Annotated in this window: 54 protein-coding genes, 1 pseudogene and 1 other annotated feature (2 of these 56 only partly in view); of the genes and pseudogenes, 7 read left to right on the forward strand and 48 right to left on the reverse strand. The window is 47.5% G+C overall.

Annotated features, from left to right (window positions below; all coding sequences use genetic code 11):
- Both glcD and AC1RRX_RS08635 read left to right on the forward strand, forming a co-directional pair.
- A protein-coding gene (gene glcD, locus AC1RRX_RS08630; protein ID WP_007408109.1) for a glycolate oxidase subunit GlcD crosses the window boundary here: on the forward strand, positions 1-402 show its 3' portion. Its footprint begins 1,011 nt before the window's first position; 402 of the gene's 1,413 nt are visible here — the last part of the coding sequence; the start codon falls outside the window, past its left edge; its stop codon occupies positions 400-402.
- Positions 399-1,727 (forward strand): (Fe-S)-binding protein, encoded by a 1,329-nt coding sequence (locus tag AC1RRX_RS08635; protein ID WP_039063380.1) that lies wholly within the window; start codon positions 399-401, stop codon positions 1,725-1,727. Before glcD ends, AC1RRX_RS08635 begins: the two co-directional genes overlap by 4 nt.
- A gap of 69 nt (positions 1,728-1,796) precedes the next feature.
- On the opposite strand, the gene cstA is transcribed toward AC1RRX_RS08635, so the two are convergent.
- The 12 genes from cstA to AC1RRX_RS08695 all read right to left on the reverse strand — a co-directional run bounded on the left by cstA (position 1,797) and on the right by AC1RRX_RS08695 (position 16,583).
- On the reverse strand, positions 1,797-3,593 hold the full coding sequence (gene cstA, locus AC1RRX_RS08640; protein WP_106080218.1) for a carbon starvation protein CstA: 1,797 nt from the start codon (positions 3,591-3,593) through the stop codon (positions 1,797-1,799).
- A 110-nt stretch (positions 3,594-3,703) separates the two neighbouring features.
- Positions 3,704-5,203, reverse strand: a complete 1,500-nt coding sequence (arfA, locus tag AC1RRX_RS08645; RefSeq protein ID WP_106080219.1) for an arabinosylfuranosidase ArfA — start codon at positions 5,201-5,203, stop codon at positions 3,704-3,706.
- Positions 5,204-5,221: 18 nt separating this feature from the next.
- On the reverse strand, positions 5,222-6,049 hold the full coding sequence (gene araQ / locus AC1RRX_RS08650; RefSeq protein WP_007612991.1) for an arabinooligosaccharides ABC transporter permease AraQ: 828 nt from the start codon (positions 6,047-6,049) through the stop codon (positions 5,222-5,224).
- Between the two features lie 18 nt (positions 6,050-6,067).
- Positions 6,068-7,009, reverse strand: a complete 942-nt coding sequence (gene araP, locus AC1RRX_RS08655; RefSeq protein ID WP_007408105.1) for an arabinooligosaccharides ABC transporter permease AraP — start codon at positions 7,007-7,009, stop codon at positions 6,068-6,070.
- A gap of 41 nt (positions 7,010-7,050) precedes the next feature.
- Positions 7,051-8,346: an arabinooligosaccharides ABC transporter substrate-binding protein AraN gene (gene araN / locus AC1RRX_RS08660; protein ID WP_007408104.1), complete on the reverse strand. Its 1,296-nt coding sequence runs from the start codon at positions 8,344-8,346 to the stop codon at positions 7,051-7,053.
- Between the two features lie 31 nt (positions 8,347-8,377).
- The gene (locus AC1RRX_RS08665; protein ID WP_032866552.1) at positions 8,378-9,562 is read right to left on the reverse strand and encodes a sn-glycerol-1-phosphate dehydrogenase; all 1,185 of its coding nucleotides are present in this window, start codon (positions 9,560-9,562) and stop codon (positions 8,378-8,380) included.
- A complete protein-coding gene (gene araL, locus AC1RRX_RS08670) occupies positions 9,559-10,365 on the reverse strand; it encodes a sugar-phosphatase AraL (protein ID WP_371833771.1) in 807 nt (268 codons plus the stop codon). The genes AC1RRX_RS08665 and araL overlap by 4 nt, the downstream gene beginning before the upstream one ends.
- Entirely contained in the window at positions 10,343-11,032 is a 690-nt protein-coding gene (gene araD / locus AC1RRX_RS08675; RefSeq protein ID WP_020956179.1) for an L-ribulose-5-phosphate 4-epimerase, read from the reverse strand. Before araD ends, araL begins: the two co-directional genes overlap by 23 nt.
- Positions 11,025-12,710, reverse strand: a complete 1,686-nt coding sequence (araB, locus tag AC1RRX_RS08680) for a ribulokinase (protein WP_007408100.1) — start codon at positions 12,708-12,710, stop codon at positions 11,025-11,027. The genes araD and araB overlap by 8 nt, the downstream gene beginning before the upstream one ends.
- Before the next feature lies 1 nt (position 12,711).
- Positions 12,712-14,205, reverse strand: coding sequence for an L-arabinose isomerase (gene araA / locus AC1RRX_RS08685; RefSeq protein WP_015240350.1), 1,494 nt, complete (start codon positions 14,203-14,205; stop codon positions 12,712-12,714).
- 183 nt (positions 14,206-14,388) lie between these two features.
- Positions 14,389-15,354, reverse strand: coding sequence for an arabinan endo-1,5-alpha-L-arabinosidase AbnA (gene abnA, locus AC1RRX_RS08690; protein ID WP_012118149.1), 966 nt, complete (start codon positions 15,352-15,354; stop codon positions 14,389-14,391).
- 143 nt (positions 15,355-15,497) lie between these two features.
- Positions 15,498-16,583, reverse strand: coding sequence for a M42 family metallopeptidase (locus AC1RRX_RS08695; protein ID WP_007408096.1), 1,086 nt, complete (start codon positions 16,581-16,583; stop codon positions 15,498-15,500).
- Between the two features lie 183 nt (positions 16,584-16,766).
- Here AC1RRX_RS08695 and AC1RRX_RS08700 point away from each other — a divergent pair, with 183 nt between their 5' ends.
- Positions 16,767-17,159 carry a hypothetical protein gene (locus AC1RRX_RS08700; protein WP_007408095.1) on the forward strand — a complete coding sequence of 131 codons (393 nt, stop codon included), beginning with the start codon at positions 16,767-16,769 and terminating at the stop codon, positions 17,157-17,159.
- 13 nt (positions 17,160-17,172) lie between these two features.
- On the opposite strand, the gene AC1RRX_RS08705 is transcribed toward AC1RRX_RS08700, so the two are convergent.
- The 8 genes from AC1RRX_RS08705 to AC1RRX_RS08740 form a co-directional block, all read right to left on the reverse strand.
- Entirely contained in the window at positions 17,173-17,439 is a 267-nt protein-coding gene (locus AC1RRX_RS08705; protein WP_015240352.1) for a DUF1294 domain-containing protein, read from the reverse strand.
- 57 nt (positions 17,440-17,496) lie between these two features.
- Positions 17,497-17,856 carry a 50S ribosomal protein L20 gene (rplT, locus tag AC1RRX_RS08710; protein WP_003152495.1) on the reverse strand — a complete coding sequence of 120 codons (360 nt, stop codon included), beginning with the start codon at positions 17,854-17,856 and terminating at the stop codon, positions 17,497-17,499.
- 31 nt (positions 17,857-17,887) lie between these two features.
- Positions 17,888-18,088, reverse strand: coding sequence for a 50S ribosomal protein L35 (gene rpmI / locus AC1RRX_RS08715; protein ID WP_003152493.1), 201 nt, complete (start codon positions 18,086-18,088; stop codon positions 17,888-17,890).
- Positions 18,089-18,100: 12 nt separating this feature from the next.
- Positions 18,101-18,622: a translation initiation factor IF-3 gene (infC, locus tag AC1RRX_RS08720; RefSeq protein WP_071543361.1), complete on the reverse strand. Its 522-nt coding sequence runs from the start codon at positions 18,620-18,622 to the stop codon at positions 18,101-18,103.
- Positions 18,623-18,680: 58 nt separating this feature from the next.
- Positions 18,681-18,811: a sequence feature (ribosomal protein L20 leader region), on the reverse strand.
- A 182-nt stretch (positions 18,812-18,993) separates the two neighbouring features.
- The gene (gene lrgB / locus AC1RRX_RS08725) at positions 18,994-19,677 is read right to left on the reverse strand and encodes an antiholin-like protein LrgB (protein ID WP_007408093.1); all 684 of its coding nucleotides are present in this window, start codon (positions 19,675-19,677) and stop codon (positions 18,994-18,996) included.
- A 12-nt stretch (positions 19,678-19,689) separates the two neighbouring features.
- Positions 19,690-20,127 carry an antiholin-like murein hydrolase modulator LrgA gene (gene lrgA / locus AC1RRX_RS08730; protein WP_007408092.1) on the reverse strand — a complete coding sequence of 146 codons (438 nt, stop codon included), beginning with the start codon at positions 20,125-20,127 and terminating at the stop codon, positions 19,690-19,692.
- Positions 20,128-20,257: 130 nt separating this feature from the next.
- On the reverse strand, positions 20,258-20,992 hold the full coding sequence (locus AC1RRX_RS08735) for a LytR/AlgR family response regulator transcription factor (RefSeq protein WP_007408091.1): 735 nt from the start codon (positions 20,990-20,992) through the stop codon (positions 20,258-20,260).
- Entirely contained in the window at positions 20,970-22,751 is a 1,782-nt protein-coding gene (locus AC1RRX_RS08740; RefSeq protein WP_007408090.1) for a sensor histidine kinase, read from the reverse strand. The genes AC1RRX_RS08735 and AC1RRX_RS08740 overlap by 23 nt, the downstream gene beginning before the upstream one ends.
- A 186-nt stretch (positions 22,752-22,937) precedes the next feature.
- On the opposite strand from AC1RRX_RS08740, the gene AC1RRX_RS08745 reads away from it, so the two are divergent.
- A complete protein-coding gene (locus AC1RRX_RS08745; protein WP_144464195.1) occupies positions 22,938-23,732 on the forward strand; it encodes an HAD family hydrolase in 795 nt (264 codons plus the stop codon).
- Positions 23,733-23,786: 54 nt separating this feature from the next.
- On the opposite strand, the gene thrS is transcribed toward AC1RRX_RS08745, so the two are convergent.
- The 9 genes from thrS to AC1RRX_RS08790 form a co-directional block, all read right to left on the reverse strand.
- The gene (gene thrS, locus AC1RRX_RS08750; protein WP_144464197.1) at positions 23,787-25,718 is read right to left on the reverse strand and encodes a threonine--tRNA ligase; all 1,932 of its coding nucleotides are present in this window, start codon (positions 25,716-25,718) and stop codon (positions 23,787-23,789) included.
- Between the two features lie 409 nt (positions 25,719-26,127).
- On the reverse strand, positions 26,128-26,958 hold the full coding sequence (gene ytxC, locus AC1RRX_RS08755; protein ID WP_003152478.1) for a putative sporulation protein YtxC: 831 nt from the start codon (positions 26,956-26,958) through the stop codon (positions 26,128-26,130).
- A 65-nt stretch (positions 26,959-27,023) separates the two neighbouring features.
- Positions 27,024-27,665 carry a TVP38/TMEM64 family protein gene (locus AC1RRX_RS08760; protein ID WP_007408086.1) on the reverse strand — a complete coding sequence of 214 codons (642 nt, stop codon included), beginning with the start codon at positions 27,663-27,665 and terminating at the stop codon, positions 27,024-27,026.
- A 31-nt stretch (positions 27,666-27,696) separates the two neighbouring features.
- Positions 27,697-28,632: a primosomal protein DnaI gene (dnaI, locus tag AC1RRX_RS08765; RefSeq protein WP_020956184.1), complete on the reverse strand. Its 936-nt coding sequence runs from the start codon at positions 28,630-28,632 to the stop codon at positions 27,697-27,699.
- A 24-nt stretch (positions 28,633-28,656) separates the two neighbouring features.
- Positions 28,657-30,066, reverse strand: coding sequence for a replicative helicase loading/DNA remodeling protein DnaB (gene dnaB, locus AC1RRX_RS08770; RefSeq protein WP_012118158.1), 1,410 nt, complete (start codon positions 30,064-30,066; stop codon positions 28,657-28,659).
- 111 nt (positions 30,067-30,177) lie between these two features.
- A complete protein-coding gene (gene nrdR / locus AC1RRX_RS08775) occupies positions 30,178-30,636 on the reverse strand; it encodes a transcriptional regulator NrdR (RefSeq protein WP_003152473.1) in 459 nt (152 codons plus the stop codon).
- Between the two features lie 248 nt (positions 30,637-30,884).
- Positions 30,885-31,265 (reverse strand): adenosylmethionine decarboxylase, encoded by a 381-nt coding sequence (gene speD / locus AC1RRX_RS08780; protein WP_003152471.1) that lies wholly within the window; start codon positions 31,263-31,265, stop codon positions 30,885-30,887.
- Positions 31,266-31,503: 238 nt separating this feature from the next.
- Positions 31,504-32,526 carry a glyceraldehyde-3-phosphate dehydrogenase gene (locus AC1RRX_RS08785; RefSeq protein ID WP_007408083.1) on the reverse strand — a complete coding sequence of 341 codons (1,023 nt, stop codon included), beginning with the start codon at positions 32,524-32,526 and terminating at the stop codon, positions 31,504-31,506.
- A gap of 207 nt (positions 32,527-32,733) precedes the next feature.
- The gene (locus tag AC1RRX_RS08790) at positions 32,734-33,120 is read right to left on the reverse strand and encodes a winged helix-turn-helix transcriptional regulator (RefSeq protein ID WP_003152469.1); all 387 of its coding nucleotides are present in this window, start codon (positions 33,118-33,120) and stop codon (positions 32,734-32,736) included.
- A gap of 183 nt (positions 33,121-33,303) precedes the next feature.
- Between AC1RRX_RS08790 and AC1RRX_RS08795 the strand changes: the two genes are divergently transcribed.
- Both AC1RRX_RS08795 and AC1RRX_RS08800 read left to right on the forward strand, forming a co-directional pair.
- Positions 33,304-34,503, forward strand: a complete 1,200-nt coding sequence (locus tag AC1RRX_RS08795; protein ID WP_144464199.1) for an MFS transporter — start codon at positions 33,304-33,306, stop codon at positions 34,501-34,503.
- Positions 34,504-34,561: 58 nt separating this feature from the next.
- Positions 34,562-35,404, forward strand: coding sequence for an aldo/keto reductase (locus AC1RRX_RS08800; RefSeq protein ID WP_007408081.1), 843 nt, complete (start codon positions 34,562-34,564; stop codon positions 35,402-35,404).
- Positions 35,405-35,442: 38 nt separating this feature from the next.
- Here the strand turns inward: AC1RRX_RS08800 and coaE are convergent, their stop codons facing one another.
- The 12 genes and pseudogenes from coaE to AC1RRX_RS08860 all read right to left on the reverse strand — a co-directional run bounded on the left by coaE (position 35,443) and on the right by AC1RRX_RS08860 (position 48,782).
- Positions 35,443-36,036: a dephospho-CoA kinase gene (gene coaE, locus AC1RRX_RS08805; RefSeq protein WP_032873708.1), complete on the reverse strand. Its 594-nt coding sequence runs from the start codon at positions 36,034-36,036 to the stop codon at positions 35,443-35,445.
- A 15-nt stretch (positions 36,037-36,051) separates the two neighbouring features.
- Complete coding sequence (ytaF, locus tag AC1RRX_RS08810) at positions 36,052-36,684, reverse strand: sporulation membrane protein YtaF (protein ID WP_007408079.1); 633 nt, start codon at positions 36,682-36,684, stop codon at positions 36,052-36,054.
- 102 nt (positions 36,685-36,786) lie between these two features.
- Complete coding sequence (gene mutM, locus AC1RRX_RS08815; protein ID WP_144464201.1) at positions 36,787-37,650, reverse strand: DNA-formamidopyrimidine glycosylase; 864 nt, start codon at positions 37,648-37,650, stop codon at positions 36,787-36,789.
- 24 nt (positions 37,651-37,674) lie between these two features.
- On the reverse strand, positions 37,675-40,314 hold the full coding sequence (gene polA / locus AC1RRX_RS08820) for a DNA polymerase I (protein WP_039063397.1): 2,640 nt from the start codon (positions 40,312-40,314) through the stop codon (positions 37,675-37,677).
- A gap of 246 nt (positions 40,315-40,560) precedes the next feature.
- The gene (gene pnpS, locus AC1RRX_RS08825; RefSeq protein ID WP_144464203.1) at positions 40,561-42,300 is read right to left on the reverse strand and encodes a two-component system histidine kinase PnpS; all 1,740 of its coding nucleotides are present in this window, start codon (positions 42,298-42,300) and stop codon (positions 40,561-40,563) included.
- Complete coding sequence (locus AC1RRX_RS08830) at positions 42,293-43,012, reverse strand: response regulator transcription factor (RefSeq protein WP_014418615.1); 720 nt, start codon at positions 43,010-43,012, stop codon at positions 42,293-42,295. Before AC1RRX_RS08830 ends, pnpS begins: the two co-directional genes overlap by 8 nt.
- 215 nt (positions 43,013-43,227) lie before the next feature.
- The gene (mdh, locus tag AC1RRX_RS08835; protein WP_003152455.1) at positions 43,228-44,166 is read right to left on the reverse strand and encodes a malate dehydrogenase; all 939 of its coding nucleotides are present in this window, start codon (positions 44,164-44,166) and stop codon (positions 43,228-43,230) included.
- A 45-nt stretch (positions 44,167-44,211) separates the two neighbouring features.
- Positions 44,212-45,483, reverse strand: a complete 1,272-nt coding sequence (gene icd, locus AC1RRX_RS08840; RefSeq protein WP_007408075.1) for an NADP-dependent isocitrate dehydrogenase — start codon at positions 45,481-45,483, stop codon at positions 44,212-44,214.
- Between the two features lie 160 nt (positions 45,484-45,643).
- The gene (gene citZ / locus AC1RRX_RS08845) at positions 45,644-46,762 is read right to left on the reverse strand and encodes a citrate synthase (RefSeq protein ID WP_003152453.1); all 1,119 of its coding nucleotides are present in this window, start codon (positions 46,760-46,762) and stop codon (positions 45,644-45,646) included.
- A gap of 741 nt (positions 46,763-47,503) precedes the next feature.
- Positions 47,504-47,914: a YjdF family protein gene (locus AC1RRX_RS08850; RefSeq protein ID WP_015240369.1), complete on the reverse strand. Its 411-nt coding sequence runs from the start codon at positions 47,912-47,914 to the stop codon at positions 47,504-47,506.
- A gap of 162 nt (positions 47,915-48,076) precedes the next feature.
- Positions 48,077-48,237 (reverse strand): annotated as a pseudogene (locus AC1RRX_RS08855) (peptidoglycan-binding domain-containing protein); the annotation flags it as partial.
- A gap of 80 nt (positions 48,238-48,317) precedes the next feature.
- Positions 48,318-48,782, reverse strand: a complete 465-nt coding sequence (locus tag AC1RRX_RS08860) for a DUF441 domain-containing protein (RefSeq protein WP_007408072.1) — start codon at positions 48,780-48,782, stop codon at positions 48,318-48,320.
- A 96-nt stretch (positions 48,783-48,878) separates the two neighbouring features.
- Here AC1RRX_RS08860 and ytvI point away from each other — a divergent pair, with 96 nt between their 5' ends.
- Positions 48,879-49,994: a sporulation integral membrane protein YtvI gene (ytvI, locus tag AC1RRX_RS08865; protein WP_007408071.1), complete on the forward strand. Its 1,116-nt coding sequence runs from the start codon at positions 48,879-48,881 to the stop codon at positions 49,992-49,994.
- 31 nt (positions 49,995-50,025) lie between these two features.
- On the opposite strand, the gene AC1RRX_RS08870 is transcribed toward ytvI, so the two are convergent.
- From AC1RRX_RS08870 to dnaE, 7 genes are all read right to left on the reverse strand, one after another.
- On the reverse strand, positions 50,026-50,409 hold the full coding sequence (locus tag AC1RRX_RS08870; protein ID WP_012118168.1) for an FxsA family protein: 384 nt from the start codon (positions 50,407-50,409) through the stop codon (positions 50,026-50,028).
- A 110-nt stretch (positions 50,410-50,519) separates the two neighbouring features.
- Entirely contained in the window at positions 50,520-52,277 is a 1,758-nt protein-coding gene (gene pyk / locus AC1RRX_RS08875) for a pyruvate kinase (protein WP_031379141.1), read from the reverse strand.
- Between the two features lie 39 nt (positions 52,278-52,316).
- Positions 52,317-53,276 carry a 6-phosphofructokinase gene (gene pfkA / locus AC1RRX_RS08880; protein ID WP_007408068.1) on the reverse strand — a complete coding sequence of 320 codons (960 nt, stop codon included), beginning with the start codon at positions 53,274-53,276 and terminating at the stop codon, positions 52,317-52,319.
- A 191-nt stretch (positions 53,277-53,467) separates the two neighbouring features.
- Positions 53,468-54,445, reverse strand: a complete 978-nt coding sequence (accA, locus tag AC1RRX_RS08885) for an acetyl-CoA carboxylase carboxyl transferase subunit alpha (RefSeq protein WP_020956193.1) — start codon at positions 54,443-54,445, stop codon at positions 53,468-53,470.
- A complete protein-coding gene (gene accD / locus AC1RRX_RS08890; RefSeq protein WP_007613077.1) occupies positions 54,430-55,302 on the reverse strand; it encodes an acetyl-CoA carboxylase, carboxyltransferase subunit beta in 873 nt (290 codons plus the stop codon). Before accD ends, accA begins: the two co-directional genes overlap by 16 nt.
- Before the next feature lie 328 nt (positions 55,303-55,630).
- On the reverse strand, positions 55,631-56,863 hold the full coding sequence (gene ystJ / locus AC1RRX_RS08895) for an NADP-dependent malic enzyme (RefSeq protein WP_007408064.1): 1,233 nt from the start codon (positions 56,861-56,863) through the stop codon (positions 55,631-55,633).
- 139 nt (positions 56,864-57,002) lie between these two features.
- Positions 57,003-57,671: the 3' end of a DNA polymerase III subunit alpha gene (gene dnaE, locus AC1RRX_RS08900; RefSeq protein ID WP_119026854.1), read on the reverse strand. The gene runs 2,670 nt beyond the window's last position; 669 of the gene's 3,339 nt are visible here — the last part of the coding sequence; the start codon falls outside the window, past its right edge; the stop codon is at positions 57,003-57,005.

A 57,671-nucleotide genomic window follows, 5' to 3' on the forward strand; every position in this document is an offset into this window, starting at 1 on the left:
ATTCTGGAAGATGCGACCGTGCCGAGATCACAAATTGCCAGCATGGTCAAAGCCATTAACGAGATTGCAGAAACATACGGCCTGTCCATCTGCACATTCGGCCATGCCGGAGACGGCAACCTCCATCCGACGTGCACCACCGATATCCGAAATACAGAGGAGATGGAACGTGTCGAAAAAGCTTTTGCCGCCATTTTTGAAAAAGCGATTGAGCTGGGCGGGACGATAACGGGTGAACACGGGGTCGGCATCGTAAAAGCGCCGTATTTAGAAATGAAGCTGAAAACAGAAGGCATCACCGCCATGAAAGCGATCAAACAAGCGCTTGATCCCCAAAATCTGCTGAATCCGGGAAAAATATTCGCCAATTCATCAAGGAAACGCGTGGTGGTGATGAAATGACAACGGCTAAAGAGCAGCAACAAATTCAAACAGAATTCAAAAACCGCATGGATGAAGGTGAATTGCTGAACTGTATGCGCTGCGGCTTCTGCCTTCCTTCCTGTCCGACCTATATCGAATCGGGATTTCAAGAATCCCATTCGCCGCGCGGCCGGATCGCCCTGATGAAAGCCGTCACTGACGGACTGATCGAGCCGGATGAAGATGTCGAGCGCTCACTTTCGCTGTGTCTCGGATGCCGTGCATGCGAGCCCGTTTGTCCGGCAGGGGTCAATTACGGACAGCTGCTTGAAGAAGCGAGGGATATCATTCATCAAAATAAAAAACATAAGCCGGGCGTGCGCCTCTTGCGGAAAGCCGCCTTCACCGGGCTTTTCCCTCACCAAAACCGCATGCAGACAGCCGTGAATCTTCTCGGAATATACCAAAGATCGGGACTGCAGACCGCCGTCAGAAAAACCGGTATGCTGCGCGTTTTGCCTGAACATCTGCGCACAATGGAACAAGTGCTCCCGCCCGCCCCGAAACGGAAAGACATGAAGGAAAGGCCGCGTTTTCTTCCTGCCGCGGGTCCCGTCCAAAAACGGGCCGCTTTTTTCTCGGGCTGCTTAATGGATACGATGTTTTTAGCGACAAATCATGCGACAACGGCGCTTTTACAGGCGGCCGGGTGTGAAATCGCGGTTCCGGACGGCCAGGCGTGCTGCGGCGCGCTTCACGGGCACAGCGGAGAAAAAGAGATGGGAAAAGAACTGGCCAAGCGGAATATCGCGGCTTTTGAGGCGCTTGACGCTGATTATATCATTACAAACGCCGGCGGATGCGGCGCCTTTCTTCAGGAATATCCGCATTTACTGAAAGATGAACCTGGATGGGCGGAACGTGCCGAACAATTCGCCCGGAAGCTCAAAGACTTTTCATCCGTACTGGTTGATCTGAAGTTCCATCAAAAAAACCTGCGGGCGCAGTCTCCTCATATCGTCACATATCAGGACTCCTGCCATCTCCGCAATGTGATGCATACGTCAGAGGAACCGCGCACGCTTTTGAAAAGCATTAAAGGGGCTGAGTACAGAGAAATGGAAAAGGCCGACAGCTGCTGCGGGTCGGCGGGAATTTATAATATAACAGAGTCAGAGATGTCTATGAAAATATTAGACAGTAAGATGAAAGCCGCCGGAAAAACGGAGGCGGCCGTCATCGTGACAGCCAATCCCGGATGCCTTCTGCAAATGCAGCTCGGCATTTTACGCGAAGGATTAACAGGCCGTGTCCGCGCGGTTCATTTGGCGGATTACCTTTTGGAAGCGGCGGATTTGTCATAAGATGAAAGCAGAGAGACCGATCGGCTCTCTGCTTTTTTATGATGCTGCAATGTTCGGACGGCCGCGGATTTATCCGGGTATTGAAGCTTCCAGTCTGGCACTCGGATCACGCCATACATTCGCCCATTTTTTCACAGCCGCAATGATAATCACAAGCCCGAGAATGAGCATGATAATGGATAAAACGCCATTCAGCACGTTGTATCCCGCCGCTTCGGGGTTCAAATACACATACCGCACCATCCAATAACCCGCATAGTTGACGGTCACGTACAAATAAGCGAGAGGAATCAGGCATGTCAGCATATAGCGCCGCTTATCGGCTATTTTTAATACGACGGTCGCACCGATAATTAAGCCGACAGACGCCATAAGCTGATTGGATACGCCGAACAGCGCCCAAATGGAGCTGATGTCGCCCGAATACAGAAGATAGCCCCACAGCAGGCAGGCGAGCGCGCTTGAGAAAATCGAGCCCGGCAGCCAGTCTGTTTTTTTCAGCGGCTTATAGACCTCTCCGAAAAACTCTTGAATCAAGTACCGGGCGACACGGGTTCCCGCATCAATCGCCGTTAAAATAAACACCGCTTCAAACATAATGACGAATTGAAAAAAGTATGAAGCCAAATGACTGAAAAACGGAATCTCCGTAAAGATATACGTCATTCCGACGGCAAGCGTAACAGCGCCGCCCGTTCTTCCTTCCAGACTGAGCCCGATTTCTTTACTCAATTCAGGCAGATGGACGACATTCATCCCGAGGGTGCGGAATATTTCAGGCGTGCTGTTTATAGCAAAATAGTCGGCGGGCTCAAGAGCGGCAGCTGCAATGAGCGCCATAATTCCAACGAGACATTCCACAAGCATTGCTCCGAAAGCAACCGGCTTTATATCACTCCATTTATCCAGCATTTTCGGCGTTGTGCCGGAACCGACAAATGCATGAAAGCCCGAAATGGCGCCGCAGGCAATCGTTATTGAAATAAACGGCCAGACAGGACCCGCGATCACCGGCCCTCCGCCGTGAATAAACTCCGTTACGGCCGGAAATTTAATGGCGGGATTGACGAAAAAGACGCCTGCGATCAAAGCGGCAAAAACCCCGATTTTCATAAAACTGCTTAAATAGTCACGCGGAGCCAGCAAAAGCCAAACCGGAAGCGCCGCGGCGAAAAACGCATAAACAGGAAGCGCCACTGCAAGCGTTTTCGCATCCAGTGTCAGCATGTCCCCGAGAGCCGTTGTCTGCAGCCGCGGCCCGATGACAACACCGGCCATTAACAAAAGAAACCCGACAGTTGATGCGAGTTTGAGATTGCCCGTTTTTTTATAGTAGACGCCGACCCCCATCGCGATCGGAATCGTAATCCCCACCGCAAACGTTCCCCACGGGTTTTTCTCAAGCGCGTGCAGCACAACCATGGACAGCCCCGCCATCGTGATCGTAATGATAAACAGCATGGAAAGACCCGTGCAAAAGCCCGCCACCGGGCCAAGCTCTTCTTTGGCGACTTCAGAAAGCGTTTTCCCGTTTTTCCGCATTGATGCAAACAATACGACAATATCGTGCACGGCTCCTCCGATCACCGCCCCGATTAACAGCCATAAAAGCCCGGGCAGATAGCCGAACTGAGCTGCCAGAATCGGTCCGACAAGCGGGCCGGCAGCGGCGATTGCCGCGAAGTGGTGGCCGAATGACACCCACTTATTCGTCGGCACATAATCTTTCCCATCCTCAAGCACATGGGCCGGAGTCGGTGTCTGATCATTGATTTTTAATACTTTGACCATCATAAAGGTACCGTAAAGCCGATAGGCGATCGCCAGAATACATATAGACGCTATGACGATTGTAATCGCATTCATTTAATCCCAGCCCCTTTTCTCTTTTTCTAAATATTATCACAATTATCAGATAACAGTAGATGATTTTTGCGTAAAAAAAAGCCGGCGGCGCAGCCCGGCTTTTCGGAACGCTATTTTCCTGATAAACGGATGACATTCCAGGACAGCGGCTTAAAATGAGCCGTTATTCCTTCGGCGTTTGCGGAAGACGTCCCGTTGGAGTGAGGCGTGACTTCATTTCTGTTTTTTTGATTGGTCGCTTTCATATCCTGATGCTCCAGCACGATATGCTCAATGATGCGGTAATCTTCAAACCCTCTCAGTTTGATCTCCGTTTCCATCAGTTCCTTGCTTTTGTTGACGGCAAAAATGGTCAGTGCTTCATCCTCTTCATGGTAAACGGCCGCGGCATCAACATACGGCACATCCGTAAAATCCGCTGAGTCGTATTTCGGGGAGGTGATCAGCAGCTTCATTGAAGTCCCTCTCCCGTAGACAGAGGCGTGCATGTAAGGGTAAAAGATCGGCTGTCTCCATGCTTCTCCGCCCTTTTCAGTCATAATAGGCGCAATTACGTTGACAAGCTGGGCGAGACAGGCGATCTTTAGTCTGTCCGCATGCTGCAGCATCGTAATCAGCAGTGAACCGATCAACAGCGCATCTTCAAAATTGTAGATGTCTTCGAGAATCGGCCGGGCCGTAATCCATGGCTCCACTTTTTTATCCGCTTCATTTGAGTGATACCACACATTCCATTCATCTAAAGAAAGGTGAATCGTTTTTTTGCTGCGTTTTTTCGCTTTCATATAATCACATACGGCTGTGACGGATTTAATAAAATGGTCTAAATCCATCGACTTCGCCAAATAGTTCTCAAGATCATTTTCATGGTTGCCGTAATACGTATGCAGTGAGATGTAATCCACATGCTCATACGTATGCTCAAGCACCTCGGCCTCCCACTCAATGAAGGACGGCATGCCGCTGTTTGAGCTTCCGCAAGCCACCAATTCGATCGTCGGGTCCGTCCATTTCATCACCTTTGCCGTTTCAGCGGCGAGCCGTCCGTATTCATGCGCCGTTTTATGACCGATCTGCCAAGGGCCGTCCATCTCATTTCCTAAGCACCATGTTTTGATGCCGTAAGGTTTTTCATATCCGTGCGATTTTCGTAAGTCGCTCCAGTATGACCCTTCAGGATGGTTGCAGTATTCGACGAGGTTCCGGGCGGCATCGATCCCTCTCGTCCCGAGATTGACCGCCATATTCACTTCGGCGTTCACTTTTTTCGCCCACGTTAAAAATTCATTCGTCCCTACTTCGTTCGTTTCTGTCGCCTGCCATGCCAAATCTAGCCTCCGCGGGCGGTCCTTCACCGGCCCGACGCCGTCTTCCCAATTGTAGCCCGAGAGAAAATTCCCTCCCGGATAGCGGATGAACGGCACTTGCAATTCCTTGATTAACTCCTGCACGTCTGTTCTGAAGCCGTCCTTGTCGGCTTTCGGGTGTCCGGGCTCATAAATGCCTTCATACACCGCCCGGCCCATATGTTCTATAAATGATCCGTACATCCGTTTGTCCACTTCACCGATGATATATTCTTTATCTGCTGTAATCCCCGCTTTTTTCATTATATTTCCTCCCTCTCTCTATCCCTTCACTCCGCCTACTGTGAGTCCGGAAATGAAGTATTTTTGGAAAAACAAGAATATGATGATCACCGGCAGTATCGCAAAAACGGACCCGGAAATCAGCATGTCATAGTTGTTGCCGTACGGACTCAGCAGCCCTGAAAGTCCGATTGGAAGCGTAAACATTTCTTTCGACCGAAGCACGATCAGCGGCCATAAAAAGTTATTCCAGCTGTTTAAAGATTGAAGAATGATCATTGCCCCGAATGCCGGTTTCATGAGCGGCGCCATAATTCTGAAAAAAATGCCGAATTCGGTGCAGCCGTCCATTCTCGCTGAATCAAGCAGATCCTTCGGAAGTCCGAGCGCATATTGCCGGAAAAAGAACACGGCGACAGGTGACACAATAAACGGCAGAATCACTCCCGTATAAGAATCGATCAAATGAAGACCCACCGTCAATTTGAACAACGGGAGCATCATCACTTCAAGAGGCACCATCATAATGATCAGCACAAGAACGAAAATAATATTTCTGCCTTTAAATTCGTAGACACCGAGTCCGTAGCCGATCAAAGAGGAAAAAAACAGCGTGAGAACCGTGGTGAGAACGCCGAGAAGCAGGCTGTTAAAAAACCATTTGAAATAAATGCTCCCCCCGTTGAACAAATAGGTGTAGTTATCAAGGCTCATCACATCCGGATCAAGGCGCAGATTCAGCCCGATGCGCATCAGCTCAGATGACGGCTTTAAAGAACCGAGCAATAGGCAGATCATCGGAAAGATATACAACAGGCTCAGCATGATAAAAAACAAGGTAAACGCGACTCTGTACACGGAAAACATGTGATTGTTACGCACCGCTTATCCCTCCCCTTTAAACGAACCGGACAGTTTCAGTGAAACAAGACTGACTAGTAAGATGACAAGCAAAAGGACAATTCCGATTGCGGCCCCGTACCCCATTTCGTTGTATGCAAGCCCCTGCTGATATAAATAACCGACAAGCGTGAGGCCGATATTGCCCGGGGAATTATTCTGCCAAAGCACATAGCTTTCCTCAAACATTCTGAAACCGCCGATAATACTGATCGTTAACACATAAACGGACACCGGCTTTAAAAATGGAAGGGTAATATGCCGGAACTTTTTCCACGTACTCGCCCCGTCAATTTCAGCCGCTTCATACAATTCTTTCGGCACGTTTTGCAATCCCGCCAGAAAGTAAAGAATGTTAATCCCCATCCACCTCCATGACGCAAGCAGTACCATTAAAAACATGCCGGTACCTTTGTTGTTGAGCCAGTTTTGGGGTGATGCGCCAAGCTTCATCATCAGCTCGTTTGCAAGCGACGTATTCATTTCTCCGAACATCAGACGGAAAATAATCCCCGCTACGATCGTCGATGTTAAAGCCGGTACAAACAGAGCCGATTTAAACACATTTCTGAACCTGACGAGCTTCGAATTCAGAATCACCGCCAAAAGAAGCGGCACCGGAATCAGCACGATCAGCGTCCAGAAGGTATATTCCAATGTGTTAAATAATGCCGTATAAAAGGTTGGATTAAGAAGAGCGGTATAATTGGAAAACCCGACAAATGTAATTTCTCCCGGCAGTATCCGTTGAAAGCTCATGATAAACACGCTGATAATCGGATACAAAAAGAAAACGAGAAACGAAATGATAAATGGCGCCGTAAAAAGATAAGGCGCCGCTTTTTTTGAATACAGCACATTGCGCCGGCGCGGCTTCTTCCGGACTGCAGAAACGGTTTGCGCTGTCTCTGTCTTTACAGGTCTCATAAAAGCTCCCCCGCTTTCACTGTTAAATAGGACGGCTTCTCCTATTTCTCTAATTGCTCTGCCGCCTCGTCCAAGGCTTCCTTAGGTGTTTTTTCCTGCGTCTTCAGCGCATCGAACAGCACTTGTCTGACAACGAGATCAGCCGCTTTAGAGAAGTCTTCATACAGATAAATCGGATTGATCTCATCTTTTATTTCAAGGAGCGAGGAAAAAATTGACGTACCGTTCCGGAAGAAATCCGTGTACTTGTTTTTCTCCTTCAATTCTTTTGAATCCCACACGTCCCAGCGGAGCGGGTCAAAGCCGAGCACCGTCCAAAGCTTTATATTCCCTTCCTTCGAACCTTTCGCAAAACCGAGAAATTCTTTCGCGAGCTTCAGATGTTCAGCCTGCTTCGGCACGACGGTGGCTGTTCCGCCTAAACCCGCTGATCTGTCACCGCCTTCTTTCCAGGCCGGCATAGGGTAAATCGCCATTTTTCCTTTTAAATCAGGCATATAATCGATAAACCGTCCCATGTACCAAATGGGCATCAGCACTGAGGCTGCCCCGCCCTGATTCATAAAACCGTAGTATTCTTCGCTGTGATGGCCGCCGCCGGGAGCCGGCAGAAGGGTTTTATCATTTACCATGTCCTTTACATAATTCAGTGTGTCTGTATTCGTCTTGCTGTTCAGAATCAATTTTCCGTTTTTGCTGTAGTAGCCTGACCCTTGCTGCGAAATCATGGATAGAAATGTGGCGGAGTCGTTTGTTTCAACCGTTCCCATCGGTTTCCCAGCGGCTTCACGCACTTTTTTCCCTGCCCGCCGGTAATCTTCCCATGTTTTAATGGAGGCGGGATCAACGCCCGCTTTTTTCATGATATCCATGTTGTAAAACATGACGGTCGTCCCCACATGTGTATCAAGGCCGTACAATTTTCCGTTTTTGCTGTATAAGGCCAGACGCGCTTCCACAAACTTATCGCGGTCTTGTTCAATCAGCGGCGTCAGATCGGCAAGCGGGATATCCTTCCCCTTCAGAAAGTTCGAGAACCGGCTTAATTCCACGTCGGCTATATCGGGAAGCCCCTCACCCGCGATCAGCGAAACCGATAAATTATCATGCATTTGTCCATAAGGATAAACAACGGTATTCAGCTTGATTTTGCGATCCGGATATTTCTGATTCCATTCTTTGACCATTTCCTGATAAAACTGTTCGTGCAGACCGTTAAACGTCCAAAACGTCAGCTCTGTTTCTCCCGGCCGGCCGGCAGTCCGTTTTTGTGAACAGCCGGCGGTAAACAAGAAGAGCATCATCAGCACCAAACATACAGCGGTCGTTTTTTTCATGTCATTACCCCTTCCACTTTAGGCTGTGCGGCTATTGATGCAAATGATGTGCAAAGAGCGCTGCATTTTCATTTATGATGGTTAAACCGGTATAACGGTCTCTCAGTGTGTGCGCATGCTTAAGCGCATCGCTGACAAGGTCCTGTTTTACACCGATCTCATCGAAACAGGCGGGACCTCCCGCAGATGCGAGCCACCCGGCAATTGTCTTGCCGTCGGGAAGCCCTTCATATGCAGATTGAATCGCCTCGCGAAAGTGCGGCGGCAGTTCAGCAAGCTTTTCGTGACAAGCCAGTTCTTTGTAAATATCACTCAGCACCGCGCACGCACAGCCGACCTTCGCACCATGGAGAATCGGAGGCTGTTTTGCCTTCAGCATTTCCATCTCAATCCAATGCGAGATGTGATGTTCTCCTCCTGAGGCGGGGCGGGAGTGGTCAAGCGCAAGCATGACAAGACCCGAAACGATCAGCGCTTCCATCAGCATCTGAATGCCGGCCTCCGTTCCCATGGCAATGGCAGCGCGGTGATCAATGCACTGCCAAAGCGCGTCTTTCACAAGCTTCGCCCCGGCTTCTGAGTACGGCTCACCCGCAAGCCTGCGGGAAATCTCCCAATCTGCCAGCGATGTTATTTTTCCGAGCATGTCTCCGAAGCCCGCGGCTGTCATTGAACGGGGCGCTTCTTTTAATACATTCGTATCCGCAAATAAGGCGATCGGCGCTTTCGTTTGAATCGTCGTTTTGATTCCGTTTAATATGAGCGGCGCTCCCGCCGACGTAAAACCGTCGACTGACGGAGCGGTGGGGAATGAGATAAACGGCAATCCGCGCTGGCAGGCGGCAAACCGCGTAATGTCGTGAATCGTTCCTGCACCGGCCGCAATGATGACATCCGTCTCTTCCGCGAGATTGATCAGCGTATAGACCAATGTCCTCTCATCAGCCGCGGCGGCCCCGGCTTCATGCTCCGGAATAATGACTTTTGACGCTTTGATCCCGCCTGCCCTCAATTCGTCCGCAAGCAGACGCCCCGCCGCCTCGTACGTGTTCCGGTCACAGACGATGACCGGATGATTCCAGCATTTTTTTTGCAGAAATCTGAGAAGCTCTTCTTTTGCATTCGCCCCGATCACGATATCTTCTATTTGAATCGGTGAGCGGCTGGCCCCTTCCTTGTCAAACTCGGATTGAATGTCCTCAGGAGAACGTTTCATAAAAGGGTTCCCTCCTTCGCTAATTCTGTCAGGTCTTTAATAGAATCAAGGACGATGTCAGGTTCATATAGACGGGGCTCCCCAAGTTTGGCCGACCCCGTCAGAACCAATACGCTTTTCATCCCGTACAGGCTGCCCATTGCGATATCTGATTCGAGGCTGTCTCCGATAATGGCGCATTCCTCAGAGGGAAGTCCGAGCGCTTCACATGCCGCCTCAGCCATCAGCCAAGACGGTTTGCCGATGACAAGCTCCGTTTTTGCTCCGGCGGATGCTTCAATGGCCCCGATCATTCCCGCGACATCCATGGCATGGCCGCCTTCATTCGGAAAGGAGCGGTCCCGGTTCGTGGCGATGATGCGCGCGCCGGAGGAAGCCGCCTTAAAAGCGAGATTCAGATCCTCATAGGTGACGGTTTCATGCAGGGAGATGACAAGCCAGTCTGCCGCCTGCGGGTTTTGCGCCAGGGCGACACCCGCTAAAGCGAGTTCATCAGTCAGCCCTTTTTCTCCTAACACCCACGCCTTTGACAAAGGATAATGCTTCTTTAAAAATGATGCCGTCACACTGGAGGACAGCACGATGCTCCGTTCATCCGTGCGGATACCGGCACCCAGCAGTTTCTTTCGGCACATTGCTCTTGATAGATTGCCGCGGTTGCTTAAAAAGACAACGGCTTTGCCCAGTGACTGAAGGGTATGAACGGCTTCTTTTGCGCCGTCAATCAGCTCCCGCCCCCTGAATACGGTTCCGTCTAAATCAATCAGAAACCCGGCTGCGTCAAGTTTGGCCATAATAAGCATTCGCCCCGTGTTTTCTGTAAAAATGCTTATCATGCAGCACTCTGTCGATCGGACTGAGCTGTTTGTTCAGCATAAGAGAATGGTAGGCCATTTCCGCTACCGTTTCGAGCACAACGGCGTTATGCAGGGCATTCAGCGCGTCCGTTCCCCAGCAGAACGGGCCGTGGCTGTGGACGAGGACACCCGGGTTTTGTTCATACGGTTCGTTTTGAAAAGTTTCGGCTATGACTTTGCCTGTATGATATTCGTAATCTTTCACAATTTCTTCTTCATACATTTCCCTCGTGCAGGGTATAGCGCTTTCAAAGTAATCCGCGTGAGTCGTTCCGAGAGCGGGTATGTCTCTTCCGGACTGTGCCCAGCTCGTCGCCCAGCGGGAGTGCGTATGAACGATTCCACCGATAGACGGAAACGCTTTATACAGATAAAGATGGGTCGGCGTGTCAGAAGACGGTTTCAGCGAGCCTTCGAGAATGTCTCCGTCCTCATTCAGGACGACCAGTTTGTCAGCGGTCAGCTCACTGTAATCGACACCGCTCGGTTTAATGACGATTCTCCCGCTCTCTCTGTCAATGCCGCTGACATTCCCCCATGTAAACGTGACAAGGTTATGTTCCTCAAGCTTCAGATTGGCAGCGAGCACTTCTTCTTTTAACGCTTCAAGCATGGCGGCTTCCCCCTTTCGCAAAATCACGGTTTTTAATGGCTTTCAGGCGTTTCATGACATTGTTTTCTTTGCCGAAGTAGTGAACGAGCTCTTTATATTCCGCATATAAGCTGTCATAAATCTCAGCTCTTTTTCGATCCGGGACATAAGAGCCGTCTTTTAATTTCCCCATATGCGCACATGCTTCAGCAATATTGGAGTATCCCCCGTTTTCCCGTCCCGCGGCGAGCGCTCCGAAAATCGCGGAGCCCAGTGCCGGCGCCTGCGGAGACCCGGATAATTGAATGTCCATATTTGTGACGTCTGCATAAATCTGCATGACAAACGGATTTTTTTCGGCGATTCCTCCGGCTGCGTAAAGCTCCTCGACCGGAACGCCGTTTTCCCGAAACGTTTCGATAATCATCCTCGTTCCGAACGCCGTCGCTTCAATCAATGCCCTGTAGATTTCTTCCGGCTTCGTGTGCAGCGTCATGCCGAGCATCATGCCCGTCAAATCGGCGTCCACCAAGGTTGACCGGTTTCCGTTCCACCAGTCAAGCGCGAGAAGGCCGCTTTCCCCCGGAACAAGTTCAGCTGCTTTTTTGCTGAGCAGCTCGTGAATGTCTATGTGTTTATCCTCAGCTTCCTTCTCATAGTCTCTCGGAACGCACGTTTTGACGAACCATTCAAAGTGGTCGCCGACACAGGACTGTCCCGCTTCATATCCCGCATATCCGGGCAAGATGCCGTTATTGACGACCCCGCACATACCGGGGACGATATGTTCTTCCTCGCCGAGCAGCACATGGCAGGTAGACGTTCCCATAATCATCAGCATTTTCCCCGGCTCTGTAATACCGACCGCGGGCACTGACACGTGGGCGTCGACATTGGCGACGGCAACGGCCGTCCCCGGCAGAAGCCCGGTCAGCTCCGCCATTTTTTCGGTCAAACCTCCTGCCTTTTCCCCGACTGAATAAATGGTGCCGCTTAATTTATCTTTTGTAATCGTTTTCATTAACGGGTTGAGCTTTTCAAAAAAATGATCCGGCGGATACCCCGTCTCCTCATTCCAGATTGCTTTGTAGCCGGCCGTGCAGTTGCTTCGCTTCAATGAACCGCACAATTGATAGACGATCCAGTCTGCCGCTTCCACAATCCGATCTGCCGCCTTGTATATATGCGGCGCTTCTTCCGCGATTTGCATGATTTTCGGGATCATCCATTCAGAAGAAATTTTACCGCCGTATCTTTTAAGGAATGTTTCTTTTGTGTCTTCGGCAATCGTGTTCAAACGGTCTGCATGTTTTTGAGCCGCATGATGCTTCCACAGCTTCACATAACTGTGGGGCTCCCGTTCAAATTCCGGCAGCATACAAAGCGGCTGCCCCGCACCGTCTATCGGCAAAATCGTGCAGGCGGTAAAGTCAATTCCTATGCCGATCACGTCTTTTGGATCAGCGCCCGCCTCTTGAAGCAGGTTCGGAATCGCCGTTTCCAGAACTTCGATATAATCGGCAGGATGCTGAAGCGCCCAGTCCCGAGGGAGTTTTTCACCCGTCTTCGGCAGCGTGCGGTCGATGACGGCATGAGTGTATTCTTTTACCGCAGACGCGATTTCTTCGCCCGTGCGGACATTGACAAGCACCGCCCGGCCGGACAATGTGCCGAAATCAACACCAATCGTATACGCCATATCAATTCCCTCCCAGCCGGTATAATACGTCATTCCATTTCAGCTCTTTTTTCAGCTCATGTATTTCGGTATTGCGGGAAATAAAGATGCTTTCAATGCCTGCCATCTCAGCCCAGTCAAGCATCTGTTCAGCCGTAAGCCGGAAGGACATACAAGTATGGTGGGCGCCTCCCGCCAAAATCCATGCTTCTGCAGCTGTTTTCAGCGATGGCTCCGGCTTCCACAGCACCCGCGCCACAGGGAGATTCGGCATATCATGATCAATTTCCCTGCCTTCCGCTTCATTCAGAATGAGACGGAATCGCCCGCCGATATCAATGATGCTGGCGATGATGGCTGAACCGCCGATTCCGTTAAAGACCAACCGGGCCGGATCTTCCTTCCCTCCGATTGAGAGAGGATGGACTTCGATTTTCGGCTGATCAAGGGCGATCGTCGGACATACTTCAAGCATATGTGATCCGAGAATCATCGCACGCCCCGGTTCAAAATGGTACGTATAATCTTCCATGAAGGAGGTTTGTTCTCCGTCCGCCATTATTTTCATCATTCGCACAAGGGCAGCCGTTTTCCAATCGCCTTCGCCGGCAAATCCGTAACCTTTCTCCATGAGACGCTGAACGGCAAGACCCGGAAGCTGCTTCATTCCGTGCAAAACTTCAAAGGAGGTCGAAAACGCTGTATATCCGCCCCGTTCGAGAAAGGCCGTTAATCCGAGTTCAATTTTCGCCTGTTCTTTAATGGAAGCAACTTTTGCTTCATCCCGTTTTGTTTCGCCGCTGATGACATACAATTTGTCGTATTCCTCATAAAGCGCCTCAATTTCTGCGTCGGTGACGTTGTTCATCACCTCGGTAAGATCGCCGATTCCGTACCCGTCAACCTGCCAGCCGAATTGAATGTGGGCGCCGACTTTGTCTCCGTCAGTAACCGCCACATTCCGCATATTGTCGCCGAACCGGGCTACTTTAATATTCCTGCTTTCATTCCAAGCGGCAGCAGTGTTCATCCATTGCGAAATGTCATGTTTGACTTCCTCATCATCCCAATAGCCTGCGATGACTTTTCTCGTCTGCCCCATTCTTGACTGGATATACCCGTATTCCCGGTCTCCGTGAGCGGATTGGTTGCTGTTCATAAAGTCCATATCAATCGTTTCCCACGGGATGTCGCGGTGATATTGGGTATGCAGATGAAGCATCGGCTTTTGAAAAGCGGAAAGACCTTCAATCCACATTTTCGCAGGGGAAAATGTATGCATCCACGTCACGACCCCGGCACAGTTTTCTTGATACTGCGCTTCCCGCAAAACCTCTCTGATCGTTTCAGATGACGTGACAACCGGTTTATGCCTGATCTTGTATCTTGATGACACCCCGCTGAGGCCGTCACATATTCCCTTTGCGTGTTTATCGACAAGCTGCAGCGTTTCCTCTCCGTATAAGTGCTGGCTTCCCGTTACAAACCAAAATTCATATTCTTTGTTCTGAAGCACATTCATTTCCCCTTCCTATCAAAATAAAGCGCTTGCATTTTTAAAAAATATACGTACGAATATAAACAACAAAACTTTTATCCTTTTATTTGTACGAACAATTTTATTATAGTTAAGGAGGAATCAAACTGTCAATCTTTTATTGCAAGTAAAAAAGCCGGACACACATGCCCGGCTGATCAATTAATAGGAAGGCCAGCCTGAACTCCAATCGATATCATTGATGAGCATCTTCGGAATTCCGCTGTTTTCGGCATCATACGCATGACGCACTAAAATATTCCCGTTCACAATGTCTTGACCGCCCGGGCCTTTCCAGCGGTCATTGCCGGAGTCAAGAATCGTCCCTCCGCCTTCTGACATGCTTTTCCCGCTTTTATCGAGATATGGTCCGGTGATGCTTTTGGATCTTCCATAAGCAATTTTGTACGTACTATTCACGCCTGAACAGCATTTATCAAACGACACCATTAAGTAATAGTAGCCGTTCTGGTAGGTGATGGCCGGCGCTTCCAAAGCTCCGCCGTTATTCGGTCTGGCAGCGATGGAATAAAGTGATCCCGTCGGTTTCATTGTATTTTTATCAAGCTTTGTCAGCTTAATGCCGCTCCAAAAAGAACCGAAGGCAAGCCAAGGGTTTCCGTCTTTATCAATTGTCAGCTCCGGATCAATTGCATTGTAGTTATCGGCGCTTGTTGAACGGATGACGAGCCCTTCGTCCTTCCAGTTTCCCGAACTGAGGCTTGTAGATGATGCAAGACCGATCGCGGAGGTATTTTTGCCGAATGAAGAAACGGCATAATACAGCCAATACTTTCCGTTAAAATATTGAACATCGGGGGCCCATTGATTCAGCCCGTAATTCGGCACATAATTGCCCCACCATGACAGCGGGGAAGTAAAGATTGATTTCTGAACGGTCCATACGCCGCCGCTGCCCGCCTTTAAGACGCGAAGCCCCCTCTCCCCTTCCAAACCGGTTCCGAAAGCGTACCACGTGTTTCCTTCCTTCGCCATTGTCGGATCGTGCAGCAATTCATTTGATGCCCCCCAAAACGCGGCAGATGCCGGAGATGAAGACATCAGCAGCAGACCGGCTGTAACGGCTGCGCATGAAAAGCGGATCATGCGTCTGAATCTGTTTTTCATTTGTAAACCCTCCCCCTTTTTTAAAACGCTTTCAAAAACATGTTGTCAGATTTTTCTATGTCTTCTCTTATTGTAGACGCATGGCTTATATTTGTACAGACAAAAAAAAGAATCTGCTTAAAAAAGCAGATTCTTCCGTATCTTTATTGATAAGTAATACGGTCAACCGTTTCCCGGTCTAATTTTTTAATCACTTCTGTGATCAATTTTACCGTATTCTCATAATCATCCCGATGCAAAATAGCGGCATGAGTGTGAATGTAGCGCGTCGCGATCGTAATGGACAGCGCCGGCACTCCGTTTGCGGTTAAATGAATGGAACCTGAATCCGTGCCCCCTCCGGCAATGGAATCGAATTGATACGGAATTCCCGCTTCTTCCGCCGTGTTCACGACAAGGTCGCGCAGCCCTTTGTGAGATACCATTGACGCGTCATACAGAATAATTTGCGGCCCTTCGCCGATTTTGCTTTGCGCCTCTTTTTCAGAAATTCCCGGTGTATCTCCGGCAATTCCGACATCCACACCGAACGCGATATCAGGCTGAATCGTATGTGCCGCTGTTTTCGCCCCGCGAAGCCCGACTTCTTCCTGAACCGTTCCGACCCCGTATACTTCATTCGGGTGATCGCTGTTTTTCAGATTTTTTAATACATCGATGGCAATGGCGCAGCCGATACGGTTGTCCCATGCTTTCGCCAATAAATGTTTTTCATTGTTCATCACTGTAAATTCAAAATACGGCACAATCTGGTCACCCGGAAGAACGCCCCATTCCATTGCTTCTTCACGGCTGGACGCCCCGATATCGATGAACATCTCTTTAATATCGGCGGCTTTTTTTCTGGCGTCAGGAGGCAGAATGTGAGGCGGTTTCGAACCGATGATCCCCGTGATGTCCCCTTTTTTTGTCACGACGGTGACGCGCTGGGCCAGCATGACCTGAGACCACCAGCCGCCGACGGTTTGAAAGCGGAGAAAGCCTTTATCAGTGATTTGCGTCACCATAAAACCGACTTCGTCTAAATGCCCTGAGATCATGATTTTCGGACCGTTTTCTTTGCCGGTTTTTTTGGCGATTAAGCTTCCCAGCCGGTCTGTTGTGACATCATCAGCAAATGGTTCTATGTATGATTTCATCACTTGTCTTACTTCTCTCTCATTTCCCGGTATCCCTTTTGCATCCGTTAACGCTTTCAGCATGGTGAGCGTTTCATCTAATTTTGTCATCAATAAACCTCCTTTTTTTCACTACCCTTCTTATTATACAAAACCAATGCTGAAGCATACGATTAATTCGCCTGAAAAACGGGTAAATGTTTTTATCTATTTCTTTTAAAAAAATGAAACCTTTTGTTTTGTTTTTCGTATTACATCAGATCATGACAAAGGTGAGGAGGTGCCTTCACACATATGGCCATTACAGTATTGAGGATTGTCTTGCTTGCACTTCTTATTTATTTTATTTACATGGGCGTCAAATTCTACGCAAACCCGAAAAGAAGGCTCAGACTGGCGCAATCAAAAGAGAATTTTTATTTTATTGACGAACAGAAAAACACGCGAAAAAATCTCCAGCTTACTTATAAAGGAGTGCTCTTTGAAGGAGAAAAGCATATCCCTTCCAAAGATCATCCGCTGTTTATTCATACGATATTTGTATGGACCGAAAATCCGGAAAAGCTGAACCGCTTTTCTGCAGGTGATTTTGAAGAAGTCGAAAAAAAGGTATTGGAGCGGTACCCGAATTGCAAGATTGATTGGGACCAGCCCATCAAAAAAGCGAAAAAAGCAGGCGAGCGATAAGCTCTCCTGCTTTTTATTCTTTATACACCAAATACATCAGCACAAGGGCGGCTTCAGTGAGAAAAAGCAGCGGCACCCCGTATAAAAAGGATTTGTGTTTCGTTTTATGCCTGAAGGTGCGCATGCCGATCCATACGCCGAGTGAGCCGAACATGGCGGCTGTGAGCCATATTCGTTTCTCTGATATTCTCCACCTGTGCGCCTTTGCTCTTCTTTTATCAGCGCCCATGATCCAAAAGCCGTATCCGTTTATCAATACGGCGTAAATGAAGAGAGCCATTGATTGTCACCCTTTACGTAAAAAAACCGCTCCCGGAAAGAGAGCGGCTTTTTCAACTTACTTGTCTAACTGAGCTTTAGCAGCATCAGCAAGCTGATTGAAAGCAGTAAGATCGTTTACAGCAAGATCAGCAAGCATTTTGCGGTTTACTTCGATGCCTGAAAGCTTAAGACCGTGCATTAAACGGCTGTAAGAAAGACCGTTCATACGTGCAGCAGCGTTGATACGAGTGATCCAAAGCTTACGGAAATCACGTTTTTTCTGACGGCGGTCACGGAATGCATAGTTTCCTGATTTCATGACCTGCTGGTTTGCTACTTTGTATAATGTATGTTTTGAACCGAAATAACCTTTTGCTAATTTAAGAACCTTTTTACGACGCTTACGTGTAACAGTTCCGCCTTTTACTCTTGGCATTAGATTTCCCTCCTAATTGTTCCTTGTCCGATTACTTGATGTTGGCAAGCTGTTGTTTAATGCGTTTGAAGTCTCCTGCGCTCACAATAGCACCCTTGCGAAGCTTACGCTTTTGCTTTTGGGATTTGTTGGCGAATAAGTGACTTGTGTATGCATGAGAACGTTTTAACTTCCCAGAACCTGTCTTTTTAAAACGTTTAGCAGATCCGCGGTGAGTTTTCATTTTTGGCATGGGATTTCCTCCTTATTGCTTTTCGTTTTTCGGCGCGAGCATTAAGAACATGCTGCGGCCGTCCATTTTTGGTTTTGTTTCGACTGTCGCAACTTCCGCACATGCTTCAGAGAAACGGTCCAATACGCGCTGGCCGATTTCTTTATGAGTGATTGCGCGCCCTTTAAAGCGGATAGAAGCTTTCACTTTATCGCCTTTTTCAAGGAATTTAATCGCATTGCGCAATTTCGTGTTAAAGTCATGCTCATCGATCGTCGGACTTAATCTAACTTCTTTTAAGTTAATGATTTTTTGATTTTTGCGTGCTTCTTTGTCCTTTTTCTGCTGCTCGAATCTGAACTTACCGTAGTCCATGATGCGGCAGACAGGCGGTTTTGCATTTGCTGCAACTAACACAAGGTCAAGATTTGCGCGGCCGGCGATTTCAAGTGCTTCCTGACGGGACTTGATGCCGAGCTGATCGCCATTTTGTCCGATCAGACGAACTTCACGTGCACGGATACCCTCATTAACCAATTGATCTTTGCTAATAATGAGCCACCTCCATAGTTTCTTCGAATTGATTCACAACGCTTGTTGACTGCATTCTGCAGGCAAACAAAAAGTGCGGGCATGACAACACACCCACACTACGAACATCTGCATAAATAAAAATGTACGGTCAACCTGCCAACTACATGAATGTGTCAATCAGGTGAGAAGCGGGTGCCTCTGCTTGTGATTTATATTCAATTCAATAACTATTCTACACAATACCGGATCATTAGTCAAGAATGACTTCTCCGGATCAACTTTTTCATTTTAACACGATGCCGGGGCGAGCGCAAGGAAAAATGTGAAATTTCGTTCTTTGCCGCCCGCGGACGTGCCAACACAATAAAAAAACCCGGGTCTATGACCCGGGTTTATCCTCCGATGAGCTGAACGAATACCGGAATGACCAGCACTGTCACCACTCCTACGACGACAACCGCGATACTTGCCATTGCCGCTTCTACTTCCCCCATCTCAATACCGACCGCAACACCGAGTGCGTGTCCGGATGTGCCGAGAGCCAGTCCCTTAGAGATTGGGTGTTTCACTTTAAACAATTTTAAGAATAGAGCGCCCAGAGCATAGACGATAACGGCGTTGAAAATAACGGCGAAAGCGGTGATGTCTGTGATGCCTCCGATTCCTTTTGACAGCGGAAGGGCAATTGCCGTTGTCGCCGCCTGCGGAAGCATGCTTTTCATAACGGCCGCGTCAAGATGAATGCCTTTTGCGATCAAATAGACAATCGTGACTGAGCAGATAGAGCCGACAATGATAGAAGACATGATCTGCCACCAGTATTTTTTCAGTTTGTCACGCTGTTTGTATAAAGGGATCGCAAAAGCGATCGTCGCGGGCTCCAGGAAGAATTTAATAATGTCTCCCCCGCTTTTATAATCTTCATATGAAAAACCGCCGAGCTTCAGAAAAAGGATTCCAAGCACCATCGCGACAAACAGCGGGGTGAAGAGGAAAAAGCCTCTCGTTTTTTTAAATAAATACGTGCCGATGCCAAAGGCCGCAAGTGAAACGACAATACCGAAATATGGACTCATCCGATTTCCCTCCTAATGCTGCACAAGTTCTTTTTCCTGATTGGAACGGCGCACCGTTTGTTTTTCAGGAGCTGCCTTCTGACGTTTTTGGCTGACAGACAAGATCAGCTGAGAAAAAAGGCCCGTCGCCCCTAACAGAATGATGGTAGCGAGTAAGATGACGAGTGCGATCTGCACGCCGTACTGCTGCATGACGCCAAGTGAATTCATCACGGAGATGCCCGACGGGACAAATAAAAATCCGATGAGTGACGTTAATGATGTTCCCAGCGTTTCTACTTGTTCAAGCTTAATCACTTTCAGGCATAAGAGGACAAATAATAACACCAAACCTACTACGGAAGCGGGTATAGGAATGGGGACAATCGCTGCAATCCCATTAGATATGAGCATAATTACGGCAAAAATAAATGCTTGTGTCAGAAATCCGTACACTTTTTTCGCACTCATTTTCTTCACCTCTTTCTCTTTGTTAGGTTCATTATAAAAGAGAAAATGGCCTTTTAAAGCGCTTTCATAACAAACGGCTGAATATTCATTCTGAAATGCAAGAAACGGCTGCTGAAATGCAAAAGCCGCCTCATATAATATGAAGCAGCTTTTTTAAGTCCTTGGCGTATGTACGGCTGACGGGAATTTTAGAGCCGTCTTTTAAGATAAGATTGTACGTCGAATTAAACCACGGATGAATTTCCGTAATATGCTCCGTATTCACGATGAACGCGCGGTGCACTCTCAAGAAACCCGTATCAGGCAGTTTTTTCTCAATGACCGCCAAAGTTTCATGAACGGAATAAGACGCGGCAAACGTTTTAACGGAAACGTGTCCGTCCTCCATGCCGGCGAAAATAATGTCCTTCGTATCTAAAATGACAATAGATTCACCGGCTGATACAGCCAGTTTATGCGCTCCGGCTGCGGACGGCTGCTCTGAGACGGCTCCTGCCCTGTCCCGCTTCACTCTTTTAAACTTTCTGATCGTCTGGCGCACTCTTTCTTCATCAAAAGGCTTCGTTAAATAATCGAGCGCGTCGACTTCAAAGGCTTTTAAAGCAAATTGGTCATACGCCGTCGCAAAAACGACGGCCGGCGGATTTTTCATGTTTTTCAGCCGTTTGGCAATGTCAAATCCGTTTTCTCCTGACAAATCAACGTCCAAAAACAGCAGATCCGGTTTTTGATCCATCATACTGTCAAAAGCGGATTCAATATTTTCAGCTTCGTTTATGTCACTTACTTCATTCGTCCGTTTCAGCAAATAAGCTAATTCATCTCTTGCCAGCATTTCATCATCAACGATTAACACCTTCAGCATGTTCTTCTCCTTTAGTCATCAGTTTCAAAGGCAGCTCAAATGATACGTCCGTACCTTTGCCGGCCTCACTTTCCAATCGCAGGGCTGCTTTGGGGCCGAACAGCCCGATCAGCCGTTGATTTAAATTGTAAAGCGCGGTTCCCGTCCCTTCTTTAGACGGCAGCGGACGGTTTCCGAGCACGGACAGCAATTCCGGATCAATTCCCCGCCCGTTATCTCCAACCCGCATTAAAACCGACTGACCGGCGGATACCACGCTGACATTGACGGCACAGCTGTCCTGCTTTCTTGAAAATGCATGGCGGAGCGCATTTTCGACGAGAATCTGCAGCACAAAAGGAGGAATTTCGATGTCCTCCAAACCGCGTTCGATTTCAAGACTGATTTTATATTTCCCGGGAAAACGGGCCTGCTCCAATGATAAATACGCCTGCAGATGGTTCAGTTCTTTAGAAAGCGGGATGAGCAGCTGCCTTGCCCCCTGCAGATTGGAACGGAAATAGACGCTCAGCTGCAGCAGAAGCTTTCGGGTTTTTTCCACATCCGTACGGCAAAGAGCAGAAATCGTATTGATCGCATTAAACAGAAAATGCGGATTGACCTGTGCCTGAAGCGCCTTTATTTCTGCGTCTTTCAGCAATTTGCTCTGCAGTTCCGCCTCGCCGAGTTCAAGCTGGGTGGAAAACAGCATGGCGAGTCCTTCTGCAAGCTCTTCTTCAACCCGGCTTAAACCTGACGGGCTTTTAAAGTACATTTTCAACGTCCCGATCGTTTTGCCGTTTGACGTCAGCGGCAATACGATCGCCGCATGCAGCGGACAGGGATCGTGCGTGCATTCAATTTCTTCCTTCGATGTCGCTTTCATAATATGACCCGTTTTAATGACACGTTTTGACAATCCGGTGATCAGGCTTTCAGACGGAATATGATGGTCGGCACCCGCGCCGACGTGCGCCAAAATCTTTTCGTTATCCGTAAGCGATACCGCGTCCGTTCCTGTTTGCCTGTGAATGATGGCGGCGACGCTTTTGCATGAGCTTTCATTCAGCCCCTGGCGGAAAAACGGAAGCGTCTGGTCTGCAATCATCAGCACCCTGTGGGTTTCAAGGGCTCTCGCCCGTTCTTCCTTCCGGATAATCGACTGAATGATCGAAAGAAAAATAAAAGTCCCTGACCCGTTTACCAATATCATCGGGATGCCGATGATGCTCACAAGCGTCCAAGCATCAGAAAACGGCTTGGCCATCAAGAGGATTAGCAGCATTTGCAGCGATTCCATTCCGAGTCCGACAAGCGCGGCCACACGCGGTGTCGGCATCGCATAGCGTTTTCTGAAATACCGTCCGATCCAGCCGGACAAAATGCCCGCTAAAACGGATGAGACGGCACAGCTGACTGCGGTCGCGCCGCCGAGTGATAAACGATGCAGGCCGGCCAGTATGCCGACGCCGATCCCCACATACGGGCCGCCTAAGAGTCCGCCGATTTCAACGCCCATAATTCTTGTATTGGCAATTGAACCGGACGGATTAATTTGAAACACCCAGTCATTATTCATGATTGTATTCCGCTGAATTTCTATTCCCGTATAGTTGCTGATGATACTGAACAGCGAGAAAATTGAAATCAGCACCGCTTTGCCTTTATAGCTCTCAGGCTGCTGGAGCGCCTGTCTGAACAATCTGGTATGAGCCAGAACAAACCCCAATATGACGATAATTCCGACTCTTTCCAGCATCATGATGATCAAATGCAGCATACTTTTCACCTGTTCTTTCAAATTTTATTTTATCACGTTTTAGAGCCTGAGACAGAATCTGACACAAACCTGCCTGTTTTTTTCAAATCATCTGAAAACAAATCTTTCACAGTCTATATATCTATTGTAGAATAAACGGGAGCCTTGCGGCAGAGAGTTTCAGAATATAACAAAGAGGAGAAGATCATGAAAGCCGTATTTTTTGATTTGGACGATACACTGTTATGGGATGAAAAAAGCGTCAGAACAACATTCAGGGAAACATGTTTACAAGCGGAAAAAAAATATGGCCTTGACCCGCATACATTTGAAGAGGCGGTTCGGAAAGCGGCACGGGAATTGTATATGTCATACGAAACCTATCCTTATACGGTCATGATCGGCATTAATCCGTTTGAAGGATTATGGGCGAATTTTTCCGAGCCGGTCAGCGAAGGATTTAAACAGCTGAATCGGATAGCGCCGGAATACAGACGAAACGCCTGGACGAACGGCTTAAAAAGCGTCGGTATAGAAGATGCGGCTTACGGCGAATATTTGGCGGAGTTTTTCGCGGCGGAACGCAGACAGCGTCCGTACGTGTATGATGAAACGTTTGCGGTGCTTGATAAGCTGAAAGGTGTTTATGAATTGCTTCTGCTGACAAACGGCGATCCCAGCCTGCAGAAAGAAAAACTCGCCGGCGTTCCTGAGCTCGCGCCTTATTTTAATGAAATCGTCATCTCAGGCGCTTTCGGAAAAGGGAAACCCGACGCCTCCATATTCGAACATTGCCTCGGCCTCCTGAACCTGAAAAAAGAAGACGCCATTATGGTCGGAGATAACCTCAATACTGATATATTGGGAGCGAAACGGGCAGGTATTACGACAGTCTGGGTAAACCGGACGCAAAAGAAAAATGATACGGACATTGCGCCTGATTACGTGATCAGCGATCTTCACGAGCTGTTTGCGATTATAGAGAAACAAAAAGAAAGATAATTTTATACGCAAAAAAACCCCATTCTGAATGAACGGGGTTTTTTGTATTTCCGGTTATTTTTTCGCTTCGGCTACAGCCTTTTTCACAAAATCGTCCAATGAGACGGTTTCTGATTTCTGCTCGCCGTATTTCCGGACGTTTACCGCGCCGTTTTCCGCTTCTTGGTCACCGACCACAAGCATGTACGGGATTTTTTGCATTTGCGCTTCACGGATTTTATAGCCGATTTTCTCATCCCGGCTGTCAAGCTCGACACGCAGGCCTTCACGCTGCAGGCGCTCCTGCACTTTTTTCGCATAATCAAGATGCACGGACGGTGATACAGGAATGACTTGGAACTGCACCGGCGCAAGCCATGTCGGAAGGGCGCCTTTGTGCTCTTCGATTAAGAAAGCAACGAAACGCTCCATCGTTGACACGACACCGCGGTGAATAACGACAGGGCGGTGCTGTTTGCCGTCTTCTCCGACGTAAGTGAGATCAAAGCGTTCCGGAAGAAGGAAGTCAAGCTGTACAGTTGACAATGTCTCTTCTTTGCCGATCGCCGTTTTCACCTGTACGTCAAGCTTAGGGCCGTAAAACGCCGCTTCGCCTTCCGCTTCATAGTAGTCATGGCCGATTTCGTCCATTGCCGCCTTCAGCATGGACTGCGCTTTGTTCCACATCTCATCATCATCAAAATATTTTTCCGTATCTTCAGGATCGCGGTAAGACAGGCGGAATGTGTAATCACTCAGGCCGAAGTCTTCGTATACGTCTTGAATCAAACGGACCGTGCGGATGAATTCTTCTTTAATCTGGTCAGGGCGGACGAAAATGTGCGCGTCATTTAACGTCATGCCGCGTACGCGCTGAAGACCTGAAAGCGCCCCGGACATTTCATAACGATGCATCGTTCCCAGCTCTGCGATGCGGATCGGAAGCTCGCGGTAGCTGTGAATGTCCTGTTTGTAAATCATCATATGGTGAGGACAGTTCATCGGACGGAGCACGAGTGTTTCATTGTCCATTTCCATCGGCGGGAACATCGTATCCTGATAATGATCCCAGTGGCCCGATGTTTCGTACAGCTCTTTGCTTCCGAGAACAGGCGTATAGACGTGCTCATAACCGAGGCTCAGCTCTTTATCCACAATGTAGCGCTCGATCACGCGGCGGATGGTTGCGCCTTTCGGCAGCCAGAGCGGCAGGCCTTGTCCGACTTTTTGAGAGTTGGCGAACAATTTTAATTCTTTGCCCAGTTTTCGGTGGTCACGCTCTTTCGCTTCTTCAAGCATCCGCAAATGCTCTTTCAAGTCATCCTTTTTAAAGAAGGCCGTGCCGTAAATGCGCTGAAGCATTTGGTTTTTGCTGTCGCCGCGCCAGTATGCGCCCGCAAGGCTCAGCAGCTTAAATTCTTTAATTTTGCCTGTAGACGGCACGTGCACGCCGCGGCACAGGTCAAAAAATTCGCCCTGCTCATAAATGGAGACCGTTTCGTCTTCAGGGATGGCATCCAGCAGTTCAAGCTTCAGATTATCGCCGATTTCCGCAAACATGGCTTTTGCTTCATCACGGCTCACTTCTTTTCGGATAATCGGCAGATTTTCACCGACGATGCGTTTCATTTCTTTTTCAATCTTCGGAAGGTCATCCGGCGTCAGCGCCTGCTCCATTTCAATGTCATAATAGAACCCGTTTTCAATGACGGGGCCGACTCCGAATTTCACATCTTTATAAATGCGTTTAATCGCCTGGGCCAATAAATGCGCCGTGCTGTGCCGCATGATGTTCAAACCTTCTTCTGTGCCTTCTGTTATGATTTCTACGGCACCATCCTCTTGAATCGGCGTTCTTAAATCAATTTCCTGTCCGTTCAGTTTTCCGGCTAAAGACTTTTTCTTTAATCCCGGACTGATGGATGCCGCGATATCTTCTGTTGTTGTTCCTTTCGGAAATTCCTTTACCGCTCCGTCCGGAAATGTGATGTTGATCATATCTGACATCTTCGTCACTCCTTTTTTTATGCAAATCAAAAACCCCGCCCCCTATGAAAGGGACGAGGTTAAATAAACGGAATCGTGGTTCCACCCTTTTTTCCGCGCGGCCGATTGTTTCGGCACCTGCGGCTCTAAACTCTGTAACGGGAGTTCCCGTCAGCTATTACTGGCGCTTCTTCCGGCGTTCACAGCTGAAGTTCAAAGGCGGTAAAGACAATGATCCATAGCTGGAAAGCTTTCAGCCTGGGCTCTCCTCTCTTATAAAGCCGGTATCAATGCTTCATGTCCTTATCAATACGTGTAGCAATCATTAATCTTTTATGTATTATAAAATGTCTGTGAGAAAAATGCAACTCGGTTTTCCGTCTGATTTCGCACAGACAGCCCTGCCGCTTACACAAGGCCGTCCGTGCGGCTATCCTTCCGTCTTCTCGGCTGCAAACGCGCCCAGCGGAAAAAGGCGCACCCTCTCCTGAAACACGTTTTGAATCGTTCTGGACATCATATGCTCCGGTTTGTCCGTATACAGTTCTACCGTCTCAGGCGCAATGGAGATCAGCGGCGCAAGGAGATGGGAATCTATATACATCGGGTGCTCCCGCACAAACCGTCTGTCTATGTATTTTTTCTGTTCCCGTTCTGACACATAGCGCAGCTCCCACAGCGTAAAAGCCCTGTCATGGACGATGCGGACTTTCTTCATCCGCGGCGGATTGGATGTCACATAATCTCTCAGAGACTGGATAAAGTTTTGATATTCCTGTTCCATCCGGTATTCATCTATCGCAGCCTCCGCGTATTCTCTGAGCCGCTCATAATACCTGCCGAGCCGGAACGTCTGAAACGAACGCACGGAAAAAACACCCGCATCAAGTGAAATCGTCCGGAGCGCATCTGAAATAAACTGTGTGCGCGGCTCTTTCTTCGGCTCGAACGGATGATCCTCAAGCTCTCCTTCCATAATGCTGTGTGCAAGCTGAAGGATTTGCTGCTGTTCATCCTGATCGGTGAAGCAGTATGCGTCCTCAATAAGCGAAAGCATATGCTCGTCTTCTTTGCATTCCAAAAAAAACCTGACAAGTATCGGCTCAATAAAGCGCTGAACGCAAAAAGCCGTTTCAGACCTTGCGATTCCGACTTTTTTTATGCCTTCACGGACAATAAAATGTCTCCGGTCGTCCGATTGCTGAATGAGATGTAAAAAAGCGGCGGTATCATGGTCATCTTCAAAGATCACTTCAAGCATATTTGTCCCCCCTTACGGCATCTGTTACAAGTATATGGGGGATGTTTTTAAAATAGACGTAAAGGTTAGCTTTCACCGCCGAACAAATGGCGCACCTTCTTTTTAAATATAACGGGAAGCGATAAAAATACGATGTAAAGACAGATCACGCCGAGTACGGTCAGCACATTTCCGGACATAAAGCTCGCGCCGAGCACATTCAGGACGATCGTCCCCGGAATGATGCCCGCTGCGGTCGCCAAAAAATACGTCATCGGCCTGACTTTCGATAGGCCCGCGGCATAGCTGATCACATCAAAGTTAACAGGCAGAATACGCAGGATAAAAATATAAAAGAAGCCATTGGTTTTCATCTGCTTTTGAATGGCTTCCATTTTTCCATGACGGCTTTTCTCATTAAAGGCAAACAGCCCCGCCGCAAAAAAAGACGCGGCGGCAGCGCCCATTGAGCCCGCCAGCGTATACACGGTGCCGAAAAACGGGCCGAACGCCAATCCTCCGGCGACGGAAACGATTGATACGGGAAACAGCACAAAAGGCCTGACGATGGAAATTCCGATAAACACAAGCGGCGCAAAAACACCGAACGATAACACCCACAGCCGTATCTCCTTAGGCGACAGATTCAGATATTTGCGGTTTGCCCACAGCAAAAGGCCCGCTCCCGCCGCAGCCGCAGCCCAAGTGACAGCCTTCTTATTCCTCATTCCCTCAAATCCTTCCCATTGGACGCCGGCATCATGAACGGCGGCGGTTTTCCCCGTCAAGACGGACGGGCGAAGCCAAATATAAAATCCGCTCCATCAGTCTTGCCGCTTTTACTTCTTCCTTTTCTCCCCGCTGTGAATACGTAAAATGATGCTTCAGCTCGTCAGGTGAGAAATTAGACGAGAAGAAAGTGGGAAGCTGCTGGCTCATTCTGTGCTGAAGCACGGTGCCGATGACCTCATCTCTGACCCAGCTTGTCATTGACTCCGCTCCGATGTCATCAAGCATCAGTACGGGCGTCGTTTTCACCATATTCAGTTTCGCCTCCAACGACTGATCCTGGAGCGAGTTTTTCAGCTCTCTGACAAATTCGGGAACATATACGATCATTGATGAATACTCTTTTTCCGCCAGTTCGTTAGCAATGGCGGCTAAAATAAATGTCTTTCCGATTCCGAATTTTCCGTACAGATACAGCCCTTTGCCTTTTCCCGTTTCATTATAGCTCTTCAGAAAATCCGTCACATGCTGGAAAATGCCGACTCTGCTCGGATCGGTAATGTCGATCTGCTGAAACGTCGCGCCGAGAAGATCCTGCTGGATATACATGCTCTTCATCAGGGACTTTTGCCTTTTCTGGCGGTCGAGCTTTCTCTTTTCCGGACATTCGTAATATTCAATATCGATGGAACGCCCGTTGATCACAAGCTTCGGATGATAGCCTTCAAGCAGGCTGTTCGTCCGGCTGTCTTTCGAGCAGAAGGCGCACTGTTTGCTTTGCTGAACGAATTCGTACAGTTTATTTAACCCTCTGTCAATCATGCTTTGATTGATTACATCTTTCTGTTCCTTCAAAAAAGCCTGGACGTCTTCGTCGGCCATGACTTGCTCCTGCATTCGTTCCAGGCGTTTTTGAAAGTCAGGTCTTTTCGTCACGCCTTCTAAGGATCGGCTGATCGGTTCCATTCAATATCACCCCGCTTCTCTGTCTCAATAGGCAGAGTATTTTTTCAGTTTTTTCATTTCTTCCATCATTTTTTTCTTCTGTTCTTCAAGATCCTGCGCGGAAAGAGCCGGCTGTTCTTGTTTCTTCCCGGTTTCTTCTTCTTTCATCCAATCAGGGCGCTTTTCTTCCCGGACGGTTTTTTTGCCGCGCGCCGCGCCGTTTGTTTTGCCGTCCGCCCAATCAAGATATTGCCTGTGCTCTTCTATTGCGAGCTTCATTGCTTCCCGTACCGTTTTGACTTTCTTTCTGGCCCAGTGGGCGGCGATTTTTTGGATATAGTTTTTGGACAGCTTCATATCCGTTTTCAGCATGACATAATAAATCAGCACATTGGTGACGCCGGGCTCAAGCTTTTGTTCGAACATAATATCGGCGATAATCTGCAAGTCGGCTTTTGACGGCTCGGTCCCGTCCGCAATGTCCTGAAGAAGCTTTCTCGGTGATATGGTCTCAAGCTGTGCGATGAGTTCGCCGTTCAATGAATCGTCCTTTTCCGTCCGGTTTTCTCTCAAGGTGACAGGCTGTGTTTTATCAATCAGTTCCGGAAGCTTACCGCTTCTTTCAATTTGGTACCAGTCGCTGGCCGCTTTCCTCAGCGCTTCGGCCGTTATCGTATCCTGTTCATTAATTGCGGTCATGACGACGTGCTGCATGGAGATAGGATCTATTCCGTATAAATATGAAAGCTTTTTAATGCTCTCCCGCACGTCCTGCGTGATTGATTTACGCGGTATCATCGTTTCTGACAGTCCCGCCATGAAAAGCTCAAAATCAAATACTTCCTCCGTCACCGTATAGGAAGGCGCTTGTCCGACAGACGCCGTCTCATAGTCCTCGGGGAGCTTCATCGCCTCTTCCATATCAGGCGTCATTTTCCATTCACTCGGCTGAAAAGAGGCAAAAGCGTGATTAAACGGACGGGTAATTTCCCTTGCGCCCGCGCCGACGGAAGGGTGCGTGTAAAATTGTCTCAGCTGCTGGTATTTCGTTTTACCGACTCTGTTATAAAGAAAGACATTCAGCATGCCGTCTTCAAAAAAATCATTCGGTCTGAGCGGGGGCAGCAGCTCATAAATAAACATCCGCTCTTTCTGCTCGGACTCCCGGATATACACTTTCAGCAGCCCGATTCCTTCAAGCTTTCCCTGTTCATGATGAATCTTTTTTAAATTTGACTGCATCATGCCCATCAGCTGCCTGTGCGTGGATTCCGCTCCCCACAAGCGGTTCTGCTCAAGCTCCCCCCATAAGGTCATATAAAGGGAGAATGCAAAAGAACCGATCAGCGGCTGGTACAGATGTGTCAAAACCTGTCTGTCGACATCCTGAAGAAGCGAACGGCTTTTGACCGTATAAGGATCTACAGGTAATACGTCATTCCAATAGTCAGCCATGATTCTCAAACCTTCCGATATGTTTCTACTCTCATTTTACACCGTTTCTGCGATCTATCAAATGCCAATTTTGCTCATGAGAAAAGAGCCAGACACAATCTCTTAGCTCTCTCAGCGTTCTTTCTTTATTAAATCTTTCAATTCATCGATAAACACGTTTATATCCTTAAACTGCCGGTAGACGGAGGCAAAGCGGACATAAGACACCTCATCGATTTTCGCCAGACGGTCCATTACCATTTCTCCGACAAGTTCGCTTTTGACTTCAGATACACCTTGGTTTCTCAGCTCTTTTTCAATGTCAAAGCACATGTCTTCCAATGTTTTTAAAGGAACGGGCCTTTTTTCACAAGCTTTAATTAACCCGCGCAGCATTTTTTCACGGCTGAATTCTTCCCGGACGCCTTCTTTTTTCACGACGATCAGAGGCATCTCTTCAAACTTCTCAAATGTAGTGAAGCGGTAATGGCAGGCTTCGCATTCCCGCCTTCTGCGGATTGATTTCCCTTCGTCCGCAGGCCGTGAATCAAGTACGCGGGAACCGTTGTGCTGGCATGAAGGACATTTCAAATTGGATCAGCTCCCATCTGTTTCGTTGCTGTAATGCGGTTCGCAAGCTTCCGGTAAATGCCCGCCAACGTTTCTAGGATGAGCCTATTTGTTGGGAGAGCCGATAGACCGGCCTTATCTTTTCTATTTTACAAAAAAAATGCTTAAAGAAAAAGCAATGCTGTTTTTTTACATTAGAAAAGGAGCATCAGCTTCAAAGCGCGTAATGGCTTTTTCAGCTTAGCTCCCTTGTGTTTGCGTTTTGAAAATTACAGTACTTTCGCTTGTGCCTGTTTAATCTGTACAGGCCCCATTCCTCTCGGTATTTCAATGTTTTCTCTTGTATCTGCATGTAATGCGTCCGCAATGTAATCCGCAGCCACATTAGGATCCAGGTCTCCACAAGTATAAACATCAATGCTTGCATATCCGTGTTCAGGAAAACTGTGAATCGTTAAATGTGACTCAGAGATAATAACGACTCCGCTTACGCCTTGCGGTGCAAATTTGTGAAATGCGACCTCGCGCACTTCAGCTCCTGATTTCAAAGCAGCATTTACAAACGTTTTTTCAATAAAATCCATGTCATTGAGCTTATCAAAATCGCATCCCCATAGCTCGGAGATGACGTGACGCCCCATTGTTTCCATAATCATGGACCCCCCTTAACAAGAATTAAAAAAGTGAATTTCCGAGAACTGACCCGGCCATTTACCACGGGGGAAAGTTAGTCCGGAGAGGTCCTAACCCTTTAAGTAATTCCGAAGCAGTCACGAGCAAGAAGTTCACGAAAGATAGTATACTGTGTTTAAGTTTATTTTGCAAGGTGTGTTTTTTGCGAATATGCCGTTAAGGGTTTTTTTCTAACAAATGTCCATGATCTTTAGTCTACACAGCTGACGGGTGTTTCATTCGCGCGGCGACGTGACGGATAAGATCAACGACCCGGCAGGAATATCCCCATTCATTGTCATACCAGGCGAGCACCTTTACTTTTCGGTCTTCCATCACCATCGTTGTCAGACCGTCGATGATCGCAGAGTGTGAATTCGTATTATAATCCGAAGAAACGAGCGGCTCATCCGAATAATCAAGAATGCCGTACATCGACGTTTTTGCGGCTCTTTGGAAAGCGGCGTTCACTTGCTCGGCCGACACATCTGTTTTCAGATCGCAGACAAGGTCCACTAATGACACATTCGGAACGGGAACACGCAAAGCGAGACCGTGAAGTTTTCCTTTCAAATGAGGAAGCACGAGCGACAGCGCTTTGGCGGCGCCTGTAGAAGTCGGAATGATGGATTCTCCGCACGCTCTCGCCCTCCGCAGATCTTTATGCGGATTGTCGATATTTTTTTGATCATTCGTGTAAGCGTGAACAGTCGTCATCAGGCCGCTTTCAATCCCGAATTCCTGATCAAGCACTTTGACGACCGGCGCAAGACAGTTTGTCGTGCAGGATGCATTTGAAATAATGACATGTTCATCGGGATTGAACTGCTCTTCATTTACTCCCATGACAATGGTAACGTCTTCATTTTTGCCCGGAGCCGTTAAAATGACTTTTTTCGCCCCTGCTTCAATATGGCTCATTGCTTTTTCTTTTGAATTAAATTTTCCCGTTGCCTCTACGACGATGTCTATTCCGCATTCTTTCCACGGAAGCTCTCTCGGGTCCCGGCGATTGAACAGCATAATATGTTTTCCGTTGACGATCAGGCTGTCGTCGGAGGTCTCAACTTCTTGATCGTATTTGCCGTGAATTGTGTCATACTTTATCAAATGAGCAAGCGTTTCCGGGGGATAGCTTGCATTAATGGCTGTTATTTGAATTTGATCATCTTCCATTGCTTTTCTGAACACCATTCTTCCGATTCTTCCAAACCCGTTGATTGCTACTTTTACCTTCATGCTCAGGTCACCCCTTTTTAATATGCCACTCTAATTTACCTTTATTTATATATAGTATAACACATTAAAAGAAATCCGCCAGTACAACTTGATAAAAATCCACCCTTATACCGATCAATATGTTGTTCAATCGGTTTTTTTGCATATAAAATGATTTTTCTTCCATAAAAAAAGCAGGATCAGCGTCTCAGGCTGCCTGCTTTTTTCTTATATTTGTCCCGGTTCTTTAAATTTGTCATTTAAAATGCTGTCCTCTAAAACGGAAGACACCTCGCCGTACCGTTTAGCAATATGCATCGCGCCCCAGTCGCACAGCGCGTTTAAAATTCTTTCCAGACTGTGCCCGTATTCACTCAGCTCGTATTCCACTTTCGGCGGCACCTGATTGTATACGATCCGGTTGATGACGCCGTCAGCTTCCAGCTCCCGCAATTGCTGTGTCAGCATCTTCTGGGTGATGTCCGGCATAAGCCGCTTCAATTCGCTTGTCCGTTTTTTCCCGCGCATGAGGTGGCAGAGGATCACACACTTCCATTTTCCGCCGATCACTTCAAGCGCCGCCTCTACGGATATATTGTATTTTTTCTTCAGCAACGGTAATTCCTCCTCATCTATAGGAACTAAAAAGTGCCTATGGCACTTAAAAGTACGTTCTTTTCAATGACACTTCTATCGATCATAATGACATTTGCCGGCTGAAAAGGAATGTACTCTTATACTTATATCGTTTACCCGGCATCATTTCAACCATACATTATCGTTCAAGGAGGAAAACAGATGTCTTCACATCGCCAAAGCTATTTACCAGCGCTGCTGGCATTAGCCGTCAGCGCTTTTGCGATCGGCACAACCGAATTTATCAGCGTCGGGCTGCTGCCGCTTATATCTCAAGATCTGCATATACCTGTGACCACGGCGGGACTTACCGTTTCCATGTATGCTCTGGGCGTGACATTCGGCGCGCCGGTTTTAACGTCTCTCACATCCGGCATGTCGCGGAAAACGCTGCTGCTCTGGGTGATGTTAATTTTTATCGCCGGAAATACACTCGCAGCGAGCGCTTCCTCAATCGGCGTCTTACTGGCGGCACGGGTCATTTCGGCTTTTTCCCACGGCATTTTCATGTCAATCGGGGCAACAATCGCCGCCAATATCGTGCCGGAGCATAAAAGAGCAAGCGCGATTTCTATCATGTTTACGGGGCTGACGGTGGCTACGGTGACCGGCGTTCCATTCGGCACCTATCTCGGCCAGCAATTCGGATGGAGAATCGCATTTGCCGTCATTGTGGCGGTAGGAATCATCGCATTCCTCACAAACGCGCTTCTCGTTCCGTCACATTTGCGCAAAGGGACGAAAACCGCATTTGCCGAGCAGGTCAAACTCGTCACAAACGGCCGGTTATTGCTTTTATTTATCATTACCGCGTTAGGCTACGGCGGAACGTTTGTCGTGTTTACGTATTTATCTCCGCTTCTTCAGGAGGTAACCGGTTTTCAGAAAGAAACCTTCGCGGCCATCCTGCTCATTTACGGAATTGCGATTGCCATCGGAAACATGATTGGCGGCCGTTTATCAAACCGAAATCCGCTGAAAGCCTTGTTTTATATGTTCATTGTCCAGGCTGCTGTGCTGTTTGTTCTGACTTTTACCGCGCCGTTTAAAACAGCCGGGCTGATCACCATTATTTTCATGGGGCTGTTGGCGTTTATGAATGTGCCGGGGCTTCAGGTATATGTCGTGATGCTGAGTGAACGTTTTGCGCCAAGCGCCGTTGATACAGCATCAGCATTAAATATCGCGGCATTTAATGCCGGAATCGCGATCGGCTCGTTTGCCGGCGGAATCATTACAGACTCAATCGGAATCATTCATACCGCTTGGATCGGGTCGCTGATGGTGCTCAGCGCGGTCGTATTAACCGGATGGAGCAGGAAGCTTGAAAAGCGGGATCGCACTGCCCTTGAAAGGAGGTGAGTTTTTCTTCAGCGCATTTTGATTGTTTCAACAGACAACTAATAGGAGGAATATATACATGACAACACATTTACAAGCAAAAGCAACATTGCATAACGGAGTAGAGATGCCTTGGTTCGGCATCGGAGTTTTCAAAGTAGAGGAAGGCGCGGAACTCGTCAACGCGGTGAAAACGGCATTGGTGCACGGCTATCGCAGCGTTGATACCGCCGCGATTTACGGAAATGAAGAAGGTGTCGGCGAAGGCATCCGCCAAGGGCTGCAAGAAGCGGGATTAAAACGTGAAGACATTTTTGTCACGTCAAAAGTGTGGAATGCCGATTTAGGATATGAAGAAACGTTAAAAGCGTTTGACACAAGCTTAGAAAAACTCGGTTTAGATTATTTGGATTTATATTTGATCCATTGGCCTGTCGAAGGAAAGTACATCGATGCGTGGCGGGCGCTCGAAACTCTCTACCGGGATGGACGCATTAAGGCGATCGGGGTCAGCAATTTCCAAATTCACCATCTGAAACATCTCATGAAAGAGACGGAAATCAAGCCGATGATCAACCAGGTGGAGTACCATCCTCGTCTGACACAGAAAGAACTGCTTGCTTTCTGCACTGAACAAGGCATTCAGCTTGAAGCGTGGTCGCCATTGATGCAAGGTCAGCTGCTTGATCACACCGTCTTACAGGAAATCGCTGAGAAGTACGGCAAATCAGCCGCCCAAGTGATTTTGCGCTGGGATTTGCAGAACGGTGTCATCACCATTCCGAAATCAACGAAAAAACACCGTATTGAAGAAAATGCAAATGTCTTTGATTTCGAACTGTCAGCTGACGATATGAAGCGGATTGATGATCTGAACGAAAATCTCCGTGTCGGTCCTGATCCTGACAATTTTGATTTTTAACCAGAAAAACACCGTTCGGCTTTCCGAACGGTGTTTGTTTATGCCCAGCCGCTCAATACTTCCTCAAGCTGGTGCTTTGTATATTCAAGACTGCCGCTGTTATCAATGACGGCGTCAGCTTTTTTTGTTTTATCCGCTAAAGGCATTTGCGACGTTATCCGGCTCATCGCTTCTTCTTCTGTAAGGGAATTCCGCTCCATCAGCCGTTTAAGCTGAATGTCTGCCGGTACGGTGACGACGAGCACCTTGCCGACAAGATAATCAAGCCCGCTTTCATACAAAAGCGGTATATCCAAAACGACGAACTGCTCTTTTCGCGCAACGGCTTCATCCCGCTGTTTCAGCATTTCCGCACGCACCGCCGGATGAACGATCTGATTCAGCTTCAGACGCTTCTGTTCGTCAGTGAAAACGATAGAACCGAGTTTTTTTCTGTCAATATCGCCGTTTTCCAGCAGGATGTCTTTTCCGAATGCTTCCACAATTTGTCCGTAAGCCGGCATTCCTTTTTCCACCGCCTGTTTTGCGATGACATCCGCATCAATGACTGTTATTTTTTTGTCGATCAGCATACGCGCTACCGTGCTTTTGCCGCTTGCGATGCCTCCCGTTAAACCGATGACCAAGCTCAAAAAGCCCACTCCTTCTTACATTTTCCAAATCCCGATGATAATCAGCAGGACTCCCGGCAAAAATGTCATTTTATCTATCCAATTCCATCTTGAAAGCAAATGCCCCGAGTTTATGCCGAGTGAAACAAACAGCGAGCTCATCAGCCCGACAGTCACGCTCATCATAACCGGAGAAAAGCCGAGAATGGCCGCTCCCAGCCCGGCGCCAAACGCGTCAATGGATAAGGCGATACCGAGCAGAAGCGCCTCGACTCCGTTAATGGTTCCGGATTGATCAATATCGGCGCTGGTCGGTTTTTTCAAAATATGAATGACGATGCCGAGCGATTTCACTTCAAGATTAAGTAACGTTTTTTCATGCAATAAGTAATCCGGCTCTTTAGCCGGTTTGAAAAATTGCCAGATGACCCATGCCCCGATTCCGATTAAGATCAGTCCGCCCAGTTTTTCCGTGACGGATACGGGAAAAATCTTTGTCAGAAAATGGCCGATCAGCATGGATATAAACATCACAGAGGCTGAACAGCAAGCGATCACGGCAATCGCTTTGAACGGGATTTTCATTTTTCTCAAACCATACGTAAACCCGACTGAAAAACTGTCCAAGCTGACAGCAAAAGCCAAAAGCAGCAAAGAAACAATCTCCATATCCGTTTCTCCCTTTCTCTTGATCGGCAATTGTGACATATGCCTATTGGGTGAATCACAATATATATATGGAGAAAGGTCATCAACTGTGTTAGAAAAAAGTCATTCTGCTGCCGCCTGCTTGAACCGCTTCAGTTTATGATTTTTTTGGCAGCGGGCGCAAAAATGCGTACCCCTTCCGCCGACCACGATTTTAGAAATCATCGTGCCGCACGTTTTGCACGGTTCATCCTTTTTGCCGTATACGTAATGTTTGAGCTGAAACATTCCGATCTCCCCTTGAGAATTGATATAAGACCGGACGGTGCTCCCGCCCGCGTCAATCGCTTCCTGAAGGGTGTCTTTAATTTCTGTATGAAGCGTTTTTATCTGCCCGTCTGACAGACTGTTCGCTTTTGTCTCAGGATGAATACGCGCCCGGAATAAAGCTTCATCGACATAAATATTGCCGAGGCCGACGACCGCTTTTTGGTCGAGCAGGGCTGTTTTCACTGCGCGGTTCGTTTTTGCAAGCCGCTCTTTTAAATAAGCAGCGGTAAATGCTTCATCATCGGGTTCGGGCCCGAGCTGTGAAAGCGGTAATGCATTCTGTTCCTCTCCCGGCGCAAACAAATGCATCGTGCCGAATTTCCGGACATCCCGGTAGCGGAGCTGTGTTCCGTCCGTCATGTGAAACACGACGTGCACATGTTTATCGTCAGGCTCATCGGCCTGATGAAGACCGTATTTCCCCTCCATCCGCAGGTGGGACACCATGACATAATGATCCAGATGGAAAAGCAAAAACTTTCCCCTTCTTCCGATGGATCGGATTGTTTCTCCTGCAATCTGCCGCGCGAATTCCTCCGGCTCGGCGGGTTTTTTGATGATATTCGGCCATCTGATATCCGCCGATTCAATCGTTTTCCCCTTCACAAGACCGGTCAGAGTGCGCCGGACCGTTTCAACTTCTGGTAATTCCGGCACAATCATCACTTCCTTTTTCTCTGTTTATTTTGCATCGTACCAAGACGGCCCTGAAGCATAATCCGCCTTCAGCGGCACGTCTAATGCCAAAGCATGCTCCATCACTTCAGGAACCAGCTTCTCTAATATTTCAATTTCTTCCTTAGGCGCTTCAAAAATCAATTCATCGTGCACCTGAAGCAGCAGTCGCGCCTTCAGGTTTTTTTCTTTCAGCTCAGCTGCCATGTCAATCATGGCTTTTTTAATAATATCGGCGGCGCTTCCCTGAATCGGCGTATTCATGGCCGTTCGTTCCGCAAAGCTCCGCAGGTTGAAGTTGCGGCTGGTCAGCTCAGGAATATAGCGGCGGCGCTGCATAAGGGTCGTGACATATCCTTTTTGCTTCGCTTCCTGCACCGATTCTTCCATATACGCCTTAACGCCCGGGAAGCTCTCCAAATAGCGGTCTATAAAAGCGCCCGCTTCTTTCCGGGTGATGCCGAGGTTTTGTGACAGCCCGTAATCACTGATGCCGTAAACAATGCCGAAATTGACGGCCTTTGCCTGGCGGCGCATCGCTTGTGTCACTTCATCTTCACTGACATGAAACACGTCCATGGCGGTTTTTGTGTGAATGTCCATGTCATTCGTAAACGCTTCAATCAGATTTTCATCTTTTGAAATATGCGCAAGCACCCTTAATTCAATTTGTGAATAATCGGCGGCGAAAATAAGCCAGTCCGGTTCGGACGGTACGAAAGCCTGACGGATTTTCCGCCCTTCCTCCAGCCGGATCGGAATATTTTGCAGGTTCGGATCCGTTGAGCTGAGGCGTCCGGTTTGAGTCAATGCCTGATTGAATCGTGTATGCACCTTATGAGAATCCTTGCGCGTGACCTTCAGCAGCCCTTCAATATAAGTCGATTGGAGTTTGCCGATTTGTCTGTATTGCAGAATGTGCGCGACGATATCATGTTTGTCTGCGAGCTTCTCAAGCACATCGGCTGAAGTGGAATAGCCTGTTTTTGTTTTCTTTACTGGCGGCAGGCCGAGCTTTTCAAACAGAATGACGCCGAGCTGTTTTGGTGAATTGATGTTAAACGGCTCACCGGCGATGTCATGGATTTTTTCTTCATATTCTTTCAGCTTTGCCTTGAGCTCTTCGCCCATTCGCTTCAGTCTTTCAACATCCACTTTGACGCCCATTGATTCCATTTCTCCGAGAATTAGCGCAAGCGGGAGTTCGAGATCTTCATATAATTCAAGCTGATTATTTTCTTCCAAAGCGTCGAGCAGTTTGTCACGGAGGCTGTTAACGGCAGACGCTTTCCGCGCGAGATGATCGGCAAGCTCTTTTTCAGCCGGAACGGCGCGCTTTGCGCCTTTTCCGTATACCGCTTCATCTTTTGAAACGATATTCAGCCCGTATTCTTTCGCTACGCTCGCGACATCGTCGTACGAATTGCCCGGGTTTATAATGTAGGCAGCAAGAAGCGCGTCAAATTCCGTTCCCTTCAGCTCAATTCCCTGCCAGCGCAAAGCGACGACGGAACGTTTGCTGTCGAACACCCACTTTTTCATCGATTCATCTTCAGCCCAAGATTTAAAAGTTTCAGACTGAATGGCGATTTCTTTCGGAATATAATAAAGACCTGTTTCATTCACGATGGAAAAGCCGAGGATCGGTTCTTCGTGATAGTTATCACCGATTTGTTCGACGACCAAAGCGGACGGCGAAACGAGCATATCTTCGGTGATTTCTTCTGCCGTTTCGACATTGATGTCTTCAAAATTTTCTTCCGCCGTTTCGCCGCTTTCTTCACCGAGCCGCTCAAGAAGCGTATTAAAACCCAGGTCTTTAAAAATGGCAACAACTTGTTCACGGTCAAACCCTTGGTAATCTAAATCTTCGGGCTTGACTTCAATCGGCGCATTTGTCATAATCGTCGCCAGCTCTTTGCTCATCAGGGCTTGTTCCTTATATTCTTCGAGCTTTTCTTTTAATTTTTTTCCGCTGACTTCATCAATGGAATCAAGCAGTTTCTCAACTGAATGGAACTGCTTTAAAAGCTTAATCGCGGTTTTTTCTCCGACGCCGGGGACGCCCGGTATGTTATCGGATGAATCCCCCATTAATCCCTTCATATCAATGATTTGCAAAGGGGTCAGACCGTACTTTTCTTGCACGTGCTCCGGCGTGTAATCTTCCACGTCGGTAATGCCTTTTCTCGTAATGGCAACGGTCGTTTTCCCGGTTGCAAGCTGGGTTAAGTCCTTGTCCCCCGAAACTACCTTTACTTCGAAGCCTTCTTTTTCAGCAGATACGGCAAGGGTGCCGATAATATCGTCCGCTTCATATTCAGGAAGCTCGTAGCGGCTGATGTTATAGGCATCAAGGAGCTCGCGGATGAACGGCATCTGTTCTGAAAGCTCCGGCGGCGTTTTTTGTCTTCCGCCTTTATATTCTTTAAACGTGCTGTGGCGGAAAGTGGTTTTTCCCGCATCAAAAGCCACCAGCATGTGGGTCGGCTTTTCATCTTCCAGCATTTTCATTAAAATCATCGCAAACCCGTATACGGCATTTGTATGGATGCCTTTTTCATTGCTTAAAAGCGGCAATGCAAAAAACGCCCGGTACGCCAGACTGTTTCCGTCGACAAGCACTAATTTTTTTCGTTCCGTCATTCAATATCCTCCTAAGAGCAAAAGCTCGTCATTCCTCTATTTTTTAATCTCACAGCTTCTCTTATTTTAACAAAGTTCAATTTGAAAGGAAAATGAGCGAACCCTGCGAAAACGCAAAAAAGGACGGGAACAAGAAAACTCGTTCCCGCCGTCAAAATTGGCTCCTTGGATGAAGGGGTTCTGTTATATCCTAACAAGATAGGTTTAACAGGTCATGAAGAAATTGTTAATCCTTTGTAAAGCTGATCACGCTTCCGGCTGCCGCTTCAGCGTCACGGTAAATACAGTGCCCTGTCCCGGCTCGCTTGTGACCTCGATTTTACCTTCATGGGCTTCTATTAAGTGCTTCACGATGGCGAGGCCGAGCCCGGTTCCTCCCGAGTTGCGGCTTCTGTCTTTATCCACGCGGTAGAATCTCTCAAATATCCGCGGGATCTCTTCCTTCTGAATGCCGATTCCCGTATCGGACACTTTGATATCGACAGCGGTTTCTTTCACATGTACCGAAATCCCCACCGTCCCTTTTTCAGGCGTGTAGGTCAGGGCATTGTTCGCCAGATTCAAAAATACCTGCTTCAGCCTGTGCGCGTCACCCGTCACAAAAATCGGCTCTTCCGGGAGATCGAGCTGAAAGCTGATGCCTTTTTCCTCAGCCTTATGCCGCAAAAGCGCTTCAATTTCATGCAGAATTTTTGCGGCGTCAAAGGACTCTACGCGCATCGTAAAGTTTTGCTGCTCCATCTTGGATAAATCCAGTAAATCCTGCACGAGAGATTGGAGCCGCTCACTTTCTTTCAGAATGATAGACAGAAAGTCTGAAAGCGCCTTTTCGTCTTTCATCGCTCCGTCTAACAGTGTTTCCGTAAAGCCTTTAATCGAGGTGATCGGTGTTTTCAGTTCATGGGAGACATTGGCGACGAAGTCCTTTCTCATCTGCTCCAATTTTTTAATTTCCGTCATATCGTGAAAGACGAGGACGATGCCCTTCCATTCATCGTCAGGGCCCATGATCGGAACGCCGTCAACTTCAAAGTAGCGCCGCTCAATGTTGATGGGAAGTCTGAGCAGCTGGCATTTTTTCGTCTCCGTCATAAAAATGTCTTCGACAAGCCGAATGATCTCCTCATGTTCAAACGCATCATGGTAAAGACGCCGAAGCAGACGTTCAGGCTTTGTATGAAACTGCTTCGTGTATGACCGGTTCACGAGATTGATAAAACCTCTCCCGTCTATTAAAATCAAACCGGATCCGATATTTTCAATGACGGTTAACAGACGATCGCGCTGCATATCCTGCGTTCTCGTCATTTCCATTAAATCGACCGCCAGGCTGTTCATCGCACGCCCGAGACGGTCCGACCGCCTTGCGTAACCGCTGTAGGAGCGGGCGTCATAATTCCCCTTGGACAGCTCCGTCGCCACTTTTGTCGCGGCGTCGATTGATTTTTTGTAACGGGACGTCATGTTTGTATAAAAGAAAACGATAATGATAAAAGCGGTACAAAGACTTGCTGCCAGCATGCCCCACATTTCTCCGGTAACGCTTGAACCGCCGTTGATCTCAGAGGAAACGAGTACATACCCCGCAATTTTCCCGGCGTCATTTTTTACGGCAGTGCCGCGGATGACTTTGCTTTTCGACTGTACGGCTTCCTCGCTTTTATTGTGAGAAATGAACTCCTTTACGGCTGAATCATCAGCATGACTGCCGGAATGATATACGGCGTCACCCTTCTCGTTGAGCACGGCGACGTTTATACCGAGGGTGCGGCCGGCGTCACGGATTACCGTTTCATTGCTTTTATTGCCGATTCGGCCGGTGTCAAGAAGGCCCGCTATGTATACCGATTCCTTTTTCAGCTGATCCGCCGTTCTTTCTTCAGCGGATGAAGAAATAAGCTGCTGTAAAAAAAGGCCGAGAACACTGAAAACCAATATGATACATACAACGAGTAAAGCGAACAGACGCACACGGACTTTATTCATTCATTTTTGGCTCCTCCAGTTTATACCCCAAACCTCTGATTGTTTTAATATAGATGGGTTTTTTGGTATTTGATTCGATTTTGTCGCGCAGATGACTGATATGAACGTCAACAATCCGGGTATCCCCGGCAAAATCATAGTTCCAGACCGCGCTCAGCAGAAGATCTCTCGTCAGCACTCTTCCCTTATGTTTTCCCAAATACAGAAGCAGTTCAAATTCTTTAGGCGTCAATTCCAGCTGTTCTGACTTGAAGTACGCTTCGTAATGCTCCGGAAGAATTTTCAGCTCGCCGATGAGGATCTGCCCGTCCTTTTCCTCTTCTCTGCCTTGTGACAGCGAAGAAATGTCGGCCCTTCTTAAAATGGCTTTCACCCGCGCAGTGACTTCCCGCGGACTGAACGGCTTTGTCATGTAATCATCCGCTCCGAGCTCCAGTCCCAGCACCTTATCAAACTCCTCATCTTTTGCTGTCAGCATCAAGATCGGAACCATCATTTTCTGCTGTCTGAGCTGTTTACAGACGTCGATTCCGTCCACTTTCGGCAGCATGACATCCAGTACGATTAAATCTGGATTTTCGTTCTCTGCCTGCTCCAGAGCCTCTTCGCCGTCTGATGCGGTAATGACATCATAGCCGGACCGTTCCAGATTATACTGTAAAAGAGTAACGATAGATTGTTCATCATCTACAACTAAAATTTTTTTGTTCATGCTGCGCCCTCCGCTGTCTATTTTCCCCGACATCCAATTTTCTCTATTTTATGTGCTGCATATCACTTTATGATTTCATTTTATCCAATACTGCCCGTTCAGACAATTCGCCTTTTTGATCATTTTCAGAGAAAGGATCGCTCAGGGAAAAAGAAAACGCTTTCATTAATTGTAAAAAGAGGAAGGCTTCTGATTCGGAAGCCTTCCCTTTTTTCTTATGACAATACTTTCATCACGTTTTTGACAGATTCAACTGATTTACTCAGCTGCGCTTTTTCATAGTCTGTCAGTTCAAGCTCGATGATTTGCTCTAGGCCGTTTCCTCCGATAATTGTCGGTACGCCTAAGTAAATGCCTTCATGACCGTATTCGCCTTCTAAGTAAGCGATGGTCGGAAGCACGCGGCGCTGATCTTTCAAAATGGCTTCTACCATTTCAGTCAGTGATGCAGCAGGCGCGTAGTAGGCGCTTCCGTTGCCGAGAAGGTTGACGATTTCCCCGCCGCCTTTTCTTGTGCGTTCTACAATCGCATCAAGACGGTCTTTCGGGATAAGCGTTTCAAGCGGAATGCCGCCCGCATAGGAATAACGGACGAGAGGAACCATGTCGTCACCGTGTCCGCCAAGAACAAAACCGGTCACATCTTTTACAGACAGGTTTAATTCTTCAGCGACGAATGTTCTGAATCGCGCAGTGTCAAGCACTCCGGATTGTCCGATGACGCGTTCTTTCGGGAAGCCTGATTCTTTGTACACCGCATATGTCATCGCATCAACAGGGTTTGTCAATACAACGATAATGCAGTCAGGAGAATATTTCACGATCTCACGTGTGACGCTTCTCATGATTTTTTCGTTTGTAGATACGAGATCATCACGGCTCATGCCCGGTTTTCTCGCAATTCCGGCTGTGATGACGACGATATCAGAACCGGCTGTGTCCTCGTAGTTGGACGTGCCTGTGATTTTCGCGTCAAATCCTTGAACCGGACTTGCTTCGAGCATGTCTAGCGCTTTTCCTTTTGTCGGGTTTTCTAATTGCGGAATATCAACGAGCACAACGTCCGCAAGCTCTTTTTGAGCTGTCAGAAAGGCTGTTGTCGCTCCCGTAAATCCTGCTCCGATAACAGAAACTTTACTGCGTGTTTTTCCCATGATTCTCTTCTCCTTTTTTGGCTTCATTAGAAGTCTGCTTTAGGTTCAGTCCATGTTTTTAATTAGCTCTTCACCAAACTCTGAACATTTCACTTCAGTTGCGCCGTCCATTAATCTAGCAAAATCGTACGTTACTACTTTTGAAGCAATCGTTTTTTCCATAGATTTAATGATCAAGTCAGCAGCCTCATTCCAGTTCAGGTGTTCAAGAAGAAGCACTCCTGAAAGGATGACGGATGACGGGTTGACTTTGTCAAGGCCGGCATATTTAGGAGCCGTTCCGTGAGTCGCTTCGAAAATCGCATGCCCTGTTTCATAGTTGATGTTCGCTCCCGGCGCGATTCCGATTCCGCCTACCTGAGCGGCAAGCGCATCAGAGATATAGTCTCCGTTTAAGTTCATTGTCGCCACGACGTCGAATTCGCTCGGACGGGTTAAGATCTGCTGAAGGAAAATATCAGCGATGCTGTCTTTGACGATGATTTTTCCTGCCGCTTCCGCGTCGCTCTGCGCTTTATCAGCAGCTTCTTTTCCGTCTTTTTCGACAATGCGGTCATATTCAGCCCAAGTGAATACTTTATCTCCGTATTCTCTTTCGGCAAGCTCGTAGCCCCAGTTTTTAAATGCCCCTTCAGTGAACTTCATGATGTTTCCTTTGTGGACAAGCGTGACAGACTTACGGCCGTTTTCGATCGCATACTCAATGGCAGCTCTGACTAAGCGGCTTGTGCCTTCTTCAGAAACAGGTTTGATGCCGATTCCTGACGTTTCAGGGAAACGGATTTTGTTAACACCCATTTCATTTTGCAGGAAGCTGATCAGCTTTTCAACCTCTTCAGAACCTTTCGCATACTCAATTCCGGCATAAATATCTTCCGTATTCTCGCGGAAAATGACCATATCCGTATCTTCAGGTCGTTTGACCGGAGAAGGCACTCCCGTGAAATATCTGACAGGGCGCAGGCACGTAAACAAATCAAGCTCCTGTCTCAGCGCCACGTTCAGAGAACGGATACCGCCGCCGACCGGTGTCGTCAGAGGACCTTTGATGGCGATGAAGTACTCTCTGATGTCTTCCAGCGTTTCGGCAGGAAGCCACTCACCTGTTTTATTATAAGCCTTTTCACCGGCATAAACTTCTTTCCACGTGATTTTTTTCTCGCCTTTATATGCTTTTTCAACAGCGGCTTCCAATACTTTAGAAGCGGCGTTCCAAATATCAGGGCCTGTGCCGTCGCCTTCAATAAACGGGATAATCGGATTATTTGGTACGTTTAATACTCCATTAGAGACTGTAATTTTTTCACCTTGTGACACAATATTACCTCCCAGTATGTAATTCATATTTAGAAAACATTTTATTTTTCTTGTATAGAAAATAAAATGACTTTTCTCAAGATTCTATCAAAATTGTAAACCAATCCGGGCTTGATTAACAAGAGGCTAACGACATGAAAATCACCAGCCTCCCGTTTGATCAGGCTCTTTCATCAATCGGAACAAAAGTCTGCTTATCCGGACCCGTGTAATCAGCGCGCGGGCGGATGAGGCGGTTGTTATCGTACTGTTCAAGAATATGGGCGATCCATCCTGACATTCTGCTGACCGCAAAGATCGGCGTGAACAGATCGTGATCAATGCCGAGACTGTGGTATACAGATGCGGAATAGAAATCAACGTTAGGCGGGAGTTTTTTCTCCGACGTCACGATTTCTTCGACACGGATTGACATCTCATACCATTTGCTTTCCCCCGTCAGATTCGTCAGGCGTTTGCTCATTTCTTTTAAGTGTTTGGCGCGCGGGTCTCCATGCTTATACACACGGTGTCCGAAGCCCATTACTTTTTCCTTTTTCTCCATTTTGCTGCGGATATAAGGCTCGGCGTTTTCCACTTCGCCGATTTCTGTCAGCATTTTCATGACGGCTTCATTGGCTCCGCCGTGAAGCGGTCCTTTTAAAGCGCCGATGGCGGCAGTGATGCCTGAGTAAATATCAGATAAGGTGGCGACACATACTCTCGCCGTAAATGTTGATGCGTTCAGCTCATGATCCGCATGAAGAATGAGCGCTTTGTTAAACGCTTCCACTTCGATCGGAGAAGGCTCTTCACCGTTTAAGGTGTAAAGGAAGTTCTCCGCGATTCCGTACTCTTCCTTCGGTTCAACAGGATCAAGTCCTTTGCGGATTCTTGAGAAAGCGGCGACAATGCCCGGCACTTTCGCCTGCAGACGGATGGCTTTTCTGTAGTTCGCTTCCGGATTCATAACATCGGCTTCACTGTCAGTCAGACCGAGTAATGAAATCGCCGTCCGGAGCGCAGCCATTGGATGTACGTTATTGAGGGGATATGATTTGAAGTGCTCAATGATTTCTTGTGGAACGGCAGCTTCTTTCGCAAGCTGTTTTTTCAGTTCAGCAAGTTCCGTTTTATTCGGCAGGCGCAGATGCCACAGCAAATAAATGATTTCTTCAAAACTTGCATTCTCTGTCAAGTCGTCAATATCGTACCCTACATATGTAAGGGTATCGTCGATAATAGAGCTTACAGATGATGTTGTTGCTACAACCCCTTCAAGACCGCGTGTTGCTGTCATATTCAACCTCTCCTTTTCAATCAAAATTCCCCTTTAAAGAGTATATAAAACATACGGCTTACTTAAAATGAGTCATGCAAACAATCCCTTTCCCCTTTAAGAAAATGCTTACATTTCACTGATTGCGGTTACATAACCGATATGCTTATAGAGGAACATAACAAATTCTTATAAGCTTATTTAAGTTTAAGCCTATTCTTATTATAAACAATAATCTGATTAATTTGTAGACTTTTAACTAAAAATGTTTTAAAAGCCCTATATATCAAGGTTTTGCGTTGATAAATTTAATCGCTGGCTTTCAGGCGCTTTGTAAAACCATGTATTCTCATGTTTTCATTTGGGGGAGTTTTGGAGGAGACTTTAAAAGGACAGGCGCGACAACTTCACCTCAAATTTAACCCCCTTCTTTACCGGAGAAGGGGGTTATTTTGTTTACTCGACTGAATCAATGTTCGGATCAGCTTCAGAAATCCAGGTCTTGGTTTTAGTTGGCTCCACGCACATGGACTGGAATCGATTGACTGCATTTGCTGTTTTCGGGCCGTAAATATCCTCATCAAACCGTTCATCAATTGAAACTGACTCATTTACTGATGTAAGTGATTTTAAATAAATGGCAGAAAAACCCTCCTCATCTCGAGAAGGGCTCTGACTTATACTTTTTTCTCTAAATCAGTCCGAAGAAACTAACTGATGCCGCTCAACTTTTCAATCGAAGGGCTTCATCGGGCTCTCCAACTATTTTCCCCTATGCTTTTCTTTTGCTTTTTGTTTTCTGATTAAATATTTTTGTTCCTTTATTTTTTCTCTTTGTTTTCTATTCAGTTGTTTTTTCTTTTCTTTTCTTGCTTCAAGCTCCTGTTTTATCGCTTTTTGTGCCTTAGTTGATATCCCGATATTTTTCATTTCTTTAGAAGCTTGTCGCTGCAATCTTTTTGGGTTTAATTTCTTAGATTTTGCTTTAACACAAACCCCTTCTTGTTCAGTGTGGGAGAGAGTCTGTAAAAGTTGATTATTAACAAAATGCATTATTTCTGAATCCTTTGGCTCTTGTCCAAACAAATGACGAATTGCTCTTAATTTCCCGTCATTCACAACTTCAATGACTCCTACCCAAAACTGACCATCGTAGTAAACCGTTAATTTCATAACGATTCCCTCCTCCTAAATTTACTGAAGAATGATGGACATCCCGAGGAGGGGAAGGTTACTGACATTTTAAATCATGCATCCGGACTACCAACCGAATTGTGTTTTTTCATTCTCATTATAAATTTAACAAACTTTCAAATTGAAGGAAAGGGTCTCCGCTTATTTTAACAACACTTCAAGTTTTGCTTTGGTATCAGGCCCATAAATCCCATCAGCTTTTAATCTACTGCAATCGCTGTTTTCACTCCATGTGCGCCGTCAATCCCGAAGCTCTTTGTTACATGGTAAGCCGCTTCATTCATCGGAATAATGTAAATGGCATTTGTCTGAACTACAAAATGCGCAAGTGCAAACTCTAATTTTCTCCACAAAAAAAGCAGCTTTACGCCGCTTTTTTACTTTACGAAGTGAATATTTTAACGATTTGCATGGCCAAGTAGGCGATTCCGGCGCCGATTAACGGGCCTACGGCGACGCCTCCGAAAAGCGCGACGGCAAGTATCGTGCCGATGACCAGCGCCGTTGTAATATGAGGGTCGTTTTCCAATAAGGTGAGACCGTTTTTGGCGATTAAGGCAACCGCGATCCCGGCACCGAGAGCGATCCACGCATAATATGATTTCATCGCTTCTCCGAGCTGTTTAAAACCGATATCACCTGTGGCAATCGGCACTAAAACGGCGATTGTAATGACGGTGACCCCCCAGTTGATGCCTTTTGACTGAATAACCGGAAATAGTTTCTGATCAAGACCGACAGCTTTTATCACAATGAGAAAGCCGACGGCAAAAAGCAATGACTGATTTTTGGCTATCAATGCGATGGCCAGCAATAATAGTAAAAATAAATTCGCTTGTGTAAACATCCTGAAAGCACCCTCTTTCATCATATCTGTATTCATATCCTTTTTTTTGACGAATAAACTAATGTAATAGGACGTGCCATCGAGAGGAGGATCGATGTGAATCCGCACTATGCAACTGTTTTTTTCCGCGCGCTGTTTGTACTCGCTGCGGCCGGCGGCGCTTTAGCGGCCGGTTACGCCTCATTTCCGTTAACTTATCCGTTTCTGATCGCCCTTATTCTGTCATCAGCGATCATTCCCGTTGTTGACTGGCTGGACAAACTGACGGGGCTGCCCCGGTCAGTCAATACAGTCATTGTCCTGGTCTTCTTTTTGCTTATTCTTCTCGGCGCGGCGACATTTCTCGTTGCGGAAATCATTTCGGGAACCGCCTATCTGGCCAAAACGCTCCCTCCCCATATCAGCGCCTTTATGACGTATTGCGAAGAGCTGTTCACTTCCCGCATTCAGCCATTGTACCACGAGCTGACCGTCTTATTTAACGGGCTTGAAACCAATCAGCAGGCATCCATCGTGACGCATATTCAGACCCTCGGTGATACAGCCGCTAAAAATGCGGGGCTGATGCTTTCACATCTTTTGGAGCTGGTGCCGAAATGGATTGCCTTCCTTCCCAATACAGCTGCCGTCTTCATTTTCGCAATGCTGGCGACTTTTTTTATGACAAAGGACTGGCATAAGCTGAAGGCGCTGCTTTATTCCATTCTTCCGGAACGGGTTTCGGCAAACGCCAAGGCCGTATCGGGAGAGCTGAAAAAAGCGATGGCAGGTTTCATTAAGGCGCAGGCCGTGCTCATACTTTTCACGATGATCATTGTCTTTATCGGACTTTTTCTTTTAGGGATTGAGCATGCGGCAACCATCGCCTTTTTTATCGGCCTGGTGGACCTGCTCCCGTATCTCGGCGCCGGATCGGTCTTTGTTCCCTGGATTATGTATTTGGCCATTGCCGGTCAGCTTCCTCAAGCGATCGGTCTCGGTGTTTTATATATTGTGGTTCTTATCCAGCGCCAGCTGACGGAGCCGAAAATTTTAAGCAAGTCAATCGGACTTGATCCGCTTGCGACCTTAATCGCTCTGTTTGCCGGCTTTAAATTGTTCGGAATTTTAGGACTGGCTGCGGGGCCCGCGCTGCTCGTTTTCATTCAGGCCTTTATCACAACGGGCGCTTTAAAAGAAATATGGGCCTATATTACTGTTCAGTCCAAATAAAAACAGCAGCCCTGTAAGAAGGCTGCCGTTTTTATTTGATAATGATCCGCTTGTTTTTTGACATTCCTCTCAGCCATTTGAACAAAAGCGGCTTCATGCGGTTCCGAGTGAACGGAATCAGAAGACAGGCCCCTGCAATATCGGACAGAAAACCCGGAAGCATCAAAAGCAGGCCTCCGAAAAAGACGCATATTCCGTCAAGAAGCGCTTCCCCCGGCATTTTGCCGTGCTGCAGGTCGCGCATCACCCGATGATACACATCGGTTCCCTGTCTTTTTGCCACCAAGGCGCCTAACACGCCTGTCAAAATGATGAGAAGGAAGGTCGGAAAAATACCGAGCCATTTTCCCGCCAGCAGAAACAAACCGATTTCAATTGCCGGACACACGATAAACAGTAAGAATAACACTCTCATTTTTCTGCCCTCCTGCCCTTCTAAAAGCGCGTCACCGCCCGCATGGGAATAGGAAAATAAACCTAAAGACAAAAGAGAAGGGAGAACCCCCCTCTCTTTTTTAAAGCTGTTTAAAGAACGCTTGCGCGGCCTTCATACACAGCGCCGCGGGCAGCGTCAACTGTGATAACCTGTCCTTCTGTTAAAACTGAAGTTGCGTTCTCCAGACCGACGATAACCGGAATGCCCAAGCTTAAACCGACAACGGCTGCATGGCTTGTCAGACCGCCTTCTTCAGTGATGAGCGCTGATGCTTTTTCAAGTGAAGCGATCATGTCGCGGTCAGTGCTTGAAGCAACCAATACTGCGCCGTCTGTCATTTTTTGTTCAGCTTCTTTCGCATTTTTTGCAACAACGACCGGACCGAATGCAGATTTGCGCCCGATGCCTTGCCCTTTCGCGATAATGCTGCCGACAGTGTGGACTTTCATCAGATTCGTCGTGCCTGATTCACCGACAGAACCTGCTGTAATGACAATCAGATCACCGCGTTTCACGATGCCGCTGTCAAGTGATTTTTGAACCGCGTCTTCAAGCATTTCATCGGTTGAATTCGCGTTTTGGCCGCTTGCCGGAAATACGCCGAATACAAGGCCGAGTTTGCGTGATACAGACTCATTAACCGTAACGGCTACAATCGGAGCCTGCGGACGGTATTTCGCGATCATACGCGCCGTATGGCCGCTTTCTGTAGGGGTAACGATAGCTGCCGCACTCAGATTGATCGCCGTGTGCGCAACTGATTGGCCGATCGCATCGGTAATCGTCATGCCGACCTGATCTCTGCGTTTAGACAGAATTTCTTTGTAGTTCAGAGATTCTTCCGTGCGTGTGGCGATGTTAAACATTGTTTGAACCGCCTCGACAGGATATTGTCCCGCAGCCGTCTCACCGGAAAGCATGATAGCATCTGTGCCGTCGAAAATGGCGTTGGCAACGTCACTTGCTTCAGCGCGTGTCGGACGAGGGTTGCGCTGCATGCTGTCAAGCATTTGTGTCGCAGTAATAACCGGTTTGCCGAGCGCGTTGCATTTTTTGATCATTTCTTTTTGCACGAGCGGCACTTCTTCGGCCGGAATCTCTACGCCGAGGTCTCCGCGCGCTACCATTAAGCCGTCAGATACTTCCAGGATCGCGTCCAGGTTGTCCACGCCTTCCTGGTTCTCGATCTTAGGAATGATTTGAATGTCAGACGCGTTATGCTCTTCAAGCAGTTCGCGGATTTCAAGGACATCCGTAGAACGGCGTACAAATGACGCAGCGATGAAATCAACGCCTTGCTCGATACCGAATACGATGTCTTTGGCGTCTTTTTCAGTAATTCCGGGAAGGTTGACGCTGACGCCGGGAACGTTTACGCCTTTTTTATTTTTCAGCGTGCCGCTGTTTAAGATTTTTGTTTTGATTTCGTGTTTTTCCGGATTTGATTCTAGCACTTCCAATCCGATTAAACCGTCATCCAACAGGATGATAGACCCTGCTGACACGTCGTCTGCCAGGCCTTCATAAGAAACTGAGAATTTTTCAAGCGTTCCCAGCACCTGTTTCGTAGAAACGATAATTTCATTTCCCGCCTGAAGCTCAAGCGCGCCGTTTTCCATATCGTGCGTGCGGATTTCCGGACCTTTCGTATCGAGGAGAATCCCCACGTTTTTGCCGAGCTTTTTGCTTGCTTCTCTGATGTTTTTGATTCTTGCGCCGTGCTCTTCGAAATCACCGTGTGAAAAATTCAGACGAGCAACGTTCATACCCGCTTCCATCAATTTTGTCAGCATTTCTACACTTTCACTGGCCGGACCGATTGTACAAACGATTTTTGTTTTTTTCAACTCGTTCACTTCCTTCTGAAATCTTCAGCTTCTTCCGCCTTAAATAGACAGTTCTTTTGAAAGCTGATACATGTTTGGTTCAACAGTATGTTTTGATTCTAAAATTTCTATAATATCATGGTCTACAAGCTTGTTGTTTTGTATACCTACGCAGCGTCCGCCTTTTCCTTTAAGCAGAAGCTCAACCGCGTAAGCGCCGAGGCGGCTTGCAAGAACCCGGTCAGAAGCGCTTGGAGATCCGCCGCGCTGGATGTGCCCTAAAACGGATACCCGTGTTTCAAGGTTCGTTTCTTCTTCGATGCGTTTTCCGAATTCAACCCCGCTGCCTACCCCTTCTGCAACGATGATGATACTGTGTTTTTTGCCGCGGTCGTGCCCTCTCTTCAAACGGCCGATAATTTCCTGCATATCGTAGTCCGCTTCAGGAATTAAAATTGATTCCGCTCCGCCTGCAAGACCTGCCCATAAAGCAATGTCGCCCGCATGGCGCCCCATCACTTCAATAACGTATGTACGCTCATGAGACGTAGCGGTGTCACGGATTTTATCAATCGCATCAATTACGGTGTTTAACGCCGTATCAAATCCGATCGTAAAATCAGTTCCCGGGATGTCATTATCTATCGTACCCGGTACACCCACACACGGAAACCCGTGTTCCGTTAATTTTTTCGCACCCATGTATGAACCGTCTCCGCCGATGACGACAAGACCTTCAATGCCGAGTTTCTTTAAATTTTCGATTCCTTTTTCACGGCCTTCAACTGTTTTGAATTCAGGACATCTGGCCGTATACAGCTTTGTTCCGCCGCGGTGGATGATGTCACCGACCGAACCAAGCTCCAGTTTCTCTATTTTTCCGCTGATTAATCCTGAATAACCGTTATAAATTCCGTACACTTCGACGTCGTGGTAGATAGCTTTCCGCACAACCGCGCGCACCGCAGCGTTCATACCCGGGGAATCCCCGCCGCTCGTTAAAACTCCTATACGCTTCATTTCCTATTCACCTCAGCAACATATATATGTTAAACATATCATGATCATTGCCCTAAAACAATGAAAAGGGACGCCTGAGCTCCCATGAAACCTTACCTATTATACAATTAAATAAATTGTTTTTAAATAAAATTTAAGGAATATCACAAAAATCACAAAAAATAAACGTGAGCCATAGGCTTCACGTCTATTCAGTTTACCCCGATATATTGATCCTCAACCGAAACTTTCCCGATTGCTTTATATTTTTCATATCGCTGTGAGATCAATTCTTCGGCGTTCAATTGAAGAAGAGATTTTAACGTTTCTTTAAGTATACCGTCAATGTAGCCCGCCTGCTGCTTGATATCATGGTGAGCTCCGCCCTTCACTTCTTTAATCATATCATCAATAATTCCTAATTCTAATAAATCGGGCGCAGTAATCTTCATGGTTTCGGCCGCTTTTTTCGCAAGGCTGGAGTCTTTCCACAAAATGGATGCGGCTCCTTCAGGAGAAATAACGGAATACGTCGAGTTCTCAAGCATCAGCATGCGGTTGCCCACACCTAACGCAAGCGCGCCTCCGCTGCCGCCTTCCCCGATGACGATACAAACGACAGGCACTTTCAGGCCGGCCATCTCGAACAGGTTCTTGGCGATGGCTTCACTTTGTCCCCGTTCCTCCGCCGCTTTACCCGGGTACGCTCCCTTCGTGTCGATGAAGCAGATAATCGGGCGGTTGAACTTATCCGCCTGCTTCATGAGACGAAGCGCTTTGCGGTAGCCCTCAGGGTGAGGCATCCCGAAATTGCGGACAAGGTTTTCTTTCGTGTCTTTTCCGCGCTGATGTCCGATAACGGTGACCGGCATGCCGTGATATTTGGCGACTCCGCCGACAATCGCCGCATCATCTCCGTATGTTCTGTCTCCGTGGCACTCAAAAAAGTCGGTAAACAGGTATTGAATGTAATCAAGCGTCGTCGGCCGGTCGGGAAGGCGTGCGATCTGCACTCTGTCCCACGGCTTCAGGTTTTTATAAATCTCATCCTGAAGCTTGCTGAGCCGGTCTTCAAGCCTTGCGATTTCAGCGCTTAAATCCATCTCCGAATCTTGGGTGAATTTTTTCAGTTCGGCGATTTTCGTCTGCAGTTCAATCACTGGTTTTTCAAATTCTAATCTTGCAGCCACTCATGCTCACCTCCTGTTTGGTGCATGTCCAGCAGAAATGCGAGTTTGTCTTTCATGTCGTTTCGGTGAATCACCGCATCAAGCTGGCCGTGCTTTAATAAAAATTCCGCCGTCTGGAAATCTTCCGGCAGTTTTTCCCCGATCGTCTGTTCAATAATACGTCTTCCGGCAAATCCGATCAAGGCGCCCGGTTCAGCGAAATTATAATCACCGAGAGACGCGAAACTGGCCGATACGCCGCCTGTCGTCGGATGGGTCATGACAGAAATAATCAGTCCCTGCTCCTCACTGAACAGTTTTAATGCAGAGCTTGTCTTGGCCATTTGCATAAGGCTTAAGACCCCCTCCTGCATACGTGCGCCGCCTGAAGCGGTAAAGATGATAAACGGGACTTTTTCCTCTTTTGCTTTTTCAATTGCAAGCGTGATTTTTTCGCCGACAACCGAACCCATGCTGCCCATTCGGAATGTTGAATCCATGATCGCGATCACGGCCGGGAATCCGCTGATGGTTCCTTTTCCGGTAACCACCGCTTCATTCAGCGATGTTTTCTCACGGTCTTTTTCGATTTTTTCTAAGTATTCCGGGAAACCGAGCGGGTTTTCAGATATCATTCCCTGGTTGAATTCTTCGAATGAATCTTCATCCAGGAGGCTTTCAATGCGCTGCTTTGCATTCATCGGGAAATGGTGCCCGCAGTTCATGCAGACGCGCAGGTTTTTATCTAACTCTTTTGTGAGCATGATTTTTTTACATTTGGAGCACTTTGTCATAATGCCTTCCGGAACATCATGTTTTGCCTGCTCAGACGGCACGGAAGCATATTTTTTCTTTTTTGTGAATATATCCTTTAACAAATGATTACCTCCCTTTTGTGAAGGGTTCTCTTCACTGCATGTCTTCCGATTAGATAGACTTAATAATAACTTTACCGAAACTATTGTACTTTTTTTGTCAAACGGTGTCATCCTCCATTCGACATTTTTTGCTGCAAAACAGACGGAAACGGACGGATTTCATACCGTAAAAAGCGTTGTTCAGCCTTATCTGTCAGCGTTTTCAAAAGAAATAAGGATTCTGCTGAAATTTTTTTAAGACCTGCCCTTAAAAAAATGCCAGCAGTCCGTATATTGAACAGCAGCGCGTTGTTTTTTTCCAACGCGCTGCCATTTCATTTTTGTGTTATTATTCGCCGATAACCGTGAGCTGTCTTGTTTTTTCAGCCACTTCCTCAGGATCGACCGTAATTCTGGCGACGCCCGTTTCCATCGCTGCTTTCGCAACAGCTTTCGCAACGGCAGGAGCCACACGTTTGTCAAATGGAGCCGGGATGACATAATCAGCGCTTAATTCTTCCTCTGAAACAAGGGAAGCAATCGCTTCAACCGCAGCAATTTTCATTTCTTCGTTGATGTGAGTCGCGCGAACGTCAAGCGCCCCGCGGAAAATTCCAGGGAATGCCAGAACATTGTTGACCTGGTTCGGGAAATCAGAACGGCCTGTTCCGATTACGCTTGCGCCGGCTGCGCGCGCGTCTTCAGGCATGATTTCCGGATTCGGGTTGGCCATTGCGAAGATAATCGGATCTTTCGCCATGCTTTCCACCATTTCTTTCGTCAGCGCGCCTTCGACTGATACGCCGATAAAGACGTCTGCATCTTTAATGACATCCTGCAGCGAACCGTCGTTGCGGTCTTGGTTTGTAAACTTCGCCACTTCGTTTTTCACTGCGTTCATGCCGGCCGGACGCCCTTCGTAAATCGCCCCTTTAGAGTCGCACATTACGATGTTGCGTACGCCGAAATGGTAAAGAAGCTTGATGATCGCGATGCCTGCCGCTCCCGCTCCGTTTGCCACAACTTTAATGGATGACATGGATTTTCCTGATAATTTCAGCGCGTTTACAAGTCCGGCAACGGTTACGATGGCAGTGCCGTGCTGATCATCGTGGAAAACCGGAATGTTTGTTTCTTTTTTCAGGCGCTCTTCGATAATGAAGCAGTTCGGCGCCGCAATATCTTCAAGGTTGACTCCGCCGAATGTCGGTGCAAGCAGCTTCACAGTGTCAATGATTTTGTCCACATCGTTTGTGTCAAGCGCGATCGGGAATGCATCCACACCCGCGAAACTTTTGAACAGCACCGCTTTCCCTTCCATGACCGGAAGTGAAGCTTCAGGCCCGATATTACCGAGTCCGAGAACGGCTGATCCGTCTGTTACGACTGCTACCATGTTCCCCTTCATTGTATAATCATATACTTTGTTTTTATCGTCATAAATCTCTTTACAAGGCTCAGCTACTCCGGGAGAGTATGCAAGGCTTAAGTCGTCTGCGTTTCTGACTTCTACCTTTGCTTTTGATTCCAGCTTTCCTTGATTTACTTTGTGTAAATGTAACGCTTCTTCTCTTAATGACATTCTAAACACTCCTTTTAAGTACTTTGTTACATATTCTGCCGCATAGACTGGTACAATCGCTGGAGGTGAAAAATTTCAGAATCTTTAAATAAGATAGCACAATTGTTTCAATTGTATAACAAAACGATTATTGTTACCACTATTTTAACACGACGTTTTCGCGGCCCAGCAGCTCTTTTAAACGGTATAACGCCTGATGGTCCGCCTGAATATGAAAAGTATCCGGCAGCCTGATCGTCTGCTTGTCTTTTTCATAATATAGATAAACGCCGGTTTCCCCTTTATGCTCCAGTAAAATACGCTTCATCTTTTCCAAAAACTCCTGATTGTGCCGGCTGCCTTCGATTTTGATGTAAACAGACGGCGCTCTGTCTGCCTCCGTCTGCTCAAGAAGAGAGGCGGATGACATGATGAATTGTGTCTTCTCCTGACGCTCTTCCATTTTTCCGGCGGCGAATAAAAGCGCGCCTTCTTCTAACAGCGGAGACAGCCTTCTATATTGGTCAGGAAACACGACGGCTTCCATTTCTCCCGTTTCATCGCTTAATGTGAGAAACGCCATATGCTGACCTGTCTTTGTCCGAATCGTTTTAATGCCCGCGAGCAAAGCGCCGATTGACAGCTGCCCCTTCGGCATCTGCCGCGCTGCTGTGATCGCTTTCGCCCCCCGTTTTTTCAGGAGATCCCTGAAAGCAGACAAAGGATGGCTTGAGAAATAAACACCGAGAGCTTCTTTTTCGAACCGAAGCTTGTCCACGAGCGGAAATTCCTCAGCCTCTACATATTTTGGCTTAATGGAGAACGATTC

Source organism: Bacillus sp. GW821-FHT11D08, from assembly GCF_058808515.1.

What these genes read in the sequence shown, in the direction of transcription:
- AC1RRX_RS08635 (WP_039063380.1), top strand. Translation starts at nt 399, where the DNA reads ATGACAACGGCTAAAGAGCAGCAACAAATTCAAACAGAATTCAAAAAC.
- cstA (WP_106080218.1), bottom strand. Translation starts at nt 3,593, where the DNA reads ATGAATGCGATTACAATCGTCATAGCGTCTATATGTATTCTGGCGATC.
- arfA (WP_106080219.1), bottom strand. Translation starts at nt 5,203, where the DNA reads ATGAAAAAAGCGGGGATTACAGCAGATAAAGAATATATCATCGGTGAA.
- araQ (WP_007612991.1), bottom strand. Translation starts at nt 6,049, where the DNA reads ATGTTTTCCGTGTACAGAGTCGCGTTTACCTTGTTTTTTATCATGCTG.
- araP (WP_007408105.1), bottom strand. Translation starts at nt 7,009, where the DNA reads ATGAGACCTGTAAAGACAGAGACAGCGCAAACCGTTTCTGCAGTCCGG.
- araN (WP_007408104.1), bottom strand. Translation starts at nt 8,346, where the DNA reads ATGAAAAAAACGACCGCTGTATGTTTGGTGCTGATGATGCTCTTCTTG.
- AC1RRX_RS08665 (WP_032866552.1), bottom strand. Translation starts at nt 9,562, where the DNA reads ATGAAACGTTCTCCTGAGGACATTCAATCCGAGTTTGACAAGGAAGGG.
- araL (WP_371833771.1), bottom strand. Translation starts at nt 10,365, where the DNA reads ATGCTTATTATGGCCAAACTTGACGCAGCCGGGTTTCTGATTGATTTA.
- araD (WP_020956179.1), bottom strand. Translation starts at nt 11,032, where the DNA reads ATGCTTGAAGCGTTAAAAGAAGAAGTGCTCGCTGCCAATCTGAAGCTT.
- araB (WP_007408100.1), bottom strand. Translation starts at nt 12,710, where the DNA reads ATGGCGTATACGATTGGTGTTGATTTCGGCACATTGTCCGGCCGGGCG.
- abnA (WP_012118149.1), bottom strand. Translation starts at nt 15,354, where the DNA reads ATGAAAAACAGATTCAGACGCATGATCCGCTTTTCATGCGCAGCCGTT.
- AC1RRX_RS08695 (WP_007408096.1), bottom strand. Translation starts at nt 16,583, where the DNA reads ATGACAAAATTAGATGAAACGCTCACCATGCTGAAAGCGTTAACGGAT.
- AC1RRX_RS08700 (WP_007408095.1), top strand. Translation starts at nt 16,767, where the DNA reads ATGGCCATTACAGTATTGAGGATTGTCTTGCTTGCACTTCTTATTTAT.
- AC1RRX_RS08705 (WP_015240352.1), bottom strand. Translation starts at nt 17,439, where the DNA reads ATGGCTCTCTTCATTTACGCCGTATTGATAAACGGATACGGCTTTTGG.
- rplT (WP_003152495.1), bottom strand. Translation starts at nt 17,856, where the DNA reads ATGCCAAGAGTAAAAGGCGGAACTGTTACACGTAAGCGTCGTAAAAAG.
- rpmI (WP_003152493.1), bottom strand. Translation starts at nt 18,088, where the DNA reads ATGCCAAAAATGAAAACTCACCGCGGATCTGCTAAACGTTTTAAAAAG.
- lrgB (WP_007408093.1), bottom strand. Translation starts at nt 19,677, where the DNA reads ATGAGTCCATATTTCGGTATTGTCGTTTCACTTGCGGCCTTTGGCATC.
- lrgA (WP_007408092.1), bottom strand. Translation starts at nt 20,127, where the DNA reads ATGAGTGCGAAAAAAGTGTACGGATTTCTGACACAAGCATTTATTTTT.
- AC1RRX_RS08735 (WP_007408091.1), bottom strand. Translation starts at nt 20,992, where the DNA reads ATGCTGAAGGTGTTAATCGTTGATGATGAAATGCTGGCAAGAGATGAA.
- AC1RRX_RS08740 (WP_007408090.1), bottom strand. Translation starts at nt 22,751, where the DNA reads ATGCTGCATTTGATCATCATGATGCTGGAAAGAGTCGGAATTATCGTC.
- AC1RRX_RS08745 (WP_144464195.1), top strand. Translation starts at nt 22,938, where the DNA reads ATGAAAGCCGTATTTTTTGATTTGGACGATACACTGTTATGGGATGAA.
- thrS (WP_144464197.1), bottom strand. Translation starts at nt 25,718, where the DNA reads ATGTCAGATATGATCAACATCACATTTCCGGACGGAGCGGTAAAGGAA.
- ytxC (WP_003152478.1), bottom strand. Translation starts at nt 26,958, where the DNA reads ATGCTTGAAGTGATCTTTGAAGATGACCATGATACCGCCGCTTTTTTA.
- AC1RRX_RS08760 (WP_007408086.1), bottom strand. Translation starts at nt 27,665, where the DNA reads ATGAGGAATAAGAAGGCTGTCACTTGGGCTGCGGCTGCGGCGGGAGCG.
- dnaI (WP_020956184.1), bottom strand. Translation starts at nt 28,632, where the DNA reads ATGGAACCGATCAGCCGATCCTTAGAAGGCGTGACGAAAAGACCTGAC.
- dnaB (WP_012118158.1), bottom strand. Translation starts at nt 30,066, where the DNA reads ATGGCTGACTATTGGAATGACGTATTACCTGTAGATCCTTATACGGTC.
- speD (WP_003152471.1), bottom strand. Translation starts at nt 31,265, where the DNA reads ATGGAAACAATGGGGCGTCACGTCATCTCCGAGCTATGGGGATGCGAT.
- AC1RRX_RS08785 (WP_007408083.1), bottom strand. Translation starts at nt 32,526, where the DNA reads ATGAAGGTAAAAGTAGCAATCAACGGGTTTGGAAGAATCGGAAGAATG.
- AC1RRX_RS08795 (WP_144464199.1), top strand. Translation starts at nt 33,304, where the DNA reads ATGTCTTCACATCGCCAAAGCTATTTACCAGCGCTGCTGGCATTAGCC.
- AC1RRX_RS08800 (WP_007408081.1), top strand. Translation starts at nt 34,562, where the DNA reads ATGACAACACATTTACAAGCAAAAGCAACATTGCATAACGGAGTAGAG.
- ytaF (WP_007408079.1), bottom strand. Translation starts at nt 36,684, where the DNA reads ATGGAGATTGTTTCTTTGCTGCTTTTGGCTTTTGCTGTCAGCTTGGAC.
- polA (WP_039063397.1), bottom strand. Translation starts at nt 40,314, where the DNA reads ATGACGGAACGAAAAAAATTAGTGCTTGTCGACGGAAACAGTCTGGCG.
- pnpS (WP_144464203.1), bottom strand. Translation starts at nt 42,300, where the DNA reads ATGAATAAAGTCCGTGTGCGTCTGTTCGCTTTACTCGTTGTATGTATC.
- AC1RRX_RS08830 (WP_014418615.1), bottom strand. Translation starts at nt 43,012, where the DNA reads ATGAACAAAAAAATTTTAGTTGTAGATGATGAACAATCTATCGTTACT.
- mdh (WP_003152455.1), bottom strand. Translation starts at nt 44,166, where the DNA reads ATGGGAAAAACACGCAGTAAAGTTTCTGTTATCGGAGCAGGATTTACG.
- citZ (WP_003152453.1), bottom strand. Translation starts at nt 46,762, where the DNA reads ATGACAGCAACACGCGGTCTTGAAGGGGTTGTAGCAACAACATCATCT.
- AC1RRX_RS08850 (WP_015240369.1), bottom strand. Translation starts at nt 47,914, where the DNA reads ATGAAATTAACGGTTTACTACGATGGTCAGTTTTGGGTAGGAGTCATT.
- AC1RRX_RS08860 (WP_007408072.1), bottom strand. Translation starts at nt 48,782, where the DNA reads ATGTTTACACAAGCGAATTTATTTTTACTATTATTGCTGGCCATCGCA.
- AC1RRX_RS08870 (WP_012118168.1), bottom strand. Translation starts at nt 50,409, where the DNA reads ATGAGAGTGTTATTCTTACTGTTTATCGTGTGTCCGGCAATTGAAATC.
- pfkA (WP_007408068.1), bottom strand. Translation starts at nt 53,276, where the DNA reads ATGAAGCGTATAGGAGTTTTAACGAGCGGCGGGGATTCCCCGGGTATG.
- ystJ (WP_007408064.1), bottom strand. Translation starts at nt 56,863, where the DNA reads ATGTCATTAAGAGAAGAAGCGTTACATTTACACAAAGTAAATCAAGGA.